Origin of the sequence: Streptomyces sp. enrichment culture, assembly GCF_964272895.1 — a bacterium.
GTDB lineage: Bacteria > Actinomycetota > Actinomycetes > Streptomycetales > Streptomycetaceae > Streptomyces.
The window spans coordinates 1,575,501-1,633,171 of record NZ_OZ186832.1; the positions used below are offsets into that span (position 1 = coordinate 1,575,501).

Below are 57,671 nucleotides of genomic sequence, written 5' to 3' on the forward strand. Positions count from 1 at the left end.
CTCCGTACGCCCCCTGGGCCTTGTACGCCGGTGGTGTCCACGACCGCCCCACTGGAGCCACACAGAAAATTCGCACTGCAAACACTACGGGCGAGTAACCGAACCCGGACCGTAACGTCTGGTCCTGGCTTGAATTCACCCCTGCACGGAAACCGCGAAGAGGACCACGGAAACCCTCCACACAACGGAAACCCTCCACACAACAGAAAGCCCCCGCACGCCGATTGACGTGCGGGGGCACACAGCTCAGCCGAAACCGGACCCGAAACCGAAACCGGACCCGACTCCGAACCCGAACCCGAAGCCTCAGTAGACGCTGACGCCGTACGCGCCCAGAGCCTCCGTGACCGGCTGGAAGAACGTCGTGCCGCCGGAGGAGCAGTTACCGCTACCGCCGGAGGTCAGACCGTAGGCGACACCGTTGCTGCCGTAGAGCGGCCCACCGGAGTCCCCGGGCTCGGCGCACACATTGGTCTGGATCATCCCGTACACGATGTCCCCGCCACCGTAGTTGACCGTCGCGTTGAGCGCGGTCACCCGCCCGGTGTGCGTACCGGTGGTGGACCCGGAACGGATGACGTTCGTGCCGACGGCGGGCGTGGCCGCACTGGTGATGTCCACGTTGCCCGCGGTCCCGGGCTTGGTGATGGACGTGTTGCTGTACCGGACGATCCCGTAGTCGTTGGTCGGGAAGCTCGACCCCGTGGTGGGACCGAGGACCGTGGTACGGCTGGAGTTGGCGTACCAGGTGCCCGCACCGTCGGTGCAGTGACCGGCGGTCAGGAAGAAGGAGGTGCCGCTGCTGTTGCGGACGTTGAAGCCCAGGGAGCAGCGCCAGCTGGACGCGTAGATGGCGTCGCCGCCCTTGATGAGCTTGTTGAACTTGCCGGGCGTGCGCTTGACGGTGAGCGCGTCGGCGTTGGCGCCGGCCTGCTTCTTGATCTTCGCGAGCTCGGCCCGGGAGACCGTGCTGTCGACGGTGAGCAGGACGCGGTTGGTCTTGCTGTCGACGGCCCAGGCGGTGCCGGGGACGTCGGCCTTGAGCACCGCGTCGGCGGCACTCTTGAGCTGGGCCGCGCTGAACGTGGTGGCGTCGGATGCGTTCGCGCTGGGGATCGCGATCGCGGCCGCGGCCACGAGACCGGTGGTGACGGCGGTCAGCCGGGCACGTCTCGAGAAGCCGCTGCGGGGGGTGGTGCGCTCGATCCTCACTTTTCGTTCCTCCACAAAGGAAGTCGGGGGCCCGCGTGGGGTCGGGGCCCGTGAGGCGCAGCCGGGAGCAGTTGTCCGGATTCCGAACACGTCGTGCCCCTGACAAGCGCTGCGGAGGAGTATTCGGCCGCACGGCCGACCGACGCAAGGGCGCCTTTCGGCCGTGCGACTTTCAACTGCTGTCCGTTCCACGCGCGTCCATCAGGGACGAACCGGGCACATGGACCCGGTGGCCCTGCGCCCCGGCCCTCAGTAGATGCTGACCCCGTAGGCGTTCAGCGCCTCCGGCACCGGCTGGTAGAACGTGGTGCCTCCGCTCCGGCAGTCGCCGCTGCCGCCCGAGGTCAGCCCGAGCGCCTTGCTGCCGTCGTAGAGCGGTCCTCCGGAGTCTCCGGGCTCGGCGCACACATTGGTCTGGATCATGCCGTGCACGGTGCCGCCGCCCTGGTAGCGGACGGTCACATTGAGCGCGGTCACGGTCCCGCTGTGGGTGCCCGTGGTGGAGCCGGTGCGCTTGACGTTCTCGCCGACGTAGGCGTTGGCCGCGGTGTAGCCGCCGGGGTGGCTGAGGGAGGTGTTGTCGTAGCGGACCAGGGCGTAGTCGTCGCCGGGGAAGCTGGCGCCGACGGTCGGGCCGATCAGGGTGCGGTGGGCCGAGTCGGTGTACCAGGTCTTGACCGACTTGCCGCAGTGACCGGCGGTCAGGAAGTAGTACGTACCGCCCTTGACCACGTTGAAGCCGAGCGAACAGCGGTAGCCGCCGCCGTAGATGGCGTCTCCGGCGTCCGCCAGCGGGCGGAAGACCCCCGGAGTGCGCCTGACCTCGACGGCGTCGGCGCCGGCGGCCTTCTCGATACGGGCGATCTCGGCCGCGGAGACGGTGCTGTCCGCGGTCACGACCACCTGCCCGGACGCCCGGTCGGTGTACCAGGCGGTGCCGCCCGGTGCGGTGGCGGCCACGGCGTCGCGGACGCGGGCGAGTTCGGCCGCGTCGGAGGCCGCGCCGGCCGGGGCGGACGCGCCCGCGCTGGGCACCCCGGCCAGGGTGGCGGCGACGAGACCGGCGGCGACGGCGAGCAGTCGGAAGCGCTGGGTTCTCACTGATCCTCCTCGTGGGAAGCGAAAGGCCCGACAGGTGGGGGCCCGTGAGACGCATGTGGGGGTGGCGTGTTCCTGACATGCACCGCAGGGGAGAATGCCCGCCCGCCGGTCGCCGCACAAGAGAGCCGCGGGGAGCGCACGGCGCACGGGTCAGCCCCGGAATGGCCGGAAGTCGACCATCCGGATAGCCGAAGCCGACCATCCGCACAGCCCGCGGCCCACCGCACGGCGGCCGGCACGCAGCCGCACACCACCACGGCCCCCACTCCGCAGGACACCGCAGCGCACACCACCACCGGCCCCGCCCCACAGGACACCGCAGCCGCACACCACCACCGCCACCCGCCCCGCACGACACCGCAGCCGCGCACCACCACCGCCACCCACCCACAGGACACCGCAGCCGCGCACCACCACCGCCCCGCTCCGCTCCGCCCCGCAGGGACACCGCAGCCGTGCGCCGCCCTCAACAACCGCAGTCGCACCCGCAGTCACAGTCACTGCAACACCCGTCCTCGCCGCAGCAACTGCAGCAGTTGCAGCAGTCCCCGCACCCGGAGCAGTCGCAGTTCGTACAGGCGCCCTCCTTGCGCTCCCGCGACCAGGGATCCTCGTACGTCCCGCAGCACATCTGGCACGTACAGGCGAGCCCCATCCACACCGCGCACCCGGCGATCAGCCCGCGCCGGTCGCGGTGGGGCGGCTGCGGAGGCAGCGGCGCTCCGGGTCCGCCGGGCGGGGCGTACGGTCCCGACGGCGGCGGCCCGTACAGGGAGGGGCCGTGTGCACAGGACGTGGTTCCGAACGCCCGGTCCACCGAGGTCGCGAGCTCGTGCACCAGCAGCCGATGCACCAGCTTCCCGTCGGTGAACTCCACCTCGCGCAGCGCCAGCCGTATGCCGTGCACGGCGTCGTCGGCCAGCCGCCGCGCCTCCGGCAGGGACGTCCCGGTCGCCGTGAGCGGGTTCCACGCGCCGGACGCCGCGTCGGCAGCCTGGTCCTCCACCGCGTCCAGCAGATGCGCGAGCCGTCCGAAGAGCCGTCCGGCCTCGGCGAGCGGCAGCGCGTTGCCCGGCTTCCCGGCGAGGACCGCGGTGTGCGCGAACGCCGCCGACGTGGCCGTCTCGGTCGGCTCGGTGACGGTCAGGATCGGTGTGCCGGGCCCCGCGAGCGCCTCCAGACCGACCTGCCGGTCCACCGCCTCGACGAGCACACCGGTGTCGAAGCCGACGGCCGATCCGCCACGCGCCCCGGCCCGCCCCCAGCTGTCGGCGACCCGGCGTGCGGCGAGCGCCACCGGTGCCCGCGCCAGCAGCCCGTCCCCGTCGGCCATGTGGTCGCGGACCTTGGCCGAGGCCAGCACCAGCGACACCGCCGCCGCGAGCCGCGCGCCCTCGCCCCGGGCGACGGATGCGGTGCGCATCCCGCGCAAGGGGCAGGGTCCCGCCGTACGCCGCCAGCCCTCGGCCCGCTCCCGCGGCGCCTGAGCCTCCGTCAGGACGGATATGAGCAAACCGTCGTAATTGGTGACGATTCGAGCGAACTGCCCGTGATCCCGGCGCAGTGCGAGGCAGAGCCCGCACAAGTGGGCCATCCACTGGGTCTTCAGCCGCTCCCCGAGACGGTGACGGCACGGCCTGACGATTCCGAACACGACGATCCCCCGTGACTGCGCGCAAGGTTGACACGGCGTCGAGATCGCGCCGAGTGGCCTGATCGTATCGGCCGACGGTCCTACCGCGCGGGCCTCTCGGGAGTGGCCTGGTTCACCCGTACGCACCGTCATTCACTCGCGTGCCGTGAAGAATCATATTTCACTCACAGTCAGCAGCCATACGCGTCACGACCCTTGGGGCACCTGGGCTCTCGACGGATCGACTGTGCACCAGTACCGTCACAAACCCCCCGCGCGGCGTCTATCCACTTGGCGCGTTGTCCGCATCATGGATGACCATAGGGATTGCGGAAAGCAGAAGAAGACCGCTGTGAGAGGAGGCGTCCATGGGATCGGTGCGCAAGGCGAGTGCGTGGCTCGGCCTCGTCGACGACAACGATGACGAGCGCTACTACGACGACGACACCTACGAGGGGAACGACTCCGGCGACGCCTGGGTCACGGATCCCCGGGTGAAGGTGGCCACGGACACGGCCGAGGAGAAGGGCCGCCGGATCGGCACGGTCACCCCGGACAGCTTCCGGGACGCCCGTGCCATCGGCGAGCTGTTCCGGGAAGGGGTCCCGGTCATCATGAACCTCACGGCCATGGAGCCGGCCGACGCCAAGCGCGTCGTCGACTTCGCGGCCGGCCTGATCTTCGGGCTGCGCGGCTCCATCGAGCGCGTGTCCACCCGGGTGTTCCTGCTGACGCCCGCGAACACGGAGATCGTCAACGGCGAGCCGGCGGCGCACCGCACCGACGGCTTCTTCAACCAGAGCTGAGGCAGGGCCGCTTCCATCGGCCCTGCCCCTGCTCGGGCGTTCACCGGAAGGCGTCGAGCCCGGTGAGCGCCTTGCCCAGCACGAGCTGGTGCATCTCGACGGTGCCCTCGTAGGTGAGCACCGATTCGAGGTTGGTCGCGTGCCGCATCACGGGATATTCGAGGGAGATCCCGTTGGCACCGAGGATCGTCCGCGCCGTACGGCAGATCTCGATGGCCTCGCGGACGTTGTTGAGCTTGCCGAAGCTGACCTGCTCGGGACGCAGGCGGTCGGCGTCCATGCGCCGCCCCAGATGGTGGGCGAGCAGAATCCCCTTGTGCAGTTCGACCGCCATGTCGGCGAGCTTGGCCTGGGTCAGCTGAAAGCCGCCGATGGGACGCCCGAACTGCTCACGCGACTTCGCGTAGTCGACGGCCGTCTCGAAGCAGGAGCGTGCCGCGCCCATCGCGCCCCAGACGATGCCGTAGCGGGCGTGCGACAGACAGCTCAGCGGTCCGCGGAGGCCCGTGACCTCGGGGAGTACGGCGTCGGCGGGCAGCCGCACCTCGTCCATCACCAGTTCGCTGGTGACCGAGGCGCGCAGCGACCACTTGTGCTTGATCTCGGGCGCGGAGAAGCCGGGACTGTCGGTCGGCACGACGAAGCCGCGGATGCCGTCCTCCGTCTGCGCCCACACCACGGCGACCCCGGCGACCGTGCCGTTGGTGATCCACATCTTGCGCCCGCTGAGCACCCAGTCGCCGCCGTCGCGCTTGGCGTACGTCCGCAGGGACGCGGGGTCGGAGCCGATGTCGGGCTCGGTCAGCCCGAAGCAGCCGATGACCTCACCGGCGGCCATGCGGGGAAGCCAGGTCTGCTTCTGCTCCTCGGAGCCGAAGCGGTGGATGGCGTACATGGCGAGGGAGCCCTGCACCGACACCAGCGACCGGATGCCCGAGTCGGCGGCCTCCAGCTCCAGACAGGCCAGCCCGTACTGCACGGCGGACGCCCCGGCGCAGCCGTACCCGTCCAGCGACATCCCGAGCGCACCGATCTCCCCGAGCTCCCGGGCCAGCTCCCGGATCTCGGGCAGCTCCCCCTTCTCGTACCACTCGGCGACACGCGGCAGCACCCGCTCGGCGGCCCACCGCCGGACGGTGTCCCGTACGGCGAGGTCCTCGGGCTCCAGCAGATCGTCGATCCCGAGCGGATCGGACGGGTCAAAGGGGGGCAACTTGGCGGACACGGCTCACCTTCCGACGCTGGAAACTAGCACCGCTAACGACAACTGGTCCCAGACGCTACGACGCCCCGCACCGGACGTCCACCCATGTCAGGCGGAGACCCGTGACTCGGCGACGCCCCGCGGCGCGGGCAGCTCCACATCGACCGCCTCGCACTGCATCGCGCGCGGCAGCCGCAGCGCCATCGCGGCACCCAGCAGCAGCAGACCCGCGCTCACCAGCAGCGTCACATGCAGCCCGTGCACGAAGGAGTCCCGCGCCACCTGCCGCAGCGAGGCCCCCGTCTCCCCGCCCAGCCGGGAGGCCACCGCGTATGCCTCGCCCAGCGAGTGCCCCGCCGACGCGGACGCGGCGGACGGCACCCCGGGCACGGAGGTGACGCCGGGCGCGTACGCCGCGTTCATCACCGAGCCCAGGAGCGCGATCCCGATGCCCGCTCCGAGCTGGTAGGAGGTCTCCCCGATCGCCGCCGCGCCGCCCGCGTCCTCGGCCGGCGCCTCGCTCAGCATCGACTCGTACGCCCCGAACAGCGTCGTCTCCAGACCGAAGCCGAGCAGCAGGAATCCGGCGAGCAGCAGCCCGGCGTCGTCCTCGCGCCCCATCGCCGTCAGCAGCACCACGGCCGCCGCGGTCAGACAGAATCCGGCGCACACCATCCGGCGCGGTCCGAACCGCCGCAGCATCCGCGCCCCGAACAGCCCCGCCGCCATCGCCGCTATGGTCAGCGGCAGCAGCCTGAGCCCCGTCTCCAGCGGCGACAGCCCGAGCACCAGCTGCAGATACTGCGCGGCGATCAGCTCCAGGCCGACCAGCGCGAGCATCGCCAGGACGATGCAGCCGACCGAGGTGCTGAACGCCGGCCGGGCGAACATCCGCAGGTCGACCAGCGGATGCGTGCGCCGCCGCTGCCGTCGTACGAACAGCGTCAGCAGCACCGCGCCGAGCACCAGCGGCACGACGGTGAGCGCGCCGAGCACGGACTCACCGCCACCGAGCCGCTTCACCCCGAACACGAGCGCGAACAGACCGGCGGCCGCGGTCAGGGCGCCCACGACGTCCCAGGGACCCTTCCCGTCACCCGTCGACTCGGGCAGCAGCAGCCGCCCGACGGGCAGGCTGACCAGCATCAGGGGGATGTTCACCAGGAACACCGACCCCCACCAGAAGTGCTCAAGGAGGAAGCCGCCGAGCAGCGGTCCGACGGCCGCGCCGACGGCGGCCACCGCACTCCAGATACCGATGGCGAGCGCCCGCTCACGGCGGTCGGGGAAGACCTGCCGCAGGATCGACAGCGTGGCGGGCATGATCATCGCGCCGCCGACGCCGAGCAGCGCCCGCGCGATGATGAGCACCTGCGGGTCGGGGGCGAACGCGGCAGCCGCGGAGGCGACGCCGAACAGGGTGTAGCCGAGGAGCAGGATCCGTCTGCGGCCGACGCGGTCGCCGAGCGTGCCGAACAGGATCAGCAGCGAGGCGCAGACGAGCGGGTAGATGTCGACGATCCAGAGCAGTTCTATCGCGCCGGGCTGGAGGTCCTCGGTGACGGCGGGCACCGCCACGTGCAGCACGGTCGCGTCGACCGCGACGAGCAGCAGGCTGACGCACAGGACGACGAGGACCACCCAGCGGTTGGCACCGGCCCCGGCCGCCCGACGGCGCAGCAGGGCAGCCGTGGTCGTCCCGGACATGTACGTACCTCCCAGATGTCCCCTCGCGTACGGCGGGCTCACGGGGTGGGGACTCCCCGTGACGATGGCCGGAGCGGAGCGGCAGCCCCGGCCCGCGCTACGGATACGCGAGTGAGCCGTCAGCGTACGCGAGTTCGCGCCTCGGTCGCGTGGTGGAACTCTCACCCATGTCCGTGAACCCGTGTGGCGTACACCACTCTCTCCGCCTTTTTCCATGTCAGCGGGGTCGGGGCGAGCCGGGACACACCGGATAATCGAGCCCGTGACCGATCTTGACACGCGTGTGGCACCGGCCCCCTCGGCCCTCGGCCGCGCTTCCTCGGCCCTGCGCAGGGCGGCCCCGGCCCTCCTCGGGTACGCGGCCGTGCGCGCCCTGGGCCTGATCGCGCTGGCCCTGTGGAGCGCCGCGCGCGACAAGAGCGCGCACACCCTGCTGACCGCCCGCTGGGACTCCCTGTGGTACACCCGCGTCGCCGAGCTGGGCTACGGCTACGAGGTGCGGCTGCCCAACGGGGACGTCCACTCCAATCTGGCGTTCTTCCCGCTGCTGCCGTGGCTGGAGCGGGCACTGCACGCGGTGAGCCCGCTGTCGTACGCCGATGCCGGGCTGGCCGTGTCCCTGCTGGCCTCGCTCGCCGCGGCGTGGGGGATCTTCGCGGTGGCCGACCGGGTGTACGGGCGGCGGGCCGGGGTGTGCGCGGTGCTGCTGTGGGCGGTGCTGCCGGTGGGGATCGTGCAGTCGATGGCGTACAGCGAGTCGCTGTTCACCGCGCTGGCCGCCTGGTCGCTGTACGCGGTCCTGACGGGCCGCTGGGTGACCGCGGGCGCGCTGGCGGCGCTGGCCGGGCTGACCCGCCCGGTGGGTCTCGCGGTGGTCGCGGCGGTGTGGGCGGCGGGCATCGTGTCGTTCGTACAGGAGCGCCGCCGCTCCTCGTTCGGGCGGACGGGGAGCCCGGCGGCAACCGCGGGCGCTCGGGGAGCCGCGCACGCCCCCTCCCCCACCGCCGACGGGTCCGACCGGGGCGCGCCGGTGTGGCCGCGCGCCCTGGGGCTGCTCCTCGCGCCCCTGGGCGCCGCCGGTTATGTGCTGTGGGTGGGCCATCGCACCGGCAAGGGCCCGCTCGGCTATCTCGACGTCCAGGCGGGCTGGCGCAACGGCTTCGACGGCGGGTACGCCTTCGCCCGGTTCGTCGCCGACAAGTTCACCTCCGTTCCGGGCGCTCTGGCGGGCCTGGCGCTGATCGCGGGGGTGTGCCTGGTGGTGTGGCTCTACGTGGTGTGCGTACGGCAGGGGCAGCCGCTGCCCCTGCTGGTGTACGCGGGGGTGGTGACCGCGCTCGCGCTGTGCGCGTCGAGCTACTTCGGTTCCAAGCCGCGGCTGCTGATGCCGGCCTTCCCGCTGCTGCTGCCGCTCGCCCTCGCCCTGGCCCGGGCCCGTCGGACCAGGTCGGCCGCGGTGCTCGGCACGGTGGCGGTGGCCTCGGCGGTGTACGGGGCGTTCTGGCTGAACGGCTCGGGCCCTCCGTGACCGTGCGGACACCGGCGGTGAATTCCGTGCCATGCCCTGGTGAACGAATTGAGAAGCGCGGCAAAACCCGATACCGGAATGATCAAAGGAATTGAAGGGAACCGGCCCGCGCCATTTCGGATTCCCCGGCAATAAACGCCGTTCTGAGAGCAATCCCACATCACATCGTCATTACGAAGCCTGCGCTTCCGCCGTTTGCATCCCTCACTCCCTGTAACGTCGATTGCGTGCGTACCGAACCAAAGCCGACCCGGCTCGACCGGATCTTCGCCAGACTGGACCGCGAACCCGAACGGCCCGTCCTCGACGTGCCCCGGATGACGCGGCACCGTGTGGTGCTCTTCGGCGCGACCCTGGCCTTCTACATCGCGATCGTGCTCGCGGTGGCGGCCACCACGTTCCTGGTCCGTATCGACTGGCAGGCCATGCTCTTCCGGCCGTACCAGCAGTGGCCGGAGATCCACGCGTTCCTGGACTACTGGGTGGTCCTCGGCCAGCGCGGCCCGACGGCCGTGCTGATCTCGGCCTGGCTGGGCTGGCGCTCCTGGCGGCAGCGCACCCTGCGTCCGCTGGTGGTGTTCGGCGCGGCCCTGCTGCTGCTGAACGTGACCGTGGGTGCCGTGAAGTACGGCCTGGGCCGCTCGGGACCGCACTACGCGACCGAGGTCGGCTCCAACGAGATGTGGCACTGGTTCCAGGCCGGAAGCGACATATTTCCCTCGGGTCACACCGCGAACGCCGTGGTGACCTGGGGTGTCCTCGCCTATCTGGCCTCCACGCCGCGCACCCGGCGCTGGCTGTCGGCGCTGTCGGCCGTACTGTCCCTGAGCGTCGGCCTGACCACCGTCTACCTCGGTACGCACTGGCTGAGCGATGTGCTCCTCGGCTGGGCCGCGGGTCTGCTGGTCCTGCTGGCGCTGCCCTGGTTCGAGCCGCTGATCTCCCGCGCCGAGTCGTTCCTGCTGGGCCTGCGCGACCGCTGGGCGGCCCGCCGCTCCGCCACCGCACCGGCCGCCGCCCCCGCGCCGGCCCTCGCCCGGCAGGGCACGCCGGAGGGCGGCGAGAGCGAGCCGGTGCGCGAGACCATCCCGTCGTCGGCCGCCCGGACCGCCGCCGCGCGCACCCCGGCCTATCTGGCCCCCGGCCCGCACACCGCCCGCTCCGAGCGCACCCCGGTCACCCCGGCCGGCAGCCGCCGCCCGCCGCACCCCGACCGCGTCGCGCGCGGCACCGGATCGCCGGCCCGTCCGCTGACCGGCGGCTGACCGGCCGCCGGACCGGCCCCAGGACTGCGGGGCGCACGGTACGCACACACCGCGCCCCGCACCGCGAAGGCCCCGGTTCTCCCTGACGGGAGCCGGGGCCTTCGTCGTGCGTCGGCGCGGGTGCGGGGCGCTCAGCCCTTCCAGGCGCGGGCCACCCGGCCCGCCCGTACCTCGAAGTTCAGGCGGCCGCTGCGGTACTCCATGGTGATGATCGCCCCCGGTGGCAGCGAGCGGACGGTCGACCAGCCCCGCTCGCGCGCGAGCCGCTCCGCGCCGGATGCCTCCAGGCCGACGTAGGCGTCCGGATCGTCGTGAGGTTCGCCTGCGGGTTTCGGTATCGGTGCCATGCGGCCACGCTAGGGGCACAGCACAGGCCGGGGGAAGCCGGAAGCGGACACGCGGGGGAGCGCGTCCCTCCTCGGTCACACTTGTGTCACAAGATCACTACAGGGGTTTGGCGCCCGGCCCCTCACCCGGATGAGCGGTCGTGTAGCCCTTCCGCAGGTATTCGAACGCAATTCCCGCGTGTCGTCGAGCCCTTCCGAATTACCCGGCGGAAAGTTCCCGGAGTACCGTCCCCGGAGCCATTCCATTCCGTTTCCGGGCGGCCCCGCGGACACCGCAAAGCATCATGACGGGACCCCCCGGGTACCCGCGCCGCGGGTTCGGCCGGGCCCGGGGCGCGAGCAGCGAAGGGGCGAGCCAGTCATGGGAACGCAGACCGTGCGGGCCGCGGTGGAACCCGGACACCGCAGGCGGCCCGGCCGGGTGATCGTGGACTGGCTGACCACCACCGACCACAAGAAGATCGGCCATCTGTACCTGGTCACGTCGTTCCTGTTCTTCCTGGCGGGCGGGCTGATGGCGCTGGTGATGCGCGCCGAGCTGGCCCGGCCGGGGACGCAGCTGGTGAGCAATCACGAGTTCAACCAGCTGTTCACGATGCACGGCACGATCATGCTGCTGCTGTTCGCGACGCCGAGCTTCGCCGGGTTCGCCAACGAGCTGATGCCGCTGCAGATCGGCGCCCCGGACGTGGCGTTCCCGCGGCTGAACATGCTGTCGTACTGGCTGTTCCTGTTCGGCGGGCTGATGGTCATGGGCTCGCTGCTGCTGCCCGAGGGCCCCGCCGCCTTCGGCTGGTTCGCCTACGCCCCGCTCAACAGCTGGGAGCGCTCGCCGGGCCTCGGTCCGGATCTGTGGATCATGGGGCTGGCGCTGGCCGGCTTCGGCACGATCCTCGGCGCGGTCAACTTCGTCACCACCATCATCGGGATGCGCGCCCCCGGCATGACCATGTTCCGGATGCCGGTGTTCACCTGGAACACGCTGTTCACGTCGATCCTGGTCCTGCTGGCGTTCCCGGTGCTCGCGGCCGCGCTGCTGTGTCTGGAGGCCGACCGCCGGTTCGGCTCGCACATCTTCGACGCGGCCAACGGCGGGGCGCTGCTGTGGCAGCACCTGTTCTGGTTCTTCGGGCACCCCGAGGTCTACATCATCGCGCTGCCGTTCTTCGGGATCATCACCGAGATCATCCCGGTCTTCTCCCGCAAGCCGATCTTCGGTTACACGGCGCTGGTCGGCGCCACCATGGCGATCACCGGTCTGTCGGTGGTGGTGTGGGCGCACCACATGTTCGCCACGGGCGCGGTGCTGCTGCCGTTCTTCTCCTTCATGAGCTTCCTGATCGCCGTGCCCACCGGCGTGAAGTTCTTCAACTGGACCGGCACCATGCTGCGCGGCTCGCTGTCCTTCGAGACGCCGATGCTGTGGTCGGTGGGCTTCCTGGTGACGTTCCTGTTCGGCGGGCTGACGGGGGTGATCCTGGCGTCGCCGCCGATGGACTTCCATGTCACCGACTCGTACTTCGTGGTCGCCCACTTCCACTACGTCGTCTTCGGCACCGTCGTCTTCGCCGTCTTCGGCGGCTTCTACTTCTGGTGGCCCAAGTTCACCGGCAGGATGCTCGACGAGCGGCTCGGCAAGATCCAGTTCTGGACGCTGTTCGTGGGCTTCCACACCACCTTCCTGGTCCAGCACTGGCTGGGCGCGGAGGGCATGCCCCGCCGCTACCCGGACTATCTCGCCGCGGACGGCTTCACCGCGCTGAACACGGTCTCCACGATCGGCTCGCTGCTGCTGGGCCTGTCGACGCTGCCGTTCCTCTACAACGTCTGGAAGACCGCCAAGTACGGCGAGAAGGTCGACGTCGACGACCCCTGGGGCTACGGCCGCTCCCTGGAGTGGGCGACCTCCTGCCCGCCGCCGCGGCACAACTTCGTCACGCTGCCCCGGGTCCGCTCGGACTCCCCGGCGTTCGATCTGCACCACCCGGAGTTCGCCGCGGTGGAGCAGCGTCACCCCGTTCAAGAGCACGGGACAAAAGGTCCCTTCCCCTCCTGATGGCCTCGCCGAGCCCGGCCGGCTCCAGCACCTCGAACTCCACGCCCAGCATCATCAGATGGACCACCATCACATCCAGGCTCGCGGCGCCGGTCCGCAGGACGCAGCTGCGCTCGCTCTCGGCCTCCAGCGTCCCCGCCGACGGCGAGATCCGCTGCGCCGCCTCCTCGACGGGCACCAGCAGCCGCACGGCGGCGTGCGCGGCGTAGGCGCGCGTGGAGACGCCCTGGGAGACATAGGCGGCGAGGTCGTCGGCGGGTGGTTCGCGCGGGGTGAAGCGGGGCCCGTGCGGGGGCCTGGGGGTGATCCGGTCGACGCGGAACGTACGCCAGTCCTCGCGGTCGAGGTCCCAGGCGACCAGGTACCAGCGCCGCTCGCTGCACACCAGCCGGTGCGGTTCGACGGTACGGCGGGTCGGGGCGCCCAGATGGTCCTCGTAGTCGAAGCGCAGCCGCTCGGTGTCCCGGCACAGTCCCGCCAGCTCGGTCAGCAGGGCCGGGTCGACGGCGTCGGGGCGGGCGCCCCGCAGCATCGGCACGGTGAAGGCGTTCAGCGCGCTCACCCGGCGGCGCAGCCGGTGCGGCAGCACCTGCTCCAGCTTGGCGAGCGCGCGCACGGAGGACTCGCCGATGCCCTCGACGCCCTGCCCGGCGGCGGTGCGCAGGCCGACGGCCACGGCGACGGCCTCGTCGTCGTCCAGGAGCAGCGGCGGCAGTTCGGCGCCGACGCCGAGCTGGTAGCCGCCGCCGGTGCCGGGGCTGGCGTTGACCGGGTAGCCCAGTTCGCGCAGCCGGTCCACGTCCCGGCGGACCGTGCGCGCGGTGACGCCGAGCCGCTCGGCCAACTCGGCCCCGGACCACTCGCGGTGGGCCTGGAGCAGCGAGAGCAGGCGCAGCAGTCGGGCGGAGGTCTCCAGCATGGTCACCAGTGTCCATCAGGGGCGGTAGGACAGTTGCGGCACCTCGAAGCAGGTGCGGGTCATCTCCCCTTGCGAGACCCAGCCCGCCCCGTCCCGCCAGCGCGCCACCGACAGACATGTGCGGCGCGTCCGCGGCGGCTCGGCCATCGGCTCGTAGGACACCGGCAGCAGCAGCCCGTCGGCGGTGTAGCCCTCGGTGCGGCCGACGAACGCGTCGACACACGCGCGCGTGATGCCGCTCGGCGCGCACGACCGGGCCGCCTCCGTGAACCACTTCGCGGCCGCCCAGCCCTCCAACTGCCACTGGGAGTGCGTCTCCAGCCCCGCGGTGGCTGCCCGGAACTCCCGTACGGCCGGGTGGGAGGTGTCCTCGAAGTTGCGGCTCGCCCCGGTCACCCACAGGGCGTTGCGGCAGCGGGGCGCGTCCCGGTAGTCCTCGGCGACGGCGGAGTTCCAGTTCTGCACGTTGGTGACCTTGGCGGTGACGTGGGCGCCGACGGCGTCCATGGCCGCGCACAGCCGGGCGTTGCCGTGGCTGTCGAGGGCGTCGAAGACGAGGTCCGCGCCCCGCTCCCGCAGATCGGCGGCCACCGCGCGGAAGTTGGGCAGCGCGAAGTCGACCTGCTCGGTGACGACCCGGTAGCCCTCGGCCCGCAGGCCCCGCTCGATCAGCCGGGCGTAGGCGGCGGAGGCGGCCTGGTTGTACGAGACGACGGCGGCCGTACGGGCCCCGTGCTCGCGTCTGAAGTAGCGGTAGACCTCGGTGCCGCCGTACAGCCGCCCGTCCCAGCCGGGGGTGCCGTCGCGGGGGGCGAGGCTGCCGTAGATGCCGTACAGGTGCGGCCAGGTGTCGTAGGCGGCGCCGATGGGCTGGCCGCCGACGTCGGGCACGCGGGCGCGCGAGACGCGGGGGGCGCCCGCGTAGTCGAGGGCGGTGGTGGCGACCAGGGCGACGACCCGCTCCTCGTCGACGAGCCGGTGCACGCACGCGTTGTTGCCGACGCCGCTGCCACCGTCGTCGCACAGCCGCACCTCGACGCGGCGGCCGTCGATGCCGCCGCGCGCGTTGAGCCGGTCGAACCAGGCCGTCGCGCCGTCGCGCGGGCCGGTGAAGGCGGCGCCGCCGACGGGGCTGGTGGCGCTGGTGATGATGCCGACCCGGATCGGTTCGCGGGACGGCGCGGGCGTGCCCCGGTCCCGGTGCTGGAAGTCGCTCTCCGGCAGCCGGCTGCCGCACCCGGCCGCGAGCAGCGTCAGCAGCGCCGCGGCGAGGGCCTCAGCAGCCCGGGATCGGCGACTGGGTCGCACTGCCGGTCCGGCTCAGCTGCACCAGCGCGCACAGGGTCTTGACGGACACCTTCCAGGTGCCGTCCTGCTCCACGGCGCTCCCCGAGGCGTTCGGCAGCGCGGTCTGTCCCTGGAGCGTCAGGGTGTACGTCACGTTCGCCTCGGTCGGCGCGGTGAAGGCGACCTTCTCGACCTTCGCGCCGACCTGTCCGCCGCGCTCGTCACCGCTGAACGCCTGCAGGACGGGGGCCATCCGCTCGCCGTTCTCCAGGACGGTCTGCTTGTCCCGCAGCGAGGTCCTCGGGTCGAAGAACCTCTGCCAGTTCCGCCTGATCTCGGCCTCGGCCGCCTCGGGGTCGGACGGCTGCGGCCGGGCCCCGGGCTCGCTGATCGTGGGGATCACGGTCGGGGTGTCGAGCGTCGGCACGGGAGCCGGACTCGCGTCGCCGCCGCCCTCGTCGTCGGTGCACGCCGTGAGGGCCGGGGCCAGGAACAGCAGCAGCGCGGCCGCGAGCGCGGTGCCGCCCCGCCGCGCCCCGCGCCACCTGATGAGGTCGCTCCCGAGAACCATCTGGCTCACCACCGGGTGTCGGTCCGGGCGTGCGCGCCCGGTGCTTTCAGGGTCAGCTGACAGCAGGCATAGTGCAAGCCATTGGCCGACTTGGACATACCGCCGACAGAAGCGACGCGTGGGAGCCGACGATGCCGACGTTGAGGACACCCCGGGCCCGGCCCGCGCACCCGGTCCTGTGGGCCGGCTGGGCCGCCCTCGCGGCCGGCGCGGTGCTGTGCGTCATCGGCTGGTACGGCATCTCCGGGGAGCGGTTCGCCGAGCGCCAGCTGCCGTATCTCGCCTCCTGCACGATCCCGGGGGCCGCGCTGATCGTCGCCGCCGCGGTGCTGCTCGCCCACGGCCGGGACGCCCTCGCCGCCGCGCGCGTGGAGGAGCTGTACGCGCTGCTGGTGACGGACGGTCCGGGCGACGGGGAACAGGCCGCGACCGGCCCGGTGGCAGTCTCGCCCGAGCTGCTGGCGGTGCCGGGCGGCACCCTGTACCACCGGGCGGACTGCCCCCTGGCGGCGGGCAAGGCGGGCGCGGTGCCGGTCGACGAGCGGATGCGCGCGCAGTTGGGCCCGTGCCCGGTCTGCGAACCGGACACCTGATGTCCTCGCTCACCTACGACCTCACGCTCGCCGGCCTCGCGGTCGGCGGCGCGGCCGCGCTCACCGGGATCGGGCTGATCGTGACGTACCGCGCGACGGGCGTGCTGAACTTCGCGCACGGGGCGATCGCCATGGTGTGCGCCTACGCGCTGCGCCAGACGGTGGTCGGGTGGGGCTGGCCGCTGTGGCTGGGGGCCCTGGTGACGCTGCTGGTGCTGGCGCCCGCCGTCGGGGTGGTGCTGGAGCGTTTCGTCTTCCGGCCGCTCGCGGTCCTCGGCGGCGATCCGGCGCAGACGCTGGTGGCGTCCCTCGGGGTGTTCGTGCTGCTGGTGGGCGGGGCGGCGCTGCTGTGGGGGCAGGGCGCGCGAGACGACGTACCCGAACCGGTGACCTGGGAGCCGTGGGGGCAGCTGACGGTGGTGCTGGTGCTGGCCGCCGGGGTGGCGGCCGTGATCCGGCGGACGCGCTTCGGCCGGGAGCTGCGGGCGGTGGTGGACGACCGGGGGCTGGCCGTGCTGAGCGGCATCGACGCCGACCGGGTGGCCGCGGCGGGCTGGGCGTTCGGCTCGTTCACCGCGGGCCTGACGGGCGTCCTGCTGGCGCCCACCGTCCGCCTGGACCCGTACGGGCTGCCGCTGCTGGTGATGGAGGTGGTGGCGGTCGCGGTGGCGGCACGGATGAAGAGCCTCTCCGTCGCCGTCCTGGTCGCGCTGGGCATCGGCGTGGCGCAGAGCCAGCTGACGCGGCTGCACCCCTCGGGCTGGCGGGAGCCGCTGCTCCAGGCGGTCGGCGCCAATCTGTTCGTCGTCGCGCTGCTGGTCGCCGCGCTGGTGCTGCCCGGCCTCGGCGGCCGGGACGCGCTGCCGCGCACGGCGACGGCACGGGTGCCGACGCCGCCCGGCGCCTGGCCGGTGGCCGTCGTGCTGGTCCTGCTGCCGCTGGGCTTCGCGGGCGAGGACCTGCACACCTCGGTGCAGGTGCCGGCGCTGGCCGTGGTGCTGCTGTCGCTGGTGGTGGTGACCGGGCGCGGCGGGCAGATCTCGCTGGGGCAGGCCGCGTACGCGGGTCTGGGCGCCCTGTTCACCGCCCTGCTCGCGGCCGGACGCTTCCCCGGCCTGCCCCGGCTGCCGGAGCTGGCGGCGCTCGCGGTGGCCGTCCTCCTGGTGGCCCCGCTGGGCCTGCTCACCGGCTGGCCCGCGATCCGCCGCCACGGCCTCGCGCTCGCCCTGGCCACCTTCGCGGTCGGCGTCGCCGTCAGTCGCTTCGTCTTCGCCCAGCCCTATGCCACGCACGGCCTGTCCCTGGGCCGCCCGGCCGGCTTCGAGGGCGACCGCGCCTACTACGTCCTGGAGCTGCTGGTGCTGGCGGCGGCACTGCTGGCGGTGCGGGCCCTGCGCCGGGGCCGCACCGGCCGCGCCCTCGCCGCGATGCGCGACCACGAGGCGGGCGCCCAGGCGGCGGGCGTCCGCGTCCCGTCCCTCAAGCTCCTCGCCTTCGTCACCGGGGCCGCCCTGGCCGCCCTCGGCGGCGGCCTGCTCGGGATGGGCCTGCGCGCCTTCGACCCGGCCGCCTTCGACCCCGTCCGCGGCCTGCTGTGGTTCGCCGCGATCGTCGTCCTCGGCGCCGACAGCACGCTCGGCGCCCTGGCCGCGGCGGCCCTGCTGGTCGGTCTGGACGCGGGTACGAGGGGCGGCGTGGCGGCGGCCGTCATCGGCGTACTGGCGGTCCTGATCGGCCGCTTTCCGGGCGGCCCCTACGAGGCCCTGCGGGCGGTGGCCGCGCGACTGCGCCGCCCGGACACGGCCGGGCTGACGCCGCGGGGAGAGGCCGTACGCCGCCTCCTCGCCGCGCGGCCACGGCCTCCGGCGCACCTGCACGCCGCAACCCCCGCACACCCTTCCGCGCGGCCACGGCCGCCCGCGGACCCGCACGCCGCAACCCGCGCACACCCTTCACCGCGGACGCGTACCGCACCCCCCGCGGAGCCGCCGACCGCCACGAGCGGGAAACCGAACCGCGGGCGCCCCCACGCACCCGCGCCCGCCCTGGAGGCCCGCGCCCTCCACGCCCGCCACGGCCGCTTCACCGCGCTCCACGGAGTGGACCTCACCGTCACCCCCGGCCAGGTCACCGCCGTCGTCGGACCCAACGGCGCGGGCAAGAGCACCCTCTTCGACTGCCTGGCCGGCGCCCTCCGCCCCACCCACGGCACGGTGCTCCTGGAGGGCCGGGACATCACCCGCCTCCCCGCCCACACCCGCAACCACCTCGGCGTGGCCCGCTCCTTCCAGCGGCTGGCGGTGTTCCCGTCGCTCACCGTCGCCGAGAACGTCCTCGTCGGCGGTGCCCCGGGCAGCACCGAGCGCGCCCTGTCCCTGTTCGCCCTCGGCCCGCTGCGCGACCACCCCGCCGCCGGCCTGCCCACCGGCACCCTGCGCCGCGTGGAACTCGCCCGCGCCTTCGCCGCCACCCCCCGCGTCCTCCTCCTCGACGAGCCCGCCGCCGGCCTGGACACCACCGAAGTCGCCGCGCTGACCCGCATCCTCGGGGCGCTGGCCGCCGAGGGCACGGCCCTGCTGATCGTCGAGCACGACCTCGACCTGGTCGCCGGCCTCGCGGACACCGTGCACGTCATGGACGCCGGCCGGATCGTCACCAGCGGCCCTCCCGGCACCGTCCTGTCCGAGGCGGTCCCATGACGATCTCCCTGCGCCACGCGCGCGTGCGCTACGGTCCCCTGGAGGCCCTGCACGGCGTCACCCTGGCCGCCCCCTCCCCCGGCCTGACCGTCCTGCTCGGCCGCAACGGCTCCGGCCGTACGACGGCCCTGCGCGCCCTGGCCGGAACCGTCCCCCTGTCCGGCGGTGCGGTCGTCTGGGACGGCACCGACGTGACCCGGCTGCCCGCGCACCGACGGGCCCGCCGGGGACTGTGCCTGGTCCCCGAACGGCAGGCCGTCTTCGGCTCCCTGACGGTCCGCGAGAACCTGGAGCTCACCGCCCGCGACCCCGACCCCGCCCTGGACGCCTACCCGCAGCTCGCCCCGCTCCTCGACCACCGCGCCGCCACCCTGTCCGGCGGCGAACAGCGCATGCTCGCCGTGGCCCGCGCCCTGCTGTCCCGCGCGCGCGTCCTGCTCCTCGACGAGCCCACCCAGGGCATGTCACCGCAGGCCGCCGCACACACCTACGCACTGCTCACCGCGCTGGACGCCTGCGTCGTCCTCGCCGAACAGCGGCTGCCCCCGGCACCGCACGGCGGGCCCGTGCTGGTGTACGCGCTGCGCCGCGGCGAGGTCGCCTTCAGCGGGGAGCCGGCCGAGTGGGAGCGTCGGCAAGCGGCGGACCGAACACCGCCGGGGCCCGGCCGGACGGGTCCTGCACGCGGGACGAGCCCTTCGGGATGACCAGCAGCATGCCGATCCGCAGCAGGTCCGGACGGCGGCCGAGCGCCTTCGCGTTGGCCTCGTACAGGCCGCGCCAGCCGCCCTTGACGCCGTACTTGCGGGCGATCGCGAAGAGCGTGTCGCCGGGTTTGACGGTGTGCATCCGGCCCGAGAGCCCGTAGCGCCGGGAGCACACCGGCCAGGCCCCCCAGCCCTGGACCGCGAGCACCTCGCGGGCGACCGCGATCTGCTCCGCGCGCGTGGCGAGGTCCGCTCGGGGGGCGTACTTCAGGCCGCCGAAGTCCACCCAGGTGGGCTGCCAGAACTGCAGTCCCCCGTAGTAGCCGTTGCCGGTGTTGATGTGCCAGCGCCCGCTGCTCTCGCACTCGGCGATACAGCCCCACGGCCACTCGTCCTCGGCGCACTTGTACGGCACGCGCGCGGTGGCGGCGCCGGGCGCGGGCGGCAGCGGCGCGGAGTGGGCTCCGGTGGGGAGAAGGACGGTCGTCAGGGCCGCCGCGAGGACGGCGAGCGTGACTCGGCGTGGGTGGGGCATCGGGCCACGCTAAGCAGCGGTGCGCGCTCCTCCGCCCGAGCCGCGCCCGGCACGGGCGGGGCCCCACCCGGTCGGCGGACCGGGCGGGGCCCCTGGGCCGGCGGGCCGCCGCGGACTCAGACGTCCAGGCGCAGTCCGGGCAGGATCAGGTCGGGGTCACCGCCGATGACGGCCCTGTTGACGGCGTACAGCGCCTGCCAGGTCGTGCCGTACCGCCCGGCGACGGCGCTGAGCGTGTCGCCCGGTCGGACGGTGTGGTGCCCGCGGGACGCGTCACGGTCGGTGTGCCCGAGGGCCCGCGCCGGCGCCTCGGCGGACTGGACCGGGGCGGCCTTCCCGGTGCGCTGCCCGGTACGGGACTCGGTACGGCCCGTGGGCGACTCGGCGCTCCGCGACGGCGCGGCCCCGCCGGTCGCGGGTGCCGCGGGCGCGTCCCCGTACGCGCCGGCGCGGACCGAGCAGATCGGCCAGGCGCCCCAGCCCTGGTCCCGCTGGACCTCGGTGGCGACGGCGATCTGCTGCTCGCGGCTGCCGCCTGCGGCGGTCGGGGCGTAGGCGGTGCCGCCGTACGCGCGCCAGGTGGACGCGGAGAACTGCAGTCCGCCGTAGTAGCCGTTGCCGGTGTCGATGTGCCAGTCGCCGCCGCTCTCGCACTGGGCGATGCGGTCCCACACCCCGTGGTCCGCCGCACGGGCGCCGCCGGTCGCGGTCAGCAGCCCGAGCGGGGCGAGCAGGGCCGCCCCGGCGAGGACCGCCGTCGTGCGCGCCGTGCGGGAGGCGTGGTCGTGCGTGGTATCCGCACATTCGGACATGAGAATCCCTCTCTTCGAGCGGTGCTCGGTGCCGCACGGCCGACGAATGTACGGAGCGTGGTGAGCTCCGCTCAACCAACCGCCTTACGGGCCAGGCCAGTTGACCGTTACCGCCGGTACGAATTCATCGGCATGACCCGACTCCTTCATCGATTTCGGGATTTGTCGATCGACCCGATGTGACCATCTGTGACCCACCTCACCGCGGCAAGTTCCTTTGACGTCCGATCACTTGACAGGGAGTGGTCGATTCCGTTCGCGATATGACTCTGCGCGTCGGATGCCGCGATTCCGTTCGGCGGGCAGCGTGACTCCCGCCACAGCTCACCCGTTGTCTTCTTCATGAGGCCGCCCGGCCTCGCCCCACCCCGCATCACTAGGGAGCAACCCGTGCCGCGCATGCTGGACCTCAGTGACGAGGTACGCGCCGAGATCGGCGACGAAGAAGCAGACCGGCTGCTCGCCGGAGACAACGCCCCTGGCAGTTACGACTGCACGTCCTGCCGCACCCCGGGCGACTCCGAGCTCGAGCGCACCAGCACCGTCCTGTTCGTCGGGGACGAGACCGCCGTCCTCGCCTTCGCCCACGCCAGCTGCCTGCCCTCGCAGGTCGTCCAGGTCACCGAGGAGCAGCTGCGCGGCGCCGTGCGGTCGATCAGCGGCGACACCGTCGACCTGGAGCCCGACAAGGTGGTGCCCGAGCAGGCCGTGCTCGGCGTGACCAGCGGACTCGTGCTGATCGCCGGGGAGTTGCACCCCGCGCTGGTCGTCGAGCCGACCGGCCCGATCGTGCGGCCCGGCTCGGGCGGGTCCGGCGACGACTTCCTGCCGCTGCTCATCGAGCAGGGCTTCATGCCGCTCACCGAACTGTCCACGGTGCCGCCGGTGCAGCACGGGTGGTCGGTGCTGCTGGCGATGGGCCAGCTGCACGCGGTGCTGCAGCCGGGGCCGAACGGCGGGCAGCCGGTGGCCTGGTGGCAGGCGCACCAGCCGCTCCAGGTGACCGAGGGCTGGCGGGCGGCCGCCAACAAGCACCAGCAGGTGCTCATGTTCGCGGCGCCCGTGGGGTCCATCGGGCGTCAGCCCCGCGAGGACCTGCTGCGTGACGCCCTCGACAAGGCCGCGGCGAACGGGAAGTTGGTCGGGGCCGCGCTGCCTCTGGCAGGGACGTGACGTTCGCCCGCCGAGCAGGGCGCTGCCCCACCGCATCCCTTCGCGCGTCCCGTCGTTTGGACTTACGTGTACGCATACGACGTCCCCCGCCGTCAGGTTCCGCCGCCGATCCCCTCGGCCCGGTCGGTTCACGACCCCCAATCAGGCCCATCGGCCACGCCGATCTACGACAAGCTGTACGCCGAGTACGTCAAGACCTTCCGTTCGCTGCCGGGCGATCGCAGCGGTGAGGAAGGGCTGGAGTTCACCGCGTTCGGCAGCAGCCCGTACGGGGTCCGGCACTCAGGGTCGTACGGCGGCTCCTACAGCGCGTACAGCGCGGGAGCCAGCAGTGCGCGCAGCGGCGGTGGACACCAGCCGCAGTGGCAGCGGGTCGCCGCGCTGCCGCCGGGGACGCGCGGCTTCTGAGGCTGGCGACGGAACGGAAAAGGGGCGGCTCCTCGGGAGCCGCCCCTTTCGTCACTTCTTCTTCTGGCCGCGCTTCTCGCGCACCCGCACCGAGATGTGGATCGGGGTGCCCTCGAAGCCGAACTCCTCGCGCAGGCGGCGCTCGATGAAGCGCCGGTAGCCCGCCTCGATGAAGCCGGAGGCGAACAGGACGAACCGCGGCGGCTTGGTGCCGGCCTGGGTGCCGAAGAGGATGCGCGGCTGCTTGCCGCCCCGGATCGGGTGCGGGTGGGCGGCGACCAGCTCGCCGAGGAAGGCGTTCAGCCGTCCGGTCGGCACGCGCGTCTCCCAGCCCGCGAGGGCCGTCTCGATCGCCGGGACCAGCTTCTCCATGTGCCGGCCGGTGCGCGCGGAGACGTTCACGCGGGGCGCCCAGGCGATCTGGCCGAGCTCGGTCTCGATCTCCCGCTCCAGGTAGTAGCGGCGCTCCTCGTCGAGGGTGTCCCACTTGTTGAAGGCCAGCACGATCGCGCGCCCGGCCTCCACGGCCATCGTCACGATCCGCTGGTCCTGCACCGAGATGGACTCCGAGGCGTCGATCAGGATGACCGCCACCTCGGCCTTCTCGACGGCGGCCGCGGTGCGCAGGGAGGCGTAGTAGTCGGCGCCCTGCTGGAGGTGGACGCGCTTGCGGATACCGGCCGTGTCGACGAACTTCCAGGTGACGCCGCCGAGTTCGATCAGCTCGTCGACCGGGTCGCGGGTGGTGCCCGCGAGCTCGTTGACGACGACGCGCTCCTCGCCCGCCACCTTGTTCAGCAGCGAGGACTTGCCGACGTTGGGGCGGCCGATGAGCGCGATGCGGCGCGGGCCGCCGATCCCGGCGCCGCCGAAGCCCTGCGCGGGGGCCTCGGGCAGCGCCTCCAGGACGGCGTCCAGCATGTCGCCGGTGCCCCGGCCGTGCAGCGCGGACACCGGGTACGGCTCGCCCAGGCCCAGGGACCACAGGTAGGCGGCGTCGGCCTCGCCGCTGGGGCCGTCGACCTTGTTGGCGCACAGCACGACCGGCTTGCCGGCCTTGCGCAGGAGCCGTACGACCGCCTCGTCGGTGTCGGTGGCGCCGACCTTGGCGTCCACGACGAACACGACCGCGTCGGCCGCCTCGATCGCGAACTCGGCCTGCGCGGCCACGGAGGCGTCGATGCCGGCGACGTCCTGCTCCCAGCCGCCGGTGTCGACGACCTTGAAGCGGCGGCCCGCCCACTCGGCCTCGTAGGTGACCCGGTCACGGGTGACGCCCGGCTTGTCCTCGACGACCGCCTCGCGGCGGCCGATGATCCGGTTCACCAGGGTCGACTTGCCGACATTGGGGCGGCCGACGACGGCGAGCACCGGCAGCGGACCGTGCCCGGCCGCCTCGATGGCACCCTCGACGTCCTCGAGGTCGAAGCCCTCTTCCGCGGCGAGCTCCATGAACTCCGCGTACTCGGCGTCGCCGAGCGCCCCGTGGTCGTGCTCGAAGTGGTCCGAGCCGCCGGGCTGGATCTGGTCGTTCATGAAGTCCGTACCTCGTCGTTCATTCGTGGTGATCGGTGGAGCGTCCCGGTCCGACCGGTTTGATCCACTACTCAGTGTCGCTCAGCGCCCGGTCAGGCGCCTGGCGTTTTCCAGGTGCAGGGTGAGCTGCTTCTGGATGCGTTCGGTCGCCTCGTCCAGCGCCTTGCGCGTGCGGCGGCCGGTGCCGTCGCCCGCCTCGAAGGGCTCGCCGAACACGACGTCGACGCGGCTGCGCAGCGGGGGCAGCGCCTTTATCAACCGTCCGCGCCGCTGGGAGCTTCCCAGGACGGCCACGGGCACGATCGGCGCCCCGCTGCGCACCGCGAAGTACGCGAGCCCGGCACGCAGGGAGGCGAAGTCGCCCTCGCCCCGCGTGCCCTCGGGGAATATCCCGAGGACGCCGCCGCTCTCCAGCACACCGAGCGCCCGGCTGATGGCCGTGCGGTCGGCGACGGAGCGGTCCACCTTCAGCTGGCCGATGCCGGTCAGGAAGGGGTCGAGGGGGCCGACGAAGGCTTCCTTCTTGATCAGGAAGTGGGTGGGCCGCGGGGCCACGCCCATGACCATCGGGCCGTCGATGTTGTGGCTGTGGTTCACGGCGAGGATCACCGGGCCGGTCGCGGGGACCTTCCAGGCGCCCAGCACGCGCGGCCTGAACAGGCCGTACATCAGGCCGACGCCGATGCGCCGCCCGACCTCGGCGCCTCTCGCCGACGGAGCCTCGGTCACTTCCCCGCCCGCTTCTCCTCGACGAGGGTGACGACGCACTCGATGACCTGCTGGAGGGTGAGGTCGGTGGTGTCCACCTCGACCGCGTCGTCCGCCTTGGCGAGCGGCGAGGTCTTCCGGCTGGAGTCGGCCGCGTCCCGCTTGAGCAGCGCCTCACGGGTGGAGTGCACGTCGGCGCCCTTGAGCTCGCCGCTGCGGCGGGCGGCGCGGGCCTCCGGCGAGGCGGTCAGGAAGATCTTCAGGTCGGCGTCGGGCAGCACGGTGGTGCCGATGTCCCGGCCCTCGACGACGATGCCGTTCTCCGCGCCGGCCGCGATGGACCGCTGGAGCTCGGTGATCCGGGTGCGCACCTCGGGCACCGCGCTGACCGCGCTGACCTTGGAGGTGACCTCCTGGGTGCGGATCGGCCCGGACACGTCGACGCCGTCGACGGTGATCGTCGGCTGCTCCGGATCCGTACCGGAGACGATCTCCGGCTTGCCGGCGACGGCGGCGATCGCGGTCGGGTCGTCGATGTCGATGCCGTTGTTCACCATCCACCAGGTGATCGCCCGGTACTGGGCGCCGGTGTCCAGGTAGCTCAGGCCGAGCTGCGCGGCGACGGCCTTGGAGGTGCTCGACTTGCCCGTGCCGGAGGGGCCGTCGATGGCGACGATCACGGGCTGGGCGGCGCCGTTTTCCACGGAGGGACACCTTCCTGGTGCGGTGCGGGGTGGATGCGGGACGCGAGGGCGCCCCGCACAAGGTTACCGGCCCCGGAGCGCGTCCCTTACTGCCGGATGGACCAGCCCCGCTCGCGCAGGGCCGCGGTGAGCACCGGTACGGCCTTCGGCTCGACCGCCAGCTGGACCAGACCCGCCTGCTGCCCGGTGGCGTGCTCGATGCGGACGTCCTCGATGTTGACCCCGGCCCGGCCGGCGTCCGCGAAGATGCGGGCCAGCTGTCCGGGCTGGTCGTCGATGAGGACGACGACGGTCTCGTAGACCCGCGGCGCGGAGCCGTGCTTGCCGGGTACCCGGATCTGCCCGGCGTTGCCCCGCCGCAGCACGTCCTCGATGCCGGCCGCGCCCGCGCGCCGCTTGTCCTCGTCGGAGGACTGCAGGGCCCGCAGCGCCCGGACCGTCTCGTCGAGGTCGGCGGCGACGTCGCTGAGCAGGTCGGCGACCGGTCCGGGGTTCGCGGAGAGGATGTCGATCCACATCCGCGGGTCGGAGGCGGCGATCCGGGTCACGTCCCGGATGCCCTGCCCGCACAGCCGTACGGCGGACTCCTCGGCGTTCTCCAGGCGCGCGGCGACCATGCTGGACACCAGGTGCGGCATGTGGGAGACGAGGGCCACGGCGCGGTCGTGGGCGTCGGCGTCCATGACGACCGGCACGGCACGGCAGTGCGAGACCAGCTCCAGGGCGAGGTTCAGCACCTCGGTGTCGGTGTCCCGCGTGGGGGTGAGCACCCAGGGGCGGCCCTCGAAGAGGTCGGCGGTGGCGGCCAGCGGCCCGGACTTCTCCCGGCCGGACATCGGGTGGGTGCCGAGGTACGTCGTGAGGTCCAGGCCCAGCGCCTCCAGCTCCCGGCGCGGCCCGCCCTTGACGCTGGCCACGTCCAGATAGCCGCGGGCCGTGCCGCGCCGGATGGCGTCCGCGAGGACCCCGGCGACATGGGCGGGCGGGGCGGCGACGACACAGAGGTCGACGGGGCCCTCGGGCGCCTGGTCCGTCCCGGCGCCGAGCGCGGCGGCGGTGCGGGCCTGCTCGGGGTCGTGGTCGGCGAGGTGCACGACGACGCCGCGCCGGACGAGGGCCAGGGCGACCGAGGTTCCGATGAGCCCGGTTCCGATGACGAGTGCGGTCCTCACTGGGCGATGTCCTTGCGCAGGGCGGCCGCCGCACCGAGGTAGACGTGTGCGATGTCGGCGCGGGGCTTGTCGGATTCGATGTGCGCGAGCAGCCGGACGACGCGGGGCATGGCGCCCTCGATGTCCAGCTCCTGGGCGCAGATCAGCGGCACGTCGACGATCCCGAGCCTGCGGGCCGCGACCGCCGGGAAGTCGCTGTGCAGATCGGGCGTGGCCGTGAACCAGATGCTGATCAGGTCCTCGGCGGTCAGCCCGTTGCGCTCCAGTACGGCGGTGAGCAGGGCCGAGACCTGCTCCTCCATGTGGCCGGCCTCGTCCCGCTCCAGTTGCACGGCCCCCCGGACCGCTCGTACCGCCACGGCACTGCTCCTTGCTGCTGTACGGCGTTGCGCCGCTGATGTGCGGCTGTTCTGCCCGACCAGCCTAGTCAGCGCGCGGAGGTCCGGTGTCCGCCGCCCGCCCCCTGAGACGGCGTCACAGCGACTGCCGCCGGATCAGCTCCTCCAGCGAGGCCGCCTCGGGCACCCGGCCCTCGGGGGTGAGCCGGTCGACGACCGGGGGCAGGGTCTGGGCGAGGTCGTCCGCGGCCTGGTCGGGGGTGACACCGGCCTCCCGCGCGACCCGGTCGAGGGTGTCGTCGCCGAGGGCCTGCCGCAGCTGGTCGCCGGTCACGGACCGGTTGTCGCCGGTGCCGACCCAGGACTGCGCCTGTTCGCCGAGCCCGGCGCCGCCGAGCTTCTCCAGCAGGCCGAGCAGGGGGTTCGTCCCCATGCCATGGCCCAGTACATTGAGCAGGGCGCCGACCAGCAGCCCGCCGCTGCCGGTACCGCCCCGGCCGCCGAGGATGCCGCCGAGCAGATCGCCGATGCCGAGGTTCTCGCCCCTCGTGTCCTTGTCCGTCATGGTGCCGCCTTCCACAGGACGACCGGCCGCGTCCCGGCCACTGTCACCCGGCTGCGCGCGTCCCGCCACCGGACGGCCGGGTCACGCGTCCCACAGCGCCCCGAGCGCCGTCAGCTCCCCGTGGTACTCGATCCGGTCCGCCCACGCCTGCGGCCACGCCTCGGCGCCCAGGTACGCCCCCGCGAAGGCGCCCGCCAGGCAGGCGAGGGAGTCGGAGTCGCCGCGGGAGCAGGCGGCGCGGCGCAGTGCGGTGAGCGGCTCGTCGGGAAAGAGCAGGAAGCACAGCAGCCCGGTCGCCAGCGCCTCCTCGGCGATCCAGCCCTCCCCGGTCGCCAGGCACGGGTCGGTCTCCGGCGACGGGTCCCGCAGTGCCGCCTCCAGCCGCTCCAGGACACCCAGGCACTCGTCCCAGCCGCGCGCGATGAAGTGCTCGGGGCTCGGGTCCTGGCCGCGGGTCCACAGATCGCCGAGCCAGGTGTGGTGGTAGCGGGTGCGGTTCTCCAGGGCGTACGACCGCAGCAGCCCGACCAGCGCGCCCGGCTCGGCGCCCTGCGCGAGCAGGCGTACGGCGTGCGCGGTGAGGTCGGACGCGGCGAGCGCCGTCGGGTGGCCGTGGGTGAGTCCGGACTGCAGCTGTGCGGCGCCCGCCCGCTGTTCGTCGCTCAGGCCGGGGGCGAGCCCGACGGGGGCGACGCGCATGTTGGCCCCGCAGCCCTTGGAGTGGACCTGGCTCGCGTCCTGCCAGGCCCGGCCCTCGGCCTTGAGCAGGTTGCAGGCGACCAGGCAGGTGTTGCCGGGGGCCCGGTTGTTCTCGGGCGAGAGGTACCACTCCACGAACTCCTCGCGCACCGGCCGCTCCAGCCGCTTGGGCGCGAGGTACCCGCGGTCCATGGCGGTGCGCAGACCGCGGCCGAGGGCGAGGGTCATCTGGGTGTCGTCGGTGACGAACGCGGGCGTCGGCAGTTCCATCTCCCGCCACGGCCCGCACTTGGCGAGGATCGACGGCACGTCGTTGAACTCGGTGGGAAAGCCGAGGGCGTCCCCCAGGGCGAGCCCCAGCAGGGCCCCGGTGGCGGCGCGCTTCCTCTCGTACGTGGTCATGCGGGGCGTCCTTCCCTGGACGGTCGGAGCAGAGGCGGGTGCAGCGCGGTCGCGGTGCCCGCGCGGTAGAGGGCGGCGGGCTTGCCGCGGCCGCCGGTGAGCCGGGCGGCACCCGGCACCGGCTCGACGAAGCCGGGGGTGGCGAGCACCTTGCGGCGGAAGTTGGGCCGGTCCAGCGGGGCGCCCCACACGGTCTCGTAGACCTGCTGGAGCTCGCCCAGGGTGAACTCGGGCGGGCAGAACGCGGTCGCCAGACAGGTGTGCTCCAGCTGGGCGCCGACCCGCTCGTGGGCGTCGGCCAGGATGCGGTCGTGGTCGAAGGCGAGCGGCCCCGCCGTGCCGTACGGCACCCAGCGGGCCTGCGCCGCGTCCCCGCCGCCGCGCGGTTCGGGGGCGTCGGGCAGCAGCGCGGTGAACGCCACCGACACGACCCGCATACGGGGATCGCGGCCGGGTTCGCTGTAGGTGCGCAGCTGCTCCAGGTGCAGCCCGGACACGTCCGCCAGCCCGGTCTCCTCGGCGAGCTCGCGCCGGGCGGCCGTCTCCGCGGACTCGGCGGGCAGCAGGAAGCCGCCGGGCAGCGCCCAGCGACCGGCGTACGGCTCCTGGCCGCGCTCGACGAGCAGGACGTGCAGGGCGCCGTCGCGGATCGTCAGGACGGCGAGGTCGACGGTCACGGCGAACGGCTCGAACGCGTACTTGTCGTAGCCCTCCACGACGACCACCCCCTTTAATAGTCACTGCGACTATAAAAGGGGGTGGTGGCCAAGGGCAACGCTTTAGAGGTCGACTTCCTTCATCAGCATCCCGACCTCGGTGTTCGACAGCCGCCGCAGCCAGCCCGACTTCTGGTCGCCCAGCGTGATCGGGCCGAAGGCGACCCGCACCAGCTTGTCGACCGGGAAGCCGGCCTCGGCGAGCATCCGGCGCACGATGTGCTTGCGGCCCTCGTGCAGGGTCACCTCGACCAGGTAGTTCTTGCCGGTCTGCTCCACGACCCGGAAGTGGTCCGCGCGCGCGTAGCCGTCCTCCAGCTGGATGCCGTCCTTCAGCCGCTTGCCCAGGTCGCGCGGGATCGGGCCGACGATGTGCGCGAGGTAGGTCTTCTTCACGCCGTACTTCGGGTGGGTCAGCCGGTGCGCCAGCTCGCCATGGTTGGTGAGCAGGATGACGCCCTCGGTCTCGGTGTCCAGCCGGCCGACGTGGAAGAGCCGCGTCTCACGGTTGGTGACGTAGTCGCCGAGGCACTGCCGGCCCTCGGGGTCCTCCATCGTGGAGACGACACCGGCGGGCTTGTTCAGCGAGAAGAACTGGTACGACTGTGTGGCGACCGTCAGCCCGTCGACCTTGATCTCGTCCTTCTCCGGGTCGACCCTGAGGCCCTGCTCGGTGACGATCCGGCCGTTGACCTCGACCCGCGCCTCGTCGATCAGCTCCTCACAGGCACGCCGGGAGCCGTAGCCCGCGCGGGCCAGGACCTTCTGCAGCCGCTCGCCCTCCTGCTCGGCGCCGGGGAAGGTCTTGGGCAGCTTGACGTCCTTCTTGCCCGCGTACCGCTCGCGGTTGCGCTCCTCGATCCGCGTCTCGAACTCGCGCGAGCGCGCGGGGGCCGTACGGCCGCGCCCGCCGCCCTGCTGGCCCTGCTTCGGACCGGCCTTGGGGCCGCCCTTGGCGCCGCCGCGCGCGGAGGCGCCGCGCCCGGACTTGGGGCCGTCCTTGGTCGCGCCGGGGCCCACGTCGTAGCGGCGCTCCTCGGGGCGGGGCTTGCGGGGACGGCCCTGCCCCTGGCGCTCGTCCCTGTTGTTGCCGGCGCCGCGGTAGTTCCCGCGCCCGCCGTTCCTGCCGCTGCCGCTGCTTCGCATCAAATGTCCGTCGTCGTCGTGTGTTCGTCGTCTGCGCCCGGGCCCTCGTCGGGAGCGTCCGGGTCGAACGACGGCACCCCTTCCTGGGTCTCGGCCTCGATCGCCTCCGCCTCCGGGAGGAAGGGCGCGAGCTCCGGGAGCTCGTCCAGACCCCGTAGGCCCATCCGCTCCAGGAAGTAGTTCGTCGTCACGTACAGGATCGCACCTGTTTCGGGTTCCGTGCCCGCCTCCTCGACGAGACCCCGCTGCAGCAGGGTGCGCATCACACCGTCGCAGTTGACCCCGCGCACCGCGGAGACCCTGCTGCGGCTGACCGGCTGGCGGTACGCCACGACGGCCAGGGTCTCCAGCGCCGCCTGGGTGAGCCGGGCGGTCTGCCCGTCCAGGACCAGTTTCTCCACGGCCGCGGCGTACTCCGGCCGGGTGTAGAAGCGCCAGCCGCCCGCCACGAACCGCAGCTCGAATCCGCGGCCCTGCCGGGCGTACTCGTCGGCCAGCTCGCGCAGCGCGTCCGCGACCGCCCGCCGGGGCCGCTCCAGGATCTTCGCGAGATGCTCCTCGCTCGCGGGCTCGTCCACGACCATGAGGACGGCCTCGAGGGCGGGCTTGAGGTCAAGATCGGCGACGGTCTCGCTCACGGTTTCCTCTCCTGCTCCGGCTCCTCGGCAGGCCGGTCGAACTCGTCGGTCACCCTCGGCGTCTCGTCCCCGTCCCCGCCGGTCCAGCGCACCAGCAGGGTGCCCAGGGCGGCCTCCTGCTCCAGCGCGACGGCCTTCTCCCGGTACAGCTCCAGCAGCGCGAGGAACCGTGCCACGACGGTCAGCGTGTCCTCGGTGTCCGCCACCAGCGCCCGGAAGTCGGCCTCGCCCAGTTCCCTGAGCCGCGCGACCACGATCCCCGCCTGCTCCTGCACGCTCACCAGCGGCGCGTGGATGTGATCGACGTACACCTGCGGCCTGGGCTTGGGCTGCATCGCCTTCACGGCGAGCCTGGCGAACCCCTCGGGCCCGATGCTGATCACGACCTCGGGCAGCAGTTCCGCGAGCTGCGGCTCCAGCCCGACGGTACGGGGGTGGCGCCGGGCCTCGTGGTCGAGCCGCTGGTCGAAGATGTCGGCGATCTGTTTGTACGCCCGGTACTGGAGCAGCCGGGCGAACAGCAGATCGCGGGCCTCCAGCAAGGCCAGATCGGCCTCGTCCTCCACCTCGGCGGCGGGCAGCAGCCGCGCGGCCTTGAGGTCGAGCAGCGTGGCGGCGACGACGAGGAACTCGGTCGTCTGGTCCAGGTCCCAGTCCGGCCCCATCGCCCTGATGTGCGCCATGAACTCGTCGGTGACCTTGGACAGCGCCACCTCGGTGACGTCCAGCTTGTGCTTCGAGATCAGCTGGAGCAGCAGATCGAAGGGCCCCTCGAAGTTGGCGAGCCGCACCGTGAAGACACCGTCGGTGCTCTCCTGGGGTTCGCCGGCCGGCGCCTCGTCGACGAGTTCCGCCGGCGCCTCCTCGACGAGTTCCGCCGGCGCCTCCTCGACGGGCTCCGCCGGCGCCTCGACGGAGGGAGCGGGCTCGGGTCCAGGCGTCGCCCCCGGCCCGCGCCCCAGCGCACGCCGACGGCCGCGGGGAACGTCGTTCGAGGTCATAGCCCCCGCAGGCTACCCCTACCGCCTACCGCCCCCGAAGCCGCCGCACGAGGATGCTGGCGTCGCCGCGGGTCTCCAGATCGGCGAGCACCACGGCGACCGCCTCGCGGACGATCCGCCCGCGGTCCACCGCGAGCCCGTGCTCACCGCGGAGCACCAGACGCGCGTGCTCCAGGTCCATCAGCTCCTCGGCGGACACATACACGGTGATCTTCTCGTCGTGCCGCTCGCGTCCGCTGGGCCGCCGCGTACCCGACCTGCCCCGCTTGCGCGGAGCGGCACCGGCGGCAGCGGCCCCGCCGGAGGCACCCGCGGCAGAACCTTCCTGCGCCACCGTCTGCCGCCGCGCGGAGCGCTCCGCCCGGCTGCGCGACTCCCCGGCGTCGGCCGGTTCCGCCTCGGCCGCGACATGCTCCGCCCCGTCCCCGTCGCCGCCCTGCACGGGCACCGACTGCGGCGCGTCCTCCGCGGCGGCGGGATCGCTCTCCCCCGCGGGAGCCGGCACCCTGGCCTCGCCGCCTGCGGACCGCCGGGGAGTGGACGGCTGCAGCGCCATCCCTCCTGTCGTACGGAAGAGTTCGTCGGCCCCCGGCAGACTCACTCGGCGTGACACCGGGCGAGCACCTCCCTGGCGAGCTGGCGGTAGGCGGCGGCACCGACGGAGTTGGAGGCGTACGTGGTGATCGGCTCACCGGCGACCGTGGTCTCCGGGAAGCGGACCGTGCGCCCGATGACCGTGTGGTAGACGTGGTCGTCGAACGCCTCGACGACCCGCGCCAGCACCTCACGGCTGTGCACGGTGCGCGAGTCGTACATCGTGGCGAGGATCCCGTCGAGCTCCAGCTCCGGGTTGAGCCGCTCCTGGACCTTCTCGATGGTCTCGGTCAGCAGCGCGACACCGCGCAGCGCGAAGAACTCGCACTCCAGGGGGACGATCACCTTGTGGGCGGCCGTCAGCGCGTTGACCGTGAGCAGGCCCAGCGAGGGCTGACAGTCGATCACGATGTAGTCGTAGTCGTCCATCAGCGGCTTGAGCGCACGCTGCAGCGTGGACTCGCGCGCGACCTCGGAGACCAGCTGGACCTCGGCGGCCGACAGGTCGATGTTGGAGGGCAGCAGGTCCATGTTGGGGACCGCCGTCTTCAGGAGCACCTCGTCCGCCGACATGCCCCGCTCCATGAGCAGGTTGTAGACGGTGAGGTCGAGCTCCATCGGGTTGACGCCGAGACCCACCGACAGCGCGCCCTGCGGGTCGAAGTCCACGAGCAGCACGCGGCGGCCGTACTCCGCGAGCGCGGCACCCAGGTTGATGGTCGACGTCGTCTTGCCGACGCCGCCCTTCTGGTTGCACATCGCGATGATCTTCGCGGGTCCGTGATCGGTCAGCGGGCCCGGGATCGGGAAGTACGGCAGCGGGCGTCCGGTCGGGCCGATGCGCTCACGGCGCTGACGGGCAGCGTCGGGCGCGAGCGTGGCCGCGTACTCCGGGTCCGGCTCGTATTCGGCGTCGGGATCGTAGAAGTGCCCTTCGGGCAGTTCGTCGTAGTCGGCGAAGTGGTTGTGGGGCGCGCCACTTCCGTCGCCGGCCATGGCGTTCACGTGATGGCCATCCATGCTCTGGTGTGCTGACAGAGCCGTGTGGGGGCTTGACTGGCTCTGGTGGGCTGCGAAGGTTCGGACAGCGACGGAGCCGACAGCCTGAAGCCCCGTGGGGCCCTGGCCCCGCGCAGGCGTTCCTGGTTGACCACCCCCGGGAGAAAATGTCGACTCATTCACAAGTCGTCTTACCTCCTTGGTGACCAGGAAACTTCTAGACAAGGTCAGCGTGGCACCATGCCGACGGTTGGCGACTCTATGGCGTGTCGGCGGTCCGCAGCAACACAATCCGCCGGACCCGGCAGGATGTGTCGGCAATGAAACATCCCTCTGTCAAGGGCGTACGGCCGTCGCACGGCAGGTTTCACCGGTGTGCGAATCGGTTCAAGGGTTACGTTCGAGGCGAGTTGACCTAGAGCCGCAAAGTGACCATACACACATCCGGCCGGACCTTGTCGGGCAAGGTCCGGCCGGGTGCGTGTGGTTGACGCGTCTTGTTGACGTATCGCCTTTACGAAAAGGTGACTTAGCCGGGCGCGTGGGCCGACGGGTCAGCCGAGCAGGGAGTCCAGCTCCACGTGCTCCAGGCCGTGGGCCTCGGCGACCTCCTTGTAAACGACCTTGCCGTCATGGGTGTTGAGGCCCTTGGCGAGCGCGGGGTCGCGGCGCAGCGCCTCGACCCAGCCGTTGTTGGCCAGCGAGACGATGTAGGGCAGCGTGGCGTTGGTGAGCGCGTAGGTGGAGGTGTTGGGCACCGCGCCCGGCATGTTGGCGACGCAGTAGAACACCGAGTTGTGGACCTGGAAGGTCGGCTCGGCGTGCGTGGTGGGCCGGGAGTCCTCGAAGCAGCCGCCCTGGTCGATCGCGATGTCGACAAGGACACTTCCGGGCTTCATGCGGGACACGAGCTCGTTGGTGACCAGCTTCGGGGCCTTGGCGCCCGGGATGAGGACCGCGCCGATGACGAGGTCGGCGTCCAGGACGGCCTTCTCCAGCTCGAAGGCGTTGGACATGACGGCCTTGACCTTGGCGCCGAAGATCTTGTCGGCCTCGCGCAGCTTGTTGATGTCGCGGTCGAGCAGGGTCACGTCGAAGCCCATGCCGATGGCGATCTGCGCGGCGTTCCAGCCGGAGACGCCACCGCCGATGACGACGGCCTTGGCCGGGACGACGCCCGGCACACCGCCGGGCAGCACACCGCGGCCGCCGGCCGAGCGCATCAGGTGGTAGGCGCCGACCTGCGGGGCCAGACGGCCCGCGACCTCGGACATCGGGGCGAGCAGCGGCAGCGCGCGGCTGGGCAGCTCGACGGTCTCGTAGGCGATGGCCGTGGTGCCGGACTCCAGCAGGGCGTCCGTGCACTCCTTGGAGGCGGCCAGGTGCAGGTAGGTGAAGAGCGTCTGGTCCTTGCGGAGGCGGTGGTACTCCTCCGCGATGGGCTCCTTGACCTTCAGCAGCAGGTCGGCGGCGGCCCACACCTCGTCGGCGGTGTCCAGGATCTCGGCGCCGGCGGCGATGTACTCGCTGTCCGGGATGGAGGAGCCGAGGCCGGCGCCCCGCTCGATGACGACCTGGTGGCCGTTGCGCACCAGCTCGTGCACACCGGCGGGGGTGATGGCCACCCGGAACTCGTTGTTCTTGACCTCGCGGGGGATGCCGACCTTCACGTCGATCACGGTCCTTGGCTCAGAGGGGGGATTACACGACATACCGGCTACCCACGGGCACACCGGGAGACACCGCAGGAGAACGTGCGGCAGAGCCAGTCTAATGAAGGTGTTCCCGCTGTCTAGCCTTTCATTGCATCAATCTTCAGCGGATGTACTACGGATTTCGCAGGCGTTAGCGTCTTGTTCCGGAGCGGACTGTGGGGTATCGGCCTCCTGGATCTCCTGAAGCTCCTCACCCAGCATGCGCTCGGCCGTCCCCCGGTGCAGTGCGGCGGCCGTCGGATCGCCGAGGTGTTCCAGCGTGTCGGCCATCCGCAGATGCAGCGCGGCCTGCAGCCGTACGTCCTCCGCGCGCCGCGCCCACTCCACCGCCTCCTGGCAGGTGCGCAGGCACTCCTCGGGCCGCCCGGCGTACTCCTGCACCCGCGCCAGCTCGCTCAACGCCCGTGCCTGGGCGGCGACATCGCCCGCCTTGCGATATCCGGCGACCGCCGCCCGCCACCCCCTGAGCGCCTCCCCGTACCGGCCCGCGTAGGTGTGCGCGGTGGCGATACGGCCGTACAGCCGGGCGGCGTCCAGGCGCTCCTCGCGGGCGAGGCGCTGGGCCAGCGCCCGGCCGAACCAGTCGGCGGCCCGGTCGTAGTCCCCGAGCTCCAGATGCGCCCCGCCTACGGATTCCATCGCGCGGCCGGTCGCATACGGGTCGTCCGCCTGCCGTCCGGCGTCCAGCGCGGCCCGATAGCGCACCAGCGCCTCCGCCGTCCGCCCGGTGCGCGCGTCCAGATCGCCCAGGTTCAGCAGGGCGGCGGCCTTCTCGCGGGGCAGCCCGCGGCGCTCGGCGACGTCCAGGACGAGGCCGTGGATGCCGTAGAGGTCGGCGGCCGCCGCCTGGGTGCCGAAGTGCGCCACCATGGCCCGCACCAGCTGGGACATCAGCCGCCGGGCGAGCGTGTCCAGCTCTCCGTCGGCGACCGCGAGGCGGGCCGCGGCCATCAGGGCGGGCCGGCGCAGCCGCAGCCACTCGGCCGCCGCCCGGGGGCTGGGAAAGCGCAGCGAGCGGGGCATCCCGAGGAGCTTCTCGCGGGCGTGCGGGCTGTCGGTCTCGGTGATCGCCCGGCAGGACTGCAGCAGCCGTACCGTCCGCTCCAGCATCCGGGCGCGGGCCAGCTGGATCTCGGCCGGGCGGTCGTGCGACTCGGCGAGCGCCTTCAGCAGCGGGTGCAGACAGCCGGGCACCTCGTACTCCGGCAGCGGCGAGTCCACGGCGTGCAGCAGCCCCAGCGTGACGAAGTCGTCCAGGGTGGTGCGGGCCCCGCTGACCGAGCAGCCGGCGAGGGCGGAGGCGGTGTGCGGGTCGACCAGTCCGCCGGGGGCCAGACAGAGCAGTCGCAGTATCCGGGCGGCGGGCGCCGGCAGGGAGCCGTAGGCGAGGCGGAAGACCCTGGCCAGCGGGGTGCCGGATTCGTCGCCCTCGGCGTGCAGATGCTTGGCGAGGTCGGCGACGGCCGCCTTGGGGCGGGCGGCGAGCCAGCCGCCGGCCAGCATCAGCGCGGCCGGCTGGGCCTGGCACTCCTCCACCAGACCCTCGGCGGCCCGTGGGTCCACGGTGATCCGCACCGACCCGGTGTGCCGGGACAGCAGCTCCACGGCCGACTTGGTGTCCAGCCCGCCGAGCGTGCACGGCCGCACGTCCGAGATCCCGGTCAGCGGCCCTGCGGACACGGCGACCACCAGGCACTCCGGGCTGTCCGGGAGCAGCGCGTCCACCTGTGCGGCGTCGGCCGCGTCGTCGAGCAGCAGCAGCATCCGCCGCGCGGAAAGGGCCTCCCGGAGCGCCGAGGTCAGATCGTCCTCGTCGGCCCCCGCCGGAGCCGGTGCGTCCAGCGCCGCCAGCAGATCCCGGGCCACCCGTTCCACCGCGACGGGCGTGCCGTCGGGCTCGCTCAGCCGGGCCCGCAGCACCCCGTCCGTGTAGCGGTCCGCGACCCGCCGTACGAGCTCCTCCGCGAGCGCGGTACGCCCCGATCCCGGTCGCCCGGCGATCAGCAGCACCCGTGCGCGGGGCGCCTTGCGGCCGGCCAGGGTGTCCAGACCGGTCCGCTCGATGTCGGCGCACAGGTCCTTCAACTCCCTGGTACGACCGAGGAACCGGCCCTCCGCAGCCAGGACAGACGCGTCCGTGTCCACCACCTGATCCGTCACGGGCCACACTCCCGTCCCACCACACGCCCAGGCCCGCCGGGACTCCGGTCAGGGCGTTTCCAGAGCCTAGTTCACGCTCTGCAACCTTCCGGGAGGAGCAGGCCGGGGCGGGACCGAGTGTCGCCTGATCGGATCAACGGATCGTAGGAACAGACGGATGGGCGGCGGACCCAGGGGCACGGAGAACCGCGCGACACGCCACGACGACGCAGCAGACGCACGACGGCATGAAGCCCCGCGGCGCTCAGACCTCGAACGGCCGCGCGGGCCACGGCGCCTCAGCCGGCCGCAGCGCCTCCAGCCCCCCGCTCTGCCGCGCGGCGACCAGCGACAGCACGCCCACCACCAGACAGTTGTTGTGCAGCTCCCCCGCCAGCACCCCCCGCACCAGCTCGTCCAGCGGCACCCGGTCGATCTCCAGATCGATCTCCTCGTGCTCCGCCTCGAACCGCTCCCCCTCCGCCTCCGACAGATCCCGCGCGAGGAAGATCCGCACCGCCTCGTCGCACCCGCCCGGCGTGGTGTACACATCCGTCAGCACCCGCCAGGTCTCCGCCTTGACGTGCGCCTCCTCGTACAGCTCCCGCTGCGCCGCGTGCAGCGGGTTCTCCCCCGGCACGTCCAGCAGCCCCGCCGGGATCTCCCACAGCTTCTGCCGTACCGGGTGCCGGTACTGCCGCAGCACCAGCACCCGGTCCTGCTCGTCCAGCGCCAGCACGGCCACGGAACCGGGGTGCACCTGGTAGTCCCGGCGGACCACGGAACCGTCGGGCATGACCACGTCGTCCGTGCGCACCGAGGTCTTGTTGCCCGTGAAGGGCGTCTGCGTCGCCCGGATCTCCCACTCCTCCGGCGCGTCCTTGATCGTCATGCCGTGCCCTTTCACCTGCGAAAACGAAACCGGGGTGCGCCCTTTTGAAAGGAACGCACCCCGGCCACCGTACAACCGGTGTGTTACTTCGACGTCTTCCGCTCGACCGCGGCCTTCACCAGCCCGGCGAACAGCGGGTGCGGCCGGGTCGGCCGGGAGCGCAGCTCGGGGTGGGCCTGGGTGGCGACCAGGTAGGGGTGGACCTCGCGCGGGTACTCCACGTACTCGACGAGCTTGCCGTCCGGGGAGGTGCCGGAGAAGAGGATGCCCGCCTTCTTCTCCAGCTCCGCGCGGTAGGCGTTGTTCACCTCGTAGCGGTGGCGGTGCCGCTCCTCGACGTACTCCTTGCCGTCGTACACCTCGCGCACGATCGAGCCCTCGGCCAGCTTGGCCGGGTACATGCCGAGCCGCATGGTGCCGCCCATGTCGCCCTCGCCGGCGACGATGTCCATCTGCTCGGCCATGGTGGAGATGACCGGGTGGGCGGTGGCCGGGTCGAACTCGGTGGAGTTGGCGTCCGGGATGTCGGCCAGGTGACGCGCGGCCTCGATCACGATGCACTGCAGGCCGAGGCACAGGCCGAGCAGCGGGATCTTGTTCTCGCGGGCGTAGCGGATCGCGCCGACCTTGCCCTGCACACCGCGGTCGCCGAAGCCGCCGGGGATGCAGATGCCGTCCACGTCGGCGAGCTGCGCCTTGGCGCCGGCCGGGGTCTTGCAGTCGTCCGAGGTGACCCACTTGATCTTGACGCGGGTCCGGTTGGCGAAGCCGCCGGCGCGCAGCGCCTCGGTCACCGACAGATAGGCGTCGGGCAGGTCGATGTACTTGCCGACCAGGGCCAGGGTGACCTCGTGCTCGGGGTTGTGGACGCGGTCGAGCAGGTCGTCCCAGGTCGTCCAGTCCACGTCACGGAAGGGCAGGTCCAGCTTGCGGACCGCGTAGGCGTCCAGGCCCTCGCCGTGGACGGTCTTCGGGATGTCGTAGATGGAGCGGGCGTCGGGGCAGGCCACCACGGCGTCCTCGTCGACGTCGCACATCAGCGAGATCTTCCGCTTGATCGCGGTCGGCACCTCGCGGTCGCAGCGCAGCACGATCGCGTCGGGCTGGATGCCGATGTTGCGCAGGGCCGCGACGGAGTGCTGGGTCGGCTTGGTCTTCAGCTCGCCGGACGGGCCGATGTAGGGCAGAAGGGAGATGTGGACCACGAAGACGTTGTCCCGGCCGACCTCGTGGCGGACCTGGCGGACGGTCTCCAGGAACGGCAGCGACTCGATGTCGCCGACCGTGCCGCCGACCTCGGTGATCACCACGTCGACCTCGTCCGTCGCCATGCGGCGGATGCGGTGCTTGATCTCGTTGGTGATGTGCGGGATGACCTGCACGGTGTCACCCAGGTACTCGCCGCGCCGCTCCTTGGCGATCACGGTCGAGTACACCTGGCCTGTAGTGACATTGGCGGTGCCGTCCAAGTCACGGTCGAGGAAGCGCTCGTAGTGTCCGATGTCCAGGTCGGTCTCGGCTCCGTCGTTGGTGACGAAGACCTCGCCGTGCTGGAACGGGTTCATCGTGCCCGGGTCGACGTTCAGATACGGGTCGAGCTTCTGCATGACGACACGCAGGCCCCTGGCCTTGAGCAGCATGCCGAGGCTGGAGGCCGTCAGGCCCTTGCCGAGAGAGGAGGCGACACCCCCGGTGACGAAGATGTGCTTGGTCGTCGTTGATTTCGGCGGCATGGCCAAGAGGGGGCTCCCGTGGTCGCTGTCTGGAGGTGCGGGGCGGCTGCCGGCCGGAGGGATTCCGGGGGTGCCGTCGCTGCGGTTCGGGGGTGTTTTCTCTGCGGAGGGACACCCACCGGTCCACGGGCTACCAGCGTATCAGCGCCGCGACCCGATGGCCTCCGGCCACGCTCCGCGCATGCGCGGACACCCGTCCGACCTGGTTCGGCCCCGGTTGGGGCAGCTCACTCGTTCGGCCCACTCGCGTTCCCCGGAGGCGCACACAGATCATCCGAGCGCGTCGTATCCTGCTCGGACATTCGCTGTCGAGCCGGCCGGAGACACGGCACCACCCCTCGCCCGTACCCACCGGAACAACAAGAGCTCGCCAGTTCGTTGAGCAACAATCGTCGACCGTGTCCAGGGCGCGGTGGCGTTTTGCCCCTCAGCTCGACGACGCTTTACAACGACCCCTTGACCGCACTAGCGACCGCCCCCATGCGGGGTGACGTGGCCGTTCGACTGGAGATGCACGTGGCCGGGCGCATCGAAGACTACGCACTCATCGGAGACATGCAGACCGCTGCCCTGGTCTGCCGGGACGGCACGGTCGACTGGCTGTGCCTGCCCCGCTTCGACTCGCATGCCATCTTCGCCGGTCTGCTGGGCACGGAGGAGCACGGCTTCTGGCGCATCGGACCGGCGCACGCCTCCGACATCGCGCCGCCCGTCGCGACCCGGCGCACCTACCGCGGGGACTCCCTCATCCTCGAATCCGAGTGGGACACCGTGCGCGGCACGGTGCGGGTGACCGATTTCATGCCCCCGCGTGACGGCGCGCCCCAGCTGATCCGGATCGTGGAGGGCGTCTCCGGCCGGGTGCCGATGCGCTCGGCGCTGCGGATGCGGTTCAGCTACGGCCGGGTCGTGCCGTGGGTGCACAAGCACGACGACGAGCGCACGGTCGCCGTCGCCGGCCCCGACTCGGTGTGGTTCGACACCGAGGCCGAGACCTACGGCCACTCGCTGACCACGTACTCCGACTTCACCGTGGCGCCCGGCGAGCGCATCGCGTTCACGATCTCCTGGCAGCCCTCGCACAAGGAGCCGCCGCCGCTGCCCGAGCCGGAGCAGTCGCTGACGGCGACCGAGGACTTCTGGCGCGAGTGGGTGGAGCACTGTACGTACCACGGCCCCTACCGCGAGGCCGTCGTGCGCTCCCTGATCACGCTGAAGGCGCTGACGTACGCCCCGACCGGCGGCATCGTCGCCGCGCCCACCACCTCCCTGCCGGAGGACATCGGCGGCGTGCGCAACTGGGACTACCGCTACACCTGGCTCAGGGACGCGGCGATCACCCTGTCCTCGCTGCTGCGCACCGGCTACCGCGAGGAGGCCCGCGCCTGGCGCGAGTGGCTGCTGCGCGCGGTCGCCGGCGACCCGGAGAACCTCCAGATCATGTACGGCATCGCCGGTGAGCGGGAGCTGGGCGAGGCCGAGCTGGACTGGCTGCCGGGCTATGAGAACTCCGCCCCGGTCCGGGTCGGCAACGGCGCCGCGCACCAGCTCCAGCTGGATGTGTACGGCGAGGTCACCGAGGCCCTGCACCTGGCGCACATGACGGGTCTGGCCCGCAACGACTACGCCTCGCTGCTCCAGCTGAAGCTGATCAGCTACCTGGAGAAGCACTGGCAGGAGCCGGACGAGGGCATCTGGGAGGTGCGCGGCCCGCGCCGCCACTTCGTGCACTCCAAGGTCATGGCGTGGGTCGCGGTGGACCGCACGATCAAGCTGATCGAGTCCGGGGACGCGGACGGCCCGCTGGAGCGCTGGAAGGAGCTGCGCGAGGACATCCACCGGGAGGTGTGCGAGAAGGGCTTCGACAAGGAGCGCAACACCTTCACACAGTCCTACGGCTCCAAGGAGCTGGACGCCTCGCTGCTGCTGATTCCGCAGATGGGCTTCCTGCCGCCGGACGACAAGCGGGTCATCGGCACCATCGAGGCGATCCAGCGCGAGCTGTCCACCCCGGACGGCTTCATCCTGCGCTACCCCACCGAGGGCGAGTCCGAGGGCGTGGACGGTCTGCCGGGCGACGAGGGCGCGTTCCTCGCCTGCTCGTTCTGGATGGCGGACGACCTGGCGATGATCGGCCGGGTCGACGAGGCCCGGCAGCTGTTCGAGAAGCTGCTGGGGCTGCGCAACGACCTGGGCCTGCTGGCCGAGGAGTGGGACCCGCGCCTGCAGCGCCAGGTCGGCAACTTCCCGCAGGCGTTCAGCCACGTCCCGCTGATCGACACCGCGCTGCGGCTGACGGCCTCGGGCGCGTACGGCGGCTGAGCCCCCACCGGCCTCCGCTCACCGGCCTCCGCTCACCGGCGTGCGCGCACCCCGCCTGAGCGAGCCGTCCCGGCCGTGCCTGCCTAGGCTGGAAGCACTACCCCCTGTCCAGGAAGGGGGCGGCCATGGCTTCCCTCTCGAAGGCGGGCGCGGCCCTCACCGCGCTGCGCGAGGATCTGTCGGGCGATGTGTTCGCGCCGGGCGACGTGGGCTACGACGAGGCCCGGACCGTGTTCAACGCCATGATCGACCGGCGGCCCGCGGTGATCGCGCAGTGCGTGGACGAGGACGACGTGGTGCGGGCCGTGCGCTTCGGCCGGGAGCTGGACCTGAACATCGCCGTGCGCGGCGGCGGCCACAGCGTGGCGGGTTCGGCGCTGAACGACAACGGCCTGGTGGTGGACCTGCGCCATATGCGCGCCGTCACCGTCCATCCCGGTGCCGAGGCGGTACGGGTCATGGGCGGGGCCACGATGAGCGATCTGGACCGCGCCACCGAGCCGCACGGCCTGGCCACCACCGGCGGACGCGCCTCGACCACGGGGGTCGGCGGGTTCGTGCTGGGCGGCGGCAGCGGCTGGCTGGACCGCTGGTGCGGGCTCGCCGTCGACAATCTGCTCGGCGTGGAACTGGTCACCGCCGACGCCGAACGGGTCCACGCCAGCGCCGACGAGAACCCGGAGCTGTTCTGGGGGCTGCACGGCGGCGGCGGCAACTTCGGCGTCGCCACCGCGCTCACCCTGAAGCTGTACGAGCTGCCCGAGTTCGCCATCGCCCTGCTGCTGTACCTCCCGGAGCGGGGCCCCGAGGCGGTGCGCACCTTCCGGGACGTGATCGCCGCCGGGCCGAACGAGGTCAGCGGCGCCGCGCTCTACATCACCGCCCCGCCCGACGAGTTCGTGCCGCCCGAGCTGGTCGGCACCCTGCTGTGCGCCGTGCTGCTGACGTACGCCGGTCCCGAGGCCGAGATGCGCGAGGTGGCCGAGCCGCTGCTGGCGCTGCCGCACGAGGGGGAGGTCGTCGGGGCGATGCCGTACGCCGAGGTGCAGTGCATGATCGACGATCCGCCGGGCATGCGGAACTACTGGTCGGCGGAGTACCTCACGGGCGCGCCCGACGACTATGTGGACGTCTTCTGCGCCCGCGCGGCCGACATGCCGGTGCCGACCGGCACCATGCACGCCCTGTTCCCGCTGGGCGGCGCGATCGCCGACGGCCCGCACGAGTACCCCGTGCCCTACCGGGACGCCCCCTGGGGCGTGCACCCCTTCGGGCTGTGGGAGGACCCGGCGGACGACGACCGGTGCATCCGGTGGGTGCGCGACGTACGCGCCGACGCACGCCCCTGGAGCACCGGCGCCGTCTACCTCAACTTCATCGGCGACGAGGGCACCGACCGGGTGGTGGCCGGGGTCGGCGCCGACAACGCCCGGCGGCTGGCCGAGCTGAAGCGGCGCTGGGACCCCGACAACGTCTTCCGGTTCAACCACAACATCAAGCCGGCGTGAGCCCTACCGCAGCACGGCGATCACCTGGTTCGCCGCCCGCTCCCCCTCGGTGGCGCCGCCCTCCATGAACCCCTGGAAGTCGTAGCTGCAGTGCTCGCCGCCGATGCGGATGTTGCCCTGGGGTGTGCCCTCGTAGCCCGCGTACCGGTGCAGATAGCCCACCGGCCAGTAGGAGTAGGCACCTTGGGCGTACGGGCTGCGGTGCCAGGCGGAGAGCTGGGCGCGGCCGGTGAAGGCGGCCGAGGTGCCGGGGAAGAAGGCGTCGATCTCCTTGGTGTAGGACGCCGCCAGCTTCGCCACATACGGATCGCTCTCCGTGGCGAACGGTGTGGCGGGGGCGAGGGATCTGGCGAGGTCGCCGCCGTGGTACTGGATGAGGATGCCGCCGGTGCCGGGCTGGATCTTGGTGGTGTCCCAGGTCTGCTGGACCCGGCTGTCGGTGAAGCAGTCGCCCGCCGAGACGCCGGGCCAGGCACCGGTGCCGCGCCAGGGGCGGCTGGAGAACTGCATGTTGAGCTTGGTGCAGTACCCCATCCGGGCGTCACGGATCAGGTTGGTCATCCGGGGGTCGAACCCGGCCCTGCTGAGGTCGAGTTGCTTCAGCACCGGCAGCGGCACACAGAGGATGGTGTGGTCGGCGGTCACCGTCCGGGTGGCGCCCGACTCGGTGAAGGTGAGCGTCTGGGTGCCGTCGCCGTTGGCTCTGACCGCGTTCAGCGACCAGCCGTGGCGGATCGTCCCGTCGGGCAGGAAGTCGGCCATGGCGCGCGGGAGTTGGTCGTTGCCGCCGACGACGTGGTAACGCTCGTTGGACAGGCCCCAGATGTTGAAGTTGCCGGGATTGGTCTGGTAGCCCATGAGCAGCACCAGGGCGAGCGAGGACTGGAGAGTGGTCTCGGCGCCGTATTCCACGTTGTAGGCGACGTCGAACCACTGGCCCAGCCGTGAAGCGTGGCCGCCCGGTACGCGGGACTCGATCCAGTCGTAGAGGGACATGTTGTCCAGGGCGGTGCCGGTCGGTGTGGTCTGGTTCCACTTGACCTCGCCGGCTTCCTGCAGATCGCGGTGCAGTGCCTGCCAGACGTGGTTGAAGTCCTCGTCGGCCTCCTCGCGCGGATAGTAGGCGCCGTCGAACCACAGGACTTCCTCGGCCCCGTTGGGCCCGCCGCCGAGGAAGTCCTCGACGGGCAGGGAGAAGCGGCGGCACAGCTCCAGCATCTTCTTGTGGCTGGTGTCGATCAGCTCGCCGCCGATCTCGGAGGTCTGGCCCCAGGCCCAGTGGTCGCGCTGGGTGTGGATGCGGCCGCCGACACGGGTGGGGTGGGCCTCGTAGAGGGTGCAGGCGTACCCGGCGTCGTGCAGGGTGAGCGCGGCGGTCAGTCCGGCGATGCCGGCGCCGACCACGGCGATCCGGGGCGCGCCCGCCGCGGCGGCGCGGGGCGCGGCGGTCACCGTGGTGGCGGCCGCGAGGGCGGCGGCGCCCTTCAGGACGGACCGGCGGCGCATCCGGGCCTCGGCGACGGGCAGCCCGAGGCGCTGGGCGGCCGCGTGATCGGCGGCGAGGGAACGCAGTTGGTGCATGGCGTGCGTACGGGACACAGGACTGCTCCTCAGACGTTGGCGTGGGTTTCCGTGACGTCGTCCGTGCGTTCGGCCGCGTCCTCCAGGACGATCCGGCCGATGATCTCGTAGCGCTCCGGCCGCTTGGCCCGCAGATACAGGCCGAGGGCGAGGCCGCCGAAGAAGACCAGCCCGACGATCCAGGGGATGGCCTCGAAGAAGAAGGAGTCGGCCGCCGCGCCGGCAGCCGTGTCCATGTTGATCACCAGCAGCACGACGACCGCGGTCATGCCGATCCCGCCGAGCAGCGGGGCGGTGAAGGTGCGGAACCAGTGCCGGTCCTCGGGGTGGTTGCGGCGGAAGTAGCCGATGACGGCGAAGGAGCACAGGGTCTGCACGATGAGGATCGCCATCGTGCCGAGGATCGCCAGCAGCGTGTAGAGGTGGATGTAGGGGTCCTGGCCGCTCAGCCAGAAGCCGCCGACCAGCGCGACCGCGATGCCGGACTGCACGAAGGACGCGATGTACGGCGAGCCGTGCCGGGCGTGGGTGCGGCCGAGCGCGGGGTGCAGGAAGCCCTCGCGGCCGATGGCGTACAGATAGCGGGCCGCGCACTGGTGGAAGGCCATGCCGCAGGCGAACGAACCGGTGATCAGCAGCCATTGGAAGGTGTCGACGGCCCAGGCGCCGATGTAGGAGTGCGCCGGGTCGAAGAACAGGTCGAGCGGACTGGCCGAGGAGGACACCTCGACCGCGCCGTCGAGGCCGTTGCCGGCGATGGTCATCCAGGAGACGTAGATGTAGAAGAGGCCGACGCCGACCACCGAGATGAGCGTGGCGCGCGGGATGACCCGCTTGGGGTCGCGGGACTCCTCCCCGTACATCGCCGTCGACTCGAAGCCGACCCATGACCAGAAGGCGAAGAACAGCCCGAGTCCGGCGGAGGCCCCGGTGAAGGCGTTCGCGGGGTTGATCGGCTCGACGGGGATGCCGTCCGGGCCGCCGCCCTTGAGGAGCACGGCGGTGGCGACCGCGAAGAGGACGGCGATCTCCGCGATCAGCATCACGCCGAGGGCCCTGGCCGTCAGGTTGATGTCGAAGAACGCCAGCACCGCGGTGACCAGCAGCATCGCGGCGGCGTAGAGCACCCAGGGCAGGTCCACGCCGAGCTGGTCGTGCACGGTGGTCCTGGTGAAGTAGGCGAAGACGCCCACGATGGACGCCTCGAACACGATGTACGCCAGCACCGCGAGCATTCCGGAGGCCATGCCCGCGATCCGGCCCAGGCCGTGCGAGATGTAGCCGTAGAAGGCGCCGGCCGCGGTGATACGGCGGGCCATGGCGACATAGCCGACGGAGAACACCGTCAGCACGAGCGTGGCGAACAGATAGCCCGCCGGGGCGCCCGTGCCGTTGCCGAAGCCGACCGCGATGGGCAGGTTGCCTGTCATGGCGGTGATCGGCGCGGCGGTGGCCACCGCCATGAAGACGACACCCACCAGACCCACGGAATTCGCCTTGAGCCGATGGACCTCCCGGCCCTCCCGTGTGGCCTCTCGTGTGGGAGTTTCTGTCATTTCCCGCCCCTCTCGTCAAATTCGGGGTGCCGCGACAACGAAATCCGTAGATCACACAGGGGTGTCCCTGCGGATGCGTCAGTGTGGCGTCCTAGTGACGCACGCCACAACAGACACGCGGTCGTGCAAATCGGCGCCAGGGGCGACGCATTGTCGCGCGGGCGGGCCCGGTGATCGCCGCCGTAACCGCGCGGAGATGTCGCCGGAACGTGCGCGCGGGTAGCGTCCGCTGCATGGAAAGCCGCACGGACCACCGATTCGACAACCGGGACGCGGGCATCACCGTGCAGCGGGCGCTGGAACTGCCGGGGCTGCGCAGCGGACTCCCCGAGGTGCTCGCGGGCGCCGACCGGCTGCAGCGCACCGTGCGGTGGGTGCACGCGGGCGAGGTGCCCAACATCGCCTCCCTCCTCAAGGGCGGCGAACTGCTGCTGACCACCGGCTACGGGCTCGGCACCCGTCCCGCCGAACAACGCGCGTTCGTACGGACGCTGGCCGAGCGGGGCATCGCCGCCCTGGTCGTCGAACTCGGCCCGCGCTTCACCCGGCTGCCCGCCGCCCTGATCGAGACGGCCCGCGCGGCCGGACTGCCGCTGGTCCAACTGCACCGCGAGGTCCCCTTCGTGACCGTCACGGAGGAGATCCACACCGAGATCGTCAACGGCCACTACGCGCTGCTGCAACGCGCCGAGGAGGTGCATCGCCGCTGCACCGAGGCGCTGCTGGGCGGCGGCGGGGTCCCCCAAGTCCTCGGCATCCTCGCCGACTTCGGCGACAACCCGGTGTTCCTGGAGACCTCCGACGGCCGTCTGCTGTACGCCGCCGGGGCCGGACCCGAGGGCGCCGATCCGCTCCAGGTGTGGGAGGGGCTGCGCGGCCAGCGCGGGGACGCCCCGCCGCCCACCGGTTCGGTGCTGGTGGACGTGCCCGGCGGCGGGCCCGGCACCGGCTCGGTGCGCGCCCGGCTGGTGCTGCTGCCGGTGCGCGGGCCGCTGGCGCCGGTGCACCGGATCGCCGCCGAGCGGGCCGCCGGGATACTGGCCGTCGTGCTGATGCAGGCCCGGCAGGAGGAGGAGCTGGCCGCGCGCGGGCGCGGCGACTTCCTCACCGACCTCGCCGAGGGCCGCATCGCCGCCGAGGACGCCCCGGCGCAGGCCCGTGTCCTCGGCTTCAAGCCGGGCACCGGTCCGCTGCTGCCGGTCGTCATGCGGCTCGGCGACGGGCTGTCCCCCGGCGGCGGCTGGGCGGTGCTGGCCCGCGCGGTCGCCGAGGAGCTGGCCTCGGTGGGCGTGCCGGTGCTGCTGGGTGTCCGTCCCGTGGAGGGGCGGGTGCCGCTGCTGCTGGGGCTGCGCACCGAGTCGGAGCGGGGCGCGGTCGCCGACCGGGTGGCGGCCGCGCTGCGGGCGGGTGTGGAGCGGGCCGGCATGCAGCGCCCGGGCGCCCGGCCGCCGGTCGTGGTCGTCGGCGTGGCCGGCGGCTGGGCGGCGGCCTCCGCGGGGCTGCGGCACGCGGCGGAGACGGCGGCCGCGGCGCAGGGGCTCGCGGACCGGCCCTGGTACGACGCCCGGCGCCTGGACATCGACCTGCTGCTGTGGCGGCTGCGCGACCATCCCGACCTCGCGGCCTTCGTGGACCGCGCGATCGGCCCGCTCCGCGACCACGACCACCGCTCCAGGCCGCCGCTGCTGCCGACGCTGGAGACCTACCTGGCACACGCCGGCCGCAAGGCGGAGACGGCCCGCGAACTCCACCTGAACCGGCAGACCCTCTACAACCGCCTCGCCCGCATCGGCGAGCTGCTGGGCACGGACCTGGACGACCCGCAGACGGTACTGGCCCTGAGCCTGGCGCTGCGGGCACGCCGGCACGTGGGGTAGGGCCCGCTCGGCCGCGGAGCGCGGCCCGTCGCCCGCGGGTCAGATCAGCGGCCGGGCCTGCGTCAACTCGTCGTAGACGCTGAGCACTTGCGCCACCGTCTCGTCCTCCGTCGGCCACGTCGCCGCCTGCCGCGCCCCCCGCTCCCGCAGCAGCTCCCGCCGCTCGGGGTCGCCGAGGAGCCGGGCGACGGCGCGGGCGAGGGCGTCGGCGTCGCCGTAGGGCACGAGTTCGGCCGCGTCACCGACGAGGTCGGGGATGCCGCCGACCGCGGTGGCGACCAGCGGCACGCGCGCGTGCAGGGCCTCCTGGGCCAGCACCGAACGGGACTCCCAACTGCTGGGCAGCAGCACGAGGTCGGCGGCCGCCAGCAGATCGGGCACGTCGTCCCGGCGGCCCAGCAGCCGCACCGGAAGCCCCTCGTCCTCGATCCGGCGCTGCAACAGCGGTCGCAGCGGGCCCTCACCGGCGATCACCACCAGCGGGAGCGGTTCGAGCAGCCGCCACGCCCACGCGGCGTCCAGCAGCACCTCGTACCCCCGGTGCCGGTCCAGGGAGCCGACCGCCAGCAGCAACGGCCGTCCGAGCGCGCCCAGTTCGGCCCGCAGCTTGGGCCGGTACGACTCGTCGCGCTCGACGACCGGCCGCCGCCCCGGCAACGCGGCCGCGGCCAGCCGCGCGTCCCGCGCGCCGGTCGCGCGGGCCCGGTCGACCAGGTCGGAGGTGGTGCCCAGCACCACGGAGGAGGCCCTGACCACCCGCCGCTCCAGCAGCCGCAGAAAGTGCGCGCGCGGCCCCTCGGCGTGGGTCCGCCCGTGCCAGGTGACCACCAGCGGGGTACGCCGCCCGCTCAGCGCGAGCACCGCCCGGAACGAGGCGTGCAGCCCGTGCGCGTGCACCAGATCGGCGTTCGCGCACGCCGCCCGCAGCGCGGCCACCGACGCCGGATCGCTGCTGCGCGGAATGTGCACATGCTCGGCCCCGGCCCCGGTGAAGTCGTAGGCGTGATCCGCCTCGGTGGGGGCGCACACCGTCACCCGCACGCCCCGTGCGACGAGCCCGGACGCCAGGGAGCGCACGTGCGCGCCGCTGCGGGCATTGCCACCGCCGAGCACCTGCACGGTGCGCAGCGGCGACTGTCCGGGCGCTGACTGGCTGCTCACGTGGCTCACGTGGCCGGGGCTCCTGGTTCGGCGTGGGACGTCACGGGGAAACGTACCGAAGGAACGGCCGTGGGGACGGACCGCACGGATTCCTCCGCACACACGGCCAAGGATGCCAGCCCGCGGGGCGGTTCCGGCTGTGCCGACCTCAGGAAGCCTGGCCCGGATCGCCCCAAAGCTCACCCACTCGGGTGAACCAGACCGCTGGAACCGGCCCGACGCGTCCCCCCACACCGGCCCTACGCGCCCACCTCCACTGGCCCTACGCGTCCACCCGCACCGACCCCACGGCGTAAACCCGCACCAGCCCTACGGCATCCACCCGCACGGCCCCACAGCGGCCACCCGGACAGACCGCACGGCGGCCACCCGCACAGACCAACGCCCCCCACGTCGGGCCCACGCCTCCGCCGCAGCAGCTCTACGCGTCCGCCCGTGCCGTCGCCAGGAGTTCCTCCGCGTGGGCCCGTGCCGTCTCCGAGTCCTCCTGGCCGGCGAGCATCCGCGACAGCTCGCGCACGCGGTCCTCGCCCTCCAGGACCTTGACGCCGGAGCGGGTGACCGAGCCGTCGTTGGTCTTCTCGACGAGCAACTGCCGGTCGGCGAAGGCGGCGACCTGCGGCAGATGGGTGACCACGACGACCTGCGCGGTCTTCGCGAGCCGCGCCAGGCGCCGCCCGATCTCCACGGCCGCCTTGCCTCCGACACCCGCGTCGACCTCGTCGAAGAGATAGGTCGGCACCGGGTCCGTCCCGGCGAACACGACCTCCACCGCCAGCATCACGCGGGACAGCTCACCGCCGGACGCGCCCTTGGCGATGGGCCGCGGCGGCGCCCCCGGATGCGGGGCCAGCAGCAGCTCGACCTCGTCGACGCCGGACGGCCCGTAGGCGACCGTGCGCCCGCCGACCTCCACGCCCTCCGGGTCCTCGGTCTGCCGGATGTCGAAGGACACGCGCGCGTGCGGCATCGCCAGCGAGGCCAGCTCGGCGGTCACCGCGGCGGCGAACCGCTCGGCGGCCTCCGTACGGGCGTCCGTCAACGCCTGTGCCAGCGCGCCCAGCTCGACGCGCAGCGCGTCCCGCTCGGCGGTCAGCTCCCCGATCCGCTCGTCGTCGCCGTCCAGCTCGGTCAGCCGCGCGGCACCGCGCTCCGCCCAGGCCAGCACGGCGTCGATGTTCTCGCCGTACTTCCGGGTCAGCGCCGTCAGCGCCGCCCGCCGCTCCTCCACCGCCGCCAGCCGCAGCGGATCGGCGTCCAGATCGTCGGCGTACCCGGCGAGCTCCCCGGCCACATCGCCGAGCAGGATCCCGATCTCCCCGATCCGGTCGGCCAGCGCCGCCAGCGCCGGATCGTGGGACCGTACGGCCTCCAGAGCCCGGTGCGCGCCCGCGACCAGCGTGCTGGCGTCGACGCCCTCGGGGTCCTCGGGGTTGCCCGCGAGGGCCGCGTGCGCGGCCGTCGCGGCGGACGCCAGCGCCTCCGCGTGCCCCAGCCGCTCGGCCTCCTCGGCCAGCTCGGCGTCCTCCCCGGCCCGCGGCTCCACGTCGGCGATCTCGTCCAGCCCGTAGCGCAGCATGTCGGCCTCCTGGGCCCGCTCGCGCGCACGCGTGGTGATCTCGTCGAGCTCGGCGGTAACGGCCCGCAGCCGCTGGTACGCCTCGGCGTACTTGGCGAGCGGCACGGCCACCGCGTCCCCGGCGTACCGGTCGAGCGCCTGCCGCTGCCGGGACAGCTTCAGCAGCCCCTGCTGATCGGTCTGCCCATGGACGGCCACCAGCTCGTCGGCCAGCTCCGCCAGCAGCCCGACGGGCACACTGCGGCCCCCGAGGTGCGCCCGCGAGCGCCCCTCGGCCGAAACGGTACGGCTGATCAGCAGCGCCCCGTCGTCCAGCTCGGCCCCGGCCTCCTCGGCCCGCACGGCCACGGCGGCGTCCGCGTCCAGCGCGATCCGCCCCTCCACGACCGCCTTGTCGGCCCCGATCCGCACCAGCGCCGGATCCGCCCGCCCGCCCAGCAGCAAGCCCAGGCTCGTGACCACCATCGTCTTGCCCGCACCCGTCTCACCGGTGACGGCAGTGAACCCGGGCGACAGCTCGACAACCGCGTCGTCGATGACGCCGAGCGACCGTATCCGCATCTCTTCCAGCACGGGGAAGACCTTACGAGGTGAGGAGCGGGGAGTGCGAGGTGGCCTTGTCACCCAGGGGAGTGGACGCCGGGAAAGGGGCGCGGGGAACTGCGCGAGCAACCACAACGGGCCCGCGCCCGGCGACACGGACGCACCACCCCCACCAGCCGCCTAGTGAGGCGCCCCCCGCCACCCGGAAACCGGCAGCGCGAACTTCGCCACCAACCGATCCGTGAACGAAGCGTGATGCAGCCGAGCCAGCCGCACCGGCACGGCCCCCCGCCGCACCTCCACCCGAGCCCCCGGAGGCAGCTCCACGGTCCGCCGCCCGTCGCACCACAGCACACCCGGCGGAATGTGCGGCAGAACCTCCACGGCCAGCACGGAATCAGGCGAGGTCACCAACGGCTTCGCGAACAACGCGTGCGCAGAGATCGGCACCATCAGCAACGCCTCCACCTCGGGCCACACCACCGGCCCGCCCGCGGAGAACGCATAGGCCGTGGACCCGGTCGGCGTCGACAGCACAATGCCGTCACACCCAAACCCCGTCACCGGCCGCCCGTCGATCTCCAGCACCACCTCAAGCAGCTTCTCGGCGCCCGCCTTCTGCACGGCCGCCTCGTTCAGCGCCCAGTCGGTGTGCACGATGTCCCCGTTGCTGTGCACGACGACATCGACGGTCATCCGCTCCTCGACCTCGTACGACCGCGTCACGACCCGGTCCACGACCTTGTCGAGGTCGTCCCGCTCGGCCTCCGCGAGGAACCCCACCCGCCCGAGGTTGACGCCCAGCATCGGCACCCCGGAGGCCCGCGCGAACTCCGCGCCGCGCAGCAGCGTCCCGTCCCCGCCGAGCACGATCAGCAGCTCGCACCCGTCGAGGCACTGCGGTGTCGCCTCCTTGACCAGCTGCACCTCGTCCGGCAGCGGCAGATCGCGGGCCTCCTGCTCCAGCACCCGCACCCCGATACCGGACCGCAGCAGCCCCTTGACCACGAGCTCGGCGCTGCGAATGGCCGCCGGCCGCCCGGTGTGGGCCAGCAGGAAAACAGTACGAGCTCGGTTCTGTGTCAACGCGGCCCCTCCGCCACTGCACGATCGACGTCGGCCGGGTCCAGTGCGGGGGCCCCGGCGCGCAGCCAGAGAAAGTACTCGACGTTCCCGGAGGGCCCGGGCAGCGGACTGGCGGTGACACCCTTCACCCCGAGCCCCAGCTCCCACGCCTTATCGGCCACGCCCCGCACGGCCTCCGCCCGCAGCTGCGGACTCCGTACGACACCCCCACTGCCCAGCCGCTCCTTCCCCACCTCGAACTGCGGCTTGACCATCATCACCAGATCGGCGTCCGGCCGCACGCACTTTGCGAGCGCGGGCAGCACCAGGCCGAGCGGGATGAAGGAAAGATCGCCCACGACCAGGTCCACCGGCTCACCGTCGATCGCCTCCAGCGTCAACTCGCGTACGTTCGTACGGTCCTTGACGGTGACGCGTTCATCGCTCTGCAGCGACCAGGCCAGCTGCCCGTAGCCCACGTCGACGGCGACGACGTGCGCGGCGCCGGCCCGCAGCAGCACATCCGTGAAGCCTCCGGTCGACGCGCCCGCGTCCAGCGCCCGCCGTCCCTCGACGACCAGGCCCTGCGGCACGAACACCTTCAGCGCCCCGGCGAGCTTGTGCCCGCCACGGGAGACGTACTCGGGATCGCTGTCGTCGGCCTGCACGACGATCGCCGCGGCCGTCTCCACCTGGGTGGCCGGCTTGGTCGCGACGGTCTTGCCGACGGTCACCCGGCCCGCGGCGATCAGCTGGCTGGCATGCTCGCGCGAGCGCGCGAGCTTCCGGCGGACCAGCTCCGCGTCCAGACGGCGGCGTGCGACTCCTGCCACGTTCGGTTCAGCTCCTACTGCTGTACGACGAAGGGGGCGCCGGAGGTCCCGGGCGGGCGTCGAGCGCGGTGAGCGCGTCACGCAGCCCCCGGTGTACATCCTCGTACACCTCCAGATGTCCGTCCGTGGCGAGGTGGTCGGCGTCGGCCAGCCGCTCCAGCTGGGCGTCGACCTCGGCGTGGCCGGTAGGGGTGCGCGGGACGTCGAGGGGGGCCGGGGCGGAGGGGGCCTCGTCGGGGAGGTCCGGCTCCCCCGCGGGGAGGTCCGGCTCCGGAACAGCGTCGCTCATGCCCCGACGCTACCTCGGAACGCTGCGGTACCGTCGGTGACGATGGCGACGATCGAGGAGTGCCGTGCCGCACTCGACAGGCTCTCGGAGAACATGGGCGGGGCCGAGGGCGACGTCCGCGCGGCCGCCGCGCTGGACCGGTCGGTGAGCTGCCGCATCACCGACCTGGACGTCACCTTCGTGGGCCGGATGTCGGGCGGCCGCATCCACGTCCAGGACACCGTCCAGGGCCCGCCCCCGCAGAAGGCCCAGATCCGGCTGGCCATGACCGGCGACGACCTGGTGGCCCTGGTCGACGGCGAGCTGCCCTTCGCCAGGGCCTGGGGGTCGGGCCGGGTCACGTTGCACGCGGGAGTGCGCGACCTGCTGCTGCTGAGGAAGCTCCTCTAGACGCCCCCTAGGCCCGCGCGCGTGCCTTGCGGGCGGCCGGCACCACCAGCGGCGTGCCCGTCTCCGGGTCGTCGATGACCTGGCAACGCAGCGAGAAGACCTCCTCGACCAGCCCGGCCGTGACCACGTCGTTCGGGGAGCCCTGTGCGATGACCTTGCCGCCCTTGAGGGCGATGAGGTGCGTGGCGTACCGGGCGGCGTGGTTGAGGTCGTGCAGGACGGCGACGAGGGTGCGGCCCTGCGTCTCGTGCAGCTCGGCGCACAGGTCGAGGACGTCGATCTGGTGCTGGATGTCGAGGTACGTCGTCGGCTCGTCCAGCAGCAGCAGCGGCGTCTGCTGGGCGAGGGCCATCGCGATCCACACGCGCTGGCGCTGACCGCCGGACAGCTCGTCGACGTACCGGTCGGCGAGCTCGGCGACCCCGGTCTGCGCCATGGACTCCTGGACGACCCGCTCGTCCTCGGCCGACCACTGGCGCAGGATGCCCTGGTGCGGATAGCGGCCGCGGCCCACCAGGTCGGCCACCGTGATCCCGTCGGGCGCCACCGACGACTGCGGCAGCAGACCCAGGGTGCGCGCCACCTTCTTCGCCGGCATCGACTGGATGGCCTGCCCGTCCAGCAGCACCCGGCCCTGGCTCGGCTTGAGCATCCGCGACAGCGCCCGCAGAAGCGTCGACTTGCCGCACGCGTTCGGGCCGACGATCACGGTGAAGGAGTTGTCGGGGATCTCCACCGACAGCTGCTCGGCGATGACGCGCTGGTCGTAGGCGAGGGTGACGTTCTCGGCGGACAGGCGGTTCACGGTGCTCCTTGAAGGGTTCTCGTACGAAGTGCTCCTCGATGTGCTCATCGCAGCGGGGGTCATATCCGTCCCGCCCGTCGCTCGGTGACCAGCAGCCACAGCAGGTAGACGCCGCCCACCACGCCGGTGACCACGCCCACGGGCAGCTGGTCGGCGCCGAACAGCCGCTGCGAGCCCCAGTCGGCGGTGACCAGCAGGGCGGCGCCCATGCACAGGGACGCCAGCAGATTGGGGCCCGGCGAGCGGGTCAGACGGCGGGCGAGCTGCGGCGCGGTGAGGGCGACGAAGCTGATCGGACCGGCCGCGGCGGTCGCGGACGCGGTGAGCAGCACGGCGGCCACCATCAGCAGCATGCGGACGCGCTCCACGCGCACGCCGAGCGCGTTCGAGACGTCGTCGCCCATCTCCATCATCCGCAGCCCGCGCGCGTTGGCGAGCACCAGCGGGATCAGCACGACGCACAGCCACAGCAGCGGCCACACCTGCTCCCAGCCCCGGCCGCTGAGCGACCCGGTCATCCACACGACCGCGCGGGAGGCGTCGACCAGGTCGGCCTTGGTGAGCAGATAGCCGTTGACGGCGGTGGCGATGGCCGACACACCGATGCCGACGAGGACGAGCCGGTAGCCGTGCACGCCCCGCTTCCAGGCGAGCAGATAGATCGCCGTACCGGTCACCAGACCGCCGACGAGCGCGCCGACCGCGACCTGCTCGGCGGTGCCGGACAGCAGCACGATCACCGTGAGCGCGCCGGCCGTCGCGCCCTGGCCGAGGCCCAGCACGTCGGGGCTGCCCAGCGGGTTGCGCGAGACGGCCTGGAACAGCGCGCCGCCGAGCCCGAGCGCGGCACCGACCAGCAGCGCCACCAGGACGCGCGGCAGCCGCAGCTCGTTGACGATGAACTCCTGGCCGGCGTTGCCGTTCCCGAGCAGCGTCTTCAGCACGTCGCCGGCCCCGATGGGGAAGTCGCCGGTGCCGATCAGCAGGACGCTCGCGGTGAGCGCGGCCGCCAGCAGCGCGACGACGACGAGGAACGCCCGCAGATCGAGACGGACGGACAGCCCGCCCGGCGTGCGCAGGGCGCGGGTGGTCCCGCGCGGGTTCTTCACTGCGGTGCTCACAGCTGGGCCGTCCTCCGCCGTCGTACGAGAAAGATGAAGACCGGGCCGCCGATGATCGCGGTGACGATGCCGACCTGGAGCTCCGAGGGCCGGGCCACGATCCGGCCGAGGACGTCCGCGCCGAGCAGCAGCACCGGCGACAGGACGGCCGCGTACGGCAGGATCCAGCGCAGGTCGGGGCCGGTGAAGGAGCGCACCACGTGCGGCACCATCAGACCGACGAACACGATCGGGCCGCAGGCCGCGGTCGCCGCCCCGCACAGCACGGTCGCGGCGAGCATCGACAGCGCCCGGGTGCGGCCCAGGTGGGCGCCGAGGGCCTTGGCGGTGTCGTCGCCCATGGCCATCGCGTTCAGCGGACGGGCCAGGCCGAGCGCGAGCAGCGTGCCGACGGCGATGAAGGGCAGCACCTGGGTGAGGGTCTCGTCGGTCGCCGAGTTCAGCGAACCGACCGTCCAGAAGCGCATCTTGCCCAGGGCCGCCTCGTCCATGATCATCACGGCCTGGAGATAGCCGTAGAGGGCGGCGCTCAGCGCGGTGCCGGCCAGCGCGAGCCGCACCGGCGTGGCGCCCCGGCTGCCGCCGAGGAACCAGACCAGCGCGCCCACCGCGGCCGCCCCGAGGAACGCGAACCACACATAGACGCTGAGGCTGGTCACCCCGAGGAAGGTGATCGCGCTGACCACCGCCGCCGACGCCCCGGCGTTGATACCGAGCAGGCCGGGGTCGGCCAGCGGGTTGCGGGTGAGCGCCTGGAGCACGGCACCGGCCAGGCCCAGCG

Annotated in this window: 50 protein-coding genes and 1 pseudogene (1 of these 51 only partly in view); 13 read left to right on the forward strand and 38 right to left on the reverse strand. The window is 72.5% G+C overall.

What is annotated here, in order from left to right:
* Window positions 1–306: 306 nt before the first annotated feature.
* The 3 genes from ACSU6M_RS07160 to ACSU6M_RS07170 all read right to left on the reverse strand — a co-directional run bounded on the left by ACSU6M_RS07160 (window position 307) and on the right by ACSU6M_RS07170 (window position 3,967).
* Window positions 307–1,212, reverse strand: coding sequence for a S1 family peptidase (locus ACSU6M_RS07160; RefSeq protein WP_437067995.1), 906 nt, complete (start codon window positions 1,210–1,212; stop codon window positions 307–309).
* 249 nt (window positions 1,213–1,461) lie between these two features.
* Window positions 1,462–2,313, reverse strand: coding sequence for a S1 family peptidase (locus ACSU6M_RS07165; protein WP_437067996.1), 852 nt, complete (start codon window positions 2,311–2,313; stop codon window positions 1,462–1,464).
* Between the two features lie 466 nt (window positions 2,314–2,779).
* A complete protein-coding gene (locus tag ACSU6M_RS07170) occupies window positions 2,780–3,967 on the reverse strand; it encodes a DUF5685 family protein (RefSeq protein WP_437067997.1) in 1,188 nt (395 codons plus the stop codon).
* 347 nt (window positions 3,968–4,314) lie between these two features.
* Here ACSU6M_RS07170 and ACSU6M_RS07175 point away from each other — a divergent pair, with 347 nt between their 5' ends.
* Window positions 4,315–4,752 (forward strand): cell division protein SepF, encoded by a 438-nt coding sequence (locus ACSU6M_RS07175; protein ID WP_437067998.1) that lies wholly within the window; start codon window positions 4,315–4,317, stop codon window positions 4,750–4,752.
* A gap of 40 nt (window positions 4,753–4,792) precedes the next feature.
* Here ACSU6M_RS07175 and ACSU6M_RS07180 read toward each other — a convergent pair whose 3' ends face one another.
* Window positions 4,793–5,965 carry an acyl-CoA dehydrogenase family protein gene (locus ACSU6M_RS07180; protein ID WP_437075035.1) on the reverse strand — a complete coding sequence of 391 codons (1,173 nt, stop codon included), beginning with the start codon at window positions 5,963–5,965 and terminating at the stop codon, window positions 4,793–4,795.
* Window positions 5,966–6,064: 99 nt separating this feature from the next.
* Window positions 6,065–7,663 (reverse strand): MFS transporter, encoded by a 1,599-nt coding sequence (locus ACSU6M_RS07185; protein WP_437068000.1) that lies wholly within the window; start codon window positions 7,661–7,663, stop codon window positions 6,065–6,067.
* A gap of 262 nt (window positions 7,664–7,925) precedes the next feature.
* Between ACSU6M_RS07185 and ACSU6M_RS07190 the strand changes: the two genes are divergently transcribed.
* Together ACSU6M_RS07190 and ACSU6M_RS07195 are read left to right on the forward strand one after the other, a co-directional pair.
* Entirely contained in the window at window positions 7,926–9,191 is a 1,266-nt protein-coding gene (locus tag ACSU6M_RS07190; RefSeq protein WP_437068001.1) for a glycosyltransferase family 39 protein, read from the forward strand.
* A 227-nt stretch (window positions 9,192–9,418) separates the two neighbouring features.
* Entirely contained in the window at window positions 9,419–10,456 is a 1,038-nt protein-coding gene (locus ACSU6M_RS07195) for a phosphatase PAP2 family protein (protein ID WP_437068002.1), read from the forward strand.
* A 131-nt stretch (window positions 10,457–10,587) separates the two neighbouring features.
* Here ACSU6M_RS07195 and ACSU6M_RS07200 read toward each other — a convergent pair whose 3' ends face one another.
* Window positions 10,588–10,803 carry an I78 family peptidase inhibitor gene (locus ACSU6M_RS07200; RefSeq protein ID WP_437068003.1) on the reverse strand — a complete coding sequence of 72 codons (216 nt, stop codon included), beginning with the start codon at window positions 10,801–10,803 and terminating at the stop codon, window positions 10,588–10,590.
* A 361-nt stretch (window positions 10,804–11,164) separates the two neighbouring features.
* Here ACSU6M_RS07200 and ctaD point away from each other — a divergent pair.
* A pseudogene (gene ctaD, locus ACSU6M_RS07205) lies at window positions 11,165–12,847 on the forward strand (aa3-type cytochrome oxidase subunit I); the annotation flags it as partial.
* On the opposite strand, the gene ACSU6M_RS07210 reads toward ctaD, so the two are convergent.
* The 3 genes from ACSU6M_RS07210 to ACSU6M_RS07220 are packed head-to-tail and all read right to left on the reverse strand — an operon-like array spanning window position 12,738 to window position 15,636.
* Entirely contained in the window at window positions 12,738–13,778 is a 1,041-nt protein-coding gene (locus tag ACSU6M_RS07210; RefSeq protein ID WP_437068005.1) for a helix-turn-helix transcriptional regulator, read from the reverse strand. The pseudogene ctaD and the gene ACSU6M_RS07210 overlap by 110 nt on opposite strands.
* Window positions 13,779–13,793: 15 nt before the next feature.
* Window positions 13,794–15,086 (reverse strand): ABC transporter substrate-binding protein, encoded by a 1,293-nt coding sequence (locus ACSU6M_RS07215; protein WP_437068006.1) that lies wholly within the window; start codon window positions 15,084–15,086, stop codon window positions 13,794–13,796.
* The gene (locus ACSU6M_RS07220) at window positions 15,055–15,636 is read right to left on the reverse strand and encodes a hypothetical protein (protein WP_437068008.1); all 582 of its coding nucleotides are present in this window, start codon (window positions 15,634–15,636) and stop codon (window positions 15,055–15,057) included. The genes ACSU6M_RS07215 and ACSU6M_RS07220 overlap by 32 nt, the downstream gene beginning before the upstream one ends.
* Window positions 15,637–15,776: 140 nt before the next feature.
* Here ACSU6M_RS07220 and ACSU6M_RS07225 point away from each other — a divergent pair, with 140 nt between their 5' ends.
* Genes ACSU6M_RS07225 through ACSU6M_RS07235 form a run of 3 tightly spaced genes read left to right on the forward strand, consistent with a single transcriptional unit; the run spans window position 15,777 to window position 19,635 of the window.
* The gene (locus ACSU6M_RS07225; RefSeq protein WP_437068010.1) at window positions 15,777–16,229 is read left to right on the forward strand and encodes a hypothetical protein; all 453 of its coding nucleotides are present in this window, start codon (window positions 15,777–15,779) and stop codon (window positions 16,227–16,229) included.
* Complete coding sequence (locus tag ACSU6M_RS07230) at window positions 16,229–18,928, forward strand: ABC transporter permease subunit (RefSeq protein ID WP_437068012.1); 2,700 nt, start codon at window positions 16,229–16,231, stop codon at window positions 18,926–18,928. Before ACSU6M_RS07225 ends, ACSU6M_RS07230 begins: the two co-directional genes overlap by 1 nt.
* Window positions 18,925–19,635, forward strand: a complete 711-nt coding sequence (locus ACSU6M_RS07235; RefSeq protein ID WP_437068014.1) for an ABC transporter ATP-binding protein — start codon at window positions 18,925–18,927, stop codon at window positions 19,633–19,635. The genes ACSU6M_RS07230 and ACSU6M_RS07235 overlap by 4 nt, the downstream gene beginning before the upstream one ends.
* On the opposite strand, the gene ACSU6M_RS07240 is transcribed toward ACSU6M_RS07235, so the two are convergent.
* Together ACSU6M_RS07240 and ACSU6M_RS07245 are read right to left on the reverse strand one after the other, a co-directional pair.
* A complete protein-coding gene (locus ACSU6M_RS07240; protein ID WP_437068016.1) occupies window positions 19,532–20,170 on the reverse strand; it encodes a transglycosylase family protein in 639 nt (212 codons plus the stop codon). The genes ACSU6M_RS07235 and ACSU6M_RS07240 overlap by 104 nt on opposite strands.
* 116 nt (window positions 20,171–20,286) lie before the next feature.
* Window positions 20,287–20,982, reverse strand: coding sequence for a transglycosylase family protein (locus ACSU6M_RS07245; protein ID WP_437068018.1), 696 nt, complete (start codon window positions 20,980–20,982; stop codon window positions 20,287–20,289).
* A 390-nt stretch (window positions 20,983–21,372) separates the two neighbouring features.
* On the opposite strand from ACSU6M_RS07245, the gene ACSU6M_RS07250 reads away from it, so the two are divergent.
* Both ACSU6M_RS07250 and ACSU6M_RS07255 read left to right on the forward strand, forming a co-directional pair.
* Window positions 21,373–22,155: a hypothetical protein gene (locus ACSU6M_RS07250; protein WP_437068020.1), complete on the forward strand. Its 783-nt coding sequence runs from the start codon at window positions 21,373–21,375 to the stop codon at window positions 22,153–22,155.
* Between the two features lie 66 nt (window positions 22,156–22,221).
* Window positions 22,222–22,563: a hypothetical protein gene (locus tag ACSU6M_RS07255; RefSeq protein WP_437068021.1), complete on the forward strand. Its 342-nt coding sequence runs from the start codon at window positions 22,222–22,224 to the stop codon at window positions 22,561–22,563.
* Window positions 22,564–22,614: 51 nt separating this feature from the next.
* Here the strand turns inward: ACSU6M_RS07255 and der are convergent, their stop codons facing one another.
* From der to ACSU6M_RS07340, 17 genes are all read right to left on the reverse strand, one after another.
* Window positions 22,615–24,099: a ribosome biogenesis GTPase Der gene (gene der, locus ACSU6M_RS07260; protein ID WP_437068023.1), complete on the reverse strand. Its 1,485-nt coding sequence runs from the start codon at window positions 24,097–24,099 to the stop codon at window positions 22,615–22,617.
* Window positions 24,100–24,180: 81 nt separating this feature from the next.
* Entirely contained in the window at window positions 24,181–24,828 is a 648-nt protein-coding gene (locus ACSU6M_RS07265) for a lysophospholipid acyltransferase family protein (RefSeq protein ID WP_437068025.1), read from the reverse strand.
* Window positions 24,825–25,511: a (d)CMP kinase gene (gene cmk, locus ACSU6M_RS07270; RefSeq protein ID WP_437068027.1), complete on the reverse strand. Its 687-nt coding sequence runs from the start codon at window positions 25,509–25,511 to the stop codon at window positions 24,825–24,827. Before cmk ends, ACSU6M_RS07265 begins: the two co-directional genes overlap by 4 nt.
* Before the next feature lie 86 nt (window positions 25,512–25,597).
* Window positions 25,598–26,683 (reverse strand): prephenate dehydrogenase, encoded by a 1,086-nt coding sequence (locus ACSU6M_RS07275; protein WP_437068029.1) that lies wholly within the window; start codon window positions 26,681–26,683, stop codon window positions 25,598–25,600.
* Entirely contained in the window at window positions 26,680–27,042 is a 363-nt protein-coding gene (gene aroH / locus ACSU6M_RS07280; RefSeq protein WP_437068031.1) for a chorismate mutase, read from the reverse strand. The genes ACSU6M_RS07275 and aroH overlap by 4 nt, the downstream gene beginning before the upstream one ends.
* Before the next feature lie 115 nt (window positions 27,043–27,157).
* Window positions 27,158–27,586, reverse strand: a complete 429-nt coding sequence (locus tag ACSU6M_RS07285; RefSeq protein WP_437068032.1) for a YidB family protein — start codon at window positions 27,584–27,586, stop codon at window positions 27,158–27,160.
* A gap of 81 nt (window positions 27,587–27,667) precedes the next feature.
* Complete coding sequence (locus ACSU6M_RS07290; protein ID WP_437068034.1) at window positions 27,668–28,687, reverse strand: ADP-ribosylglycohydrolase family protein; 1,020 nt, start codon at window positions 28,685–28,687, stop codon at window positions 27,668–27,670.
* Window positions 28,684–29,403, reverse strand: a complete 720-nt coding sequence (locus ACSU6M_RS07295; protein ID WP_437075036.1) for an NUDIX hydrolase — start codon at window positions 29,401–29,403, stop codon at window positions 28,684–28,686. Before ACSU6M_RS07295 ends, ACSU6M_RS07290 begins: the two co-directional genes overlap by 4 nt.
* 63 nt (window positions 29,404–29,466) lie before the next feature.
* Window positions 29,467–30,549, reverse strand: coding sequence for a pseudouridine synthase (locus ACSU6M_RS07300; RefSeq protein WP_437068036.1), 1,083 nt, complete (start codon window positions 30,547–30,549; stop codon window positions 29,467–29,469).
* Window positions 30,549–31,133, reverse strand: coding sequence for an SMC-Scp complex subunit ScpB (gene scpB, locus ACSU6M_RS07305; RefSeq protein WP_437075037.1), 585 nt, complete (start codon window positions 31,131–31,133; stop codon window positions 30,549–30,551). The genes ACSU6M_RS07300 and scpB overlap by 1 nt, the downstream gene beginning before the upstream one ends.
* 50 nt (window positions 31,134–31,183) lie before the next feature.
* Window positions 31,184–32,188, reverse strand: a complete 1,005-nt coding sequence (locus ACSU6M_RS07310) for a segregation and condensation protein A (RefSeq protein ID WP_437068038.1) — start codon at window positions 32,186–32,188, stop codon at window positions 31,184–31,186.
* Window positions 32,189–32,213: 25 nt separating this feature from the next.
* Window positions 32,214–32,801 (reverse strand): hypothetical protein, encoded by a 588-nt coding sequence (locus ACSU6M_RS07315; protein WP_437068040.1) that lies wholly within the window; start codon window positions 32,799–32,801, stop codon window positions 32,214–32,216.
* Window positions 32,786–33,778 carry a ParA family protein gene (locus ACSU6M_RS07320; protein ID WP_404733177.1) on the reverse strand — a complete coding sequence of 331 codons (993 nt, stop codon included), beginning with the start codon at window positions 33,776–33,778 and terminating at the stop codon, window positions 32,786–32,788. The genes ACSU6M_RS07315 and ACSU6M_RS07320 overlap by 16 nt, the downstream gene beginning before the upstream one ends.
* Window positions 33,779–34,335: 557 nt before the next feature.
* Window positions 34,336–35,460 carry an alanine dehydrogenase gene (ald, locus tag ACSU6M_RS07325; protein ID WP_437068042.1) on the reverse strand — a complete coding sequence of 375 codons (1,125 nt, stop codon included), beginning with the start codon at window positions 35,458–35,460 and terminating at the stop codon, window positions 34,336–34,338.
* A 129-nt stretch (window positions 35,461–35,589) separates the two neighbouring features.
* Window positions 35,590–37,656, reverse strand: a complete 2,067-nt coding sequence (locus tag ACSU6M_RS07330; RefSeq protein WP_437068044.1) for a tetratricopeptide repeat protein — start codon at window positions 37,654–37,656, stop codon at window positions 35,590–35,592.
* A gap of 244 nt (window positions 37,657–37,900) precedes the next feature.
* The gene (locus ACSU6M_RS07335) at window positions 37,901–38,527 is read right to left on the reverse strand and encodes an NUDIX domain-containing protein (protein ID WP_437068045.1); all 627 of its coding nucleotides are present in this window, start codon (window positions 38,525–38,527) and stop codon (window positions 37,901–37,903) included.
* 83 nt (window positions 38,528–38,610) lie between these two features.
* Window positions 38,611–40,260, reverse strand: a complete 1,650-nt coding sequence (locus ACSU6M_RS07340; protein ID WP_437068046.1) for a CTP synthase — start codon at window positions 40,258–40,260, stop codon at window positions 38,611–38,613.
* Window positions 40,261–40,776: 516 nt separating this feature from the next.
* Between ACSU6M_RS07340 and ACSU6M_RS07345 the strand changes: the two genes are divergently transcribed.
* A complete protein-coding gene (locus ACSU6M_RS07345; protein ID WP_437075039.1) occupies window positions 40,777–42,582 on the forward strand; it encodes a glycoside hydrolase family 15 protein in 1,806 nt (601 codons plus the stop codon).
* 125 nt (window positions 42,583–42,707) lie between these two features.
* Window positions 42,708–44,090: an FAD-binding oxidoreductase gene (locus tag ACSU6M_RS07350; protein WP_437068047.1), complete on the forward strand. Its 1,383-nt coding sequence runs from the start codon at window positions 42,708–42,710 to the stop codon at window positions 44,088–44,090.
* 3 nt (window positions 44,091–44,093) lie between these two features.
* Here ACSU6M_RS07350 and ACSU6M_RS07355 read toward each other — a convergent pair whose 3' ends face one another.
* Together ACSU6M_RS07355 and ACSU6M_RS07360 are read right to left on the reverse strand one after the other, a co-directional pair.
* A complete protein-coding gene (locus tag ACSU6M_RS07355; protein WP_437068049.1) occupies window positions 44,094–45,689 on the reverse strand; it encodes a flavin monoamine oxidase family protein in 1,596 nt (531 codons plus the stop codon).
* Window positions 45,690–45,700: 11 nt separating this feature from the next.
* Window positions 45,701–47,227, reverse strand: coding sequence for an APC family permease (locus ACSU6M_RS07360; protein ID WP_437068051.1), 1,527 nt, complete (start codon window positions 47,225–47,227; stop codon window positions 45,701–45,703).
* A 233-nt stretch (window positions 47,228–47,460) separates the two neighbouring features.
* Between ACSU6M_RS07360 and ACSU6M_RS07365 the strand changes: the two genes are divergently transcribed.
* Complete coding sequence (locus tag ACSU6M_RS07365; RefSeq protein ID WP_437068052.1) at window positions 47,461–49,104, forward strand: PucR family transcriptional regulator; 1,644 nt, start codon at window positions 47,461–47,463, stop codon at window positions 49,102–49,104.
* Between the two features lie 39 nt (window positions 49,105–49,143).
* Here the strand turns inward: ACSU6M_RS07365 and ACSU6M_RS07370 are convergent, their stop codons facing one another.
* From ACSU6M_RS07370 to ACSU6M_RS07390, 5 genes are all read right to left on the reverse strand, one after another.
* Window positions 49,144–50,274 (reverse strand): glycosyltransferase family 4 protein, encoded by a 1,131-nt coding sequence (locus tag ACSU6M_RS07370; RefSeq protein ID WP_437068054.1) that lies wholly within the window; start codon window positions 50,272–50,274, stop codon window positions 49,144–49,146.
* A 412-nt stretch (window positions 50,275–50,686) separates the two neighbouring features.
* A complete protein-coding gene (gene recN / locus ACSU6M_RS07375) occupies window positions 50,687–52,405 on the reverse strand; it encodes a DNA repair protein RecN (RefSeq protein ID WP_437075040.1) in 1,719 nt (572 codons plus the stop codon).
* A 162-nt stretch (window positions 52,406–52,567) separates the two neighbouring features.
* On the reverse strand, window positions 52,568–53,473 hold the full coding sequence (locus ACSU6M_RS07380; protein WP_437068055.1) for an NAD kinase: 906 nt from the start codon (window positions 53,471–53,473) through the stop codon (window positions 52,568–52,570).
* Complete coding sequence (locus ACSU6M_RS07385) at window positions 53,470–54,285, reverse strand: TlyA family RNA methyltransferase (RefSeq protein WP_437068056.1); 816 nt, start codon at window positions 54,283–54,285, stop codon at window positions 53,470–53,472. Before ACSU6M_RS07385 ends, ACSU6M_RS07380 begins: the two co-directional genes overlap by 4 nt.
* Window positions 54,286–54,292: 7 nt before the next feature.
* Window positions 54,293–54,574 (reverse strand): hypothetical protein, encoded by a 282-nt coding sequence (locus ACSU6M_RS07390; protein WP_437068057.1) that lies wholly within the window; start codon window positions 54,572–54,574, stop codon window positions 54,293–54,295.
* Window positions 54,575–54,616: 42 nt separating this feature from the next.
* On the opposite strand from ACSU6M_RS07390, the gene ACSU6M_RS07395 reads away from it, so the two are divergent.
* Window positions 54,617–54,964 (forward strand): sterol-binding protein, encoded by a 348-nt coding sequence (locus ACSU6M_RS07395; protein ID WP_437068059.1) that lies wholly within the window; start codon window positions 54,617–54,619, stop codon window positions 54,962–54,964.
* Between the two features lie 7 nt (window positions 54,965–54,971).
* Here the strand turns inward: ACSU6M_RS07395 and ACSU6M_RS07400 are convergent, their stop codons facing one another.
* The 3 genes in view from ACSU6M_RS07400 to ACSU6M_RS07410 are tightly spaced (at most 59 nt apart) and all read right to left on the reverse strand, a layout consistent with a single transcriptional unit that may run on beyond the window.
* Window positions 54,972–55,769, reverse strand: a complete 798-nt coding sequence (locus ACSU6M_RS07400; RefSeq protein WP_437068061.1) for an ABC transporter ATP-binding protein — start codon at window positions 55,767–55,769, stop codon at window positions 54,972–54,974.
* Between the two features lie 59 nt (window positions 55,770–55,828).
* Complete coding sequence (locus ACSU6M_RS07405) at window positions 55,829–56,890, reverse strand: FecCD family ABC transporter permease (protein WP_437068062.1); 1,062 nt, start codon at window positions 56,888–56,890, stop codon at window positions 55,829–55,831.
* On the reverse strand, window positions 56,887–57,671 hold the 3' portion of the coding sequence (locus tag ACSU6M_RS07410; RefSeq protein WP_437068064.1) for a FecCD family ABC transporter permease. It continues 259 nt past the right edge of the window; the window shows 785 of its 1,044 coding nt (coding positions 260–1,044); the start codon falls outside the window, past its right edge; its stop codon occupies window positions 56,887–56,889. The genes ACSU6M_RS07405 and ACSU6M_RS07410 overlap by 4 nt, the downstream gene beginning before the upstream one ends.

Coding starts and splice junctions, on each gene's coding strand:
- ACSU6M_RS07175 (WP_437067998.1), top strand. CDS start 4,315: ATGGGATCGGTGCGCAAGGCGAGTGCGTGGCTCGGCCTCGTCGACGAC.
- ACSU6M_RS07185 (WP_437068000.1), bottom strand. CDS start 7,663: ATGTCCGGGACGACCACGGCTGCCCTGCTGCGCCGTCGGGCGGCCGGG.
- ACSU6M_RS07200 (WP_437068003.1), bottom strand. CDS start 10,803: ATGGCACCGATACCGAAACCCGCAGGCGAACCTCACGACGATCCGGAC.
- ACSU6M_RS07210 (WP_437068005.1), bottom strand. CDS start 13,778: ATGCTGGAGACCTCCGCCCGACTGCTGCGCCTGCTCTCGCTGCTCCAG.
- ACSU6M_RS07220 (WP_437068008.1), bottom strand. CDS start 15,636: ATGGTTCTCGGGAGCGACCTCATCAGGTGGCGCGGGGCGCGGCGGGGC.
- ACSU6M_RS07230 (WP_437068012.1), top strand. CDS start 16,229: ATGTCCTCGCTCACCTACGACCTCACGCTCGCCGGCCTCGCGGTCGGC.
- ACSU6M_RS07235 (WP_437068014.1), top strand. CDS start 18,925: ATGACGATCTCCCTGCGCCACGCGCGCGTGCGCTACGGTCCCCTGGAG.
- ACSU6M_RS07240 (WP_437068016.1), bottom strand. CDS start 20,170: ATGCCCCACCCACGCCGAGTCACGCTCGCCGTCCTCGCGGCGGCCCTG.
- ACSU6M_RS07245 (WP_437068018.1), bottom strand. CDS start 20,982: ATGTCCGAATGTGCGGATACCACGCACGACCACGCCTCCCGCACGGCG.
- der (WP_437068023.1), bottom strand. CDS start 24,099: ATGAACGACCAGATCCAGCCCGGCGGCTCGGACCACTTCGAGCACGAC.
- ACSU6M_RS07285 (WP_437068032.1), bottom strand. CDS start 27,586: ATGACGGACAAGGACACGAGGGGCGAGAACCTCGGCATCGGCGATCTG.
- ACSU6M_RS07290 (WP_437068034.1), bottom strand. CDS start 28,687: ATGACCACGTACGAGAGGAAGCGCGCCGCCACCGGGGCCCTGCTGGGG.
- ACSU6M_RS07300 (WP_437068036.1), bottom strand. CDS start 30,549: ATGCGAAGCAGCGGCAGCGGCAGGAACGGCGGGCGCGGGAACTACCGC.
- scpB (WP_437075037.1), bottom strand. CDS start 31,133: ATGGTCGTGGACGAGCCCGCGAGCGAGGAGCATCTCGCGAAGATCCTG.
- ACSU6M_RS07310 (WP_437068038.1), bottom strand. CDS start 32,188: ATGACCTCGAACGACGTTCCCCGCGGCCGTCGGCGTGCGCTGGGGCGC.
- ACSU6M_RS07320 (WP_404733177.1), bottom strand. CDS start 33,778: ATGGCCGGCGACGGAAGTGGCGCGCCCCACAACCACTTCGCCGACTAC.
- ACSU6M_RS07335 (WP_437068045.1), bottom strand. CDS start 38,527: ATGACGATCAAGGACGCGCCGGAGGAGTGGGAGATCCGGGCGACGCAG.
- ACSU6M_RS07340 (WP_437068046.1), bottom strand. CDS start 40,260: ATGCCGCCGAAATCAACGACGACCAAGCACATCTTCGTCACCGGGGGT.
- ACSU6M_RS07350 (WP_437068047.1), top strand. CDS start 42,708: ATGGCTTCCCTCTCGAAGGCGGGCGCGGCCCTCACCGCGCTGCGCGAG.
- ACSU6M_RS07360 (WP_437068051.1), bottom strand. CDS start 47,227: ATGACAGAAACTCCCACACGAGAGGCCACACGGGAGGGCCGGGAGGTC.
- ACSU6M_RS07365 (WP_437068052.1), top strand. CDS start 47,461: ATGGAAAGCCGCACGGACCACCGATTCGACAACCGGGACGCGGGCATC.
- recN (WP_437075040.1), bottom strand. CDS start 52,405: ATGCGGATACGGTCGCTCGGCGTCATCGACGACGCGGTTGTCGAGCTG.
- ACSU6M_RS07390 (WP_437068057.1), bottom strand. CDS start 54,574: ATGAGCGACGCTGTTCCGGAGCCGGACCTCCCCGCGGGGGAGCCGGAC.
- ACSU6M_RS07395 (WP_437068059.1), top strand. CDS start 54,617: ATGGCGACGATCGAGGAGTGCCGTGCCGCACTCGACAGGCTCTCGGAG.